This is a genomic window from Pseudoalteromonas sp. T1lg10 (assembly GCF_002964545.1).
GTDB lineage: Bacteria > Pseudomonadota > Gammaproteobacteria > Enterobacterales > Alteromonadaceae > Pseudoalteromonas.
In genome coordinates, this window is the sequence record NZ_PQBV01000049.1 from 1 (window position 1) to 57143 (window position 57143).

A 57143-nucleotide genomic window follows, 5' to 3' on the forward strand; every position below is an offset into this window, starting at 1 on the left:
TGCAGTTAGAGTTGTTTTACCGTGGTCAACGTGGCCGATTGTACCAACGTTTACGTGCGGTTTTACGCGTTCAAACTTTTCTTTTGCCATGACGGAACCTATCAGTTTTTGTGTATCTAGATTACATATCAAACGATCGACAAAAAACGACGATCAATTCAATTCTTCATTATTGAATATTTTTTAGACAAATCAAAGGAAGTATTTCAGGACAGACAGGACTGGAGTGGTGCTGATAGGCAGATTTGAACTGCCGACCTCACCCTTACCAAGGGTGCGCTCTACCAACTGAGCTATATCAGCACACCAGAAAACTGGAGCGGGCAGCGGGAATCGAACCCGCATCATCAGCTTGGAAGGCTGAGGTAATAGCCATTATACGATGCCCGCTTTCTAGGAACCTGTTCTTAACTACCTCTAACCGTCAAGAATTTAGAGTGGTGGAGGGAGCTGGATTCGAACCAGCGAAGGCAGTGCCGTCAGATTTACAGTCTGATCCCTTTGGCCGCTCGGGAACCCCTCCACGCAAAATTCTTTCTAAAGCCTTTCCAAGATGAGGAAATGGTGCCGACTATCCGAGTCGAACGGATGACCTACTGATTACAAGTCAGTTGCTCTACCAACTGAGCTAAGTCGGCACTGCTTTAGTACGGGGCGAGATTCTAGAGTAAGGTTTATTGGGATGCAACTATAAAATCAAAAAAAGTTTAGGTTTGTGGTGCGAACGTTCATTATTCACCCAAAACAGAGCTTTTTTAAACAATTCACCCTTGTTTTTGCCACTGCCACAGGCCTTCGAAGACCAAATGGGGACGATAAATACCTTGCCCCAGGTGTTGATGCAGAGCCAAACCATCGCCGCCGGTGATCAATAATTGCACATCCTGCCCACAGCAGTGATGCGCCAGCACATATTCGATGGCACCGAGTGCACCGATAAGGGCGCCATTTTTCACCGCTGCCGGGGTTGATCGCCCCGGTTTGGGGTCTGCAACCAGGTCATCGACGGTAAAAACCTTTTCGGCGCGGCTCACTATGCTGTGCTCACTGAGCGTTAAACCGGGAAGAATATAGCCGCCAAGATGCTGATGAGCATCATCGATTAGATCTAGGGTCAGTGCCGTGCCGGCGTCAACCACTAGGGTGTAGCCGTTGGGGTTAGCACAGTAACCGGCGATCACCGCCAGCCAGCGGTCGATGCCCAGAGTAGAATAATTGTCATAGGCACAGTTAAGTTGTTGCCACTTTGCCGTCACCGCAGCGCGACGTACTCCCACTCCCTGCGTCTCGGCTTCTTTCACCAAGGCGCTTAAGGCGTCTGAGTCGGCTACCGCAGAAATAACCACTTCTTCTATCTGTGTCCAGGGCACAGCCTGCGGCTCTACTTGCTGTAGCTGAATGTCCTGCCCCGTTTCGGGGCCCGAGGTCAGCATCATTTTAAGTGCCGTATTACCGGCGTCGATTAATAGCTTCATGATTAACCCGTCGACTTAACCCTTAAACTGATCTCACCGCCAAAGTAACGCTTGCTTTGGCCATCGATGCGCAGCACCACGGCGCCCTGCTCGTCGATACCTTCACAGATGCCACGCCAGGTATTGGTGCCCGAGCTAAGCTCGACGCATTGACCGCTGAAGGCATGCACCCTATTCCACTGCTGATACATGCCCTGCAGACCGGTTTGGCGATATTGGGCCAGGCGCTTTTGTAAAAAGCAGGTGAGCACGGCCACCAACTGGTTTTTATCCAGCTCACCGGCGAACTCGTTGAGATCGCACCAGGGCTGATCTATATGCTCGGCCGCTGCCTGAGGCATGGAAATATTGAGGCCTATGCCAATCACCAGATGACAGGGTCCTTCGGCGGTACCATCGAGTTCCACCAGCACGCCCGCCAACTTACGGCCATCGACCAGCACATCGTTCGGCCATTTCAGCTGCACTTCAAGATCATAGAGCGCCTTTAGGCTGTCATAGACCGCCAGACCCACGGCAATAGATAAACCCATGGCCGCATGCATGCCATCGTCTAAGCGCCAGTAATAGCTGTAATAAAGGTTGGCTGCAAAGGGGGATTGCCAGGTGCGGCCGCGCCGTCCCTTGCCTTTCTGCTGCATTTCTGCCACCAGCACGCTGTTATTGTTTGCCTCGGTGCTTTGCACCCGGCGCATCAGTTCGGTGTTGGTGGAGTCGATAATGGGCTGTACTTCAAAATGACAGCCGCTGCCGTCTAACTCTTGATAGGCCAGCTCGATATCCGCTTGCTTAAGCAGGCTCAAAGGTCGACTGAGGCGATAGCCCTTGCCATTGACCTTGTAAATATCCAGCCCCATTTCCTGCAAGGACGTAATATGCTTGGCCACGGCGGCACGGCTAATGCCTAGTTGCTCGCCCATGGCTTGCCCGGAAATAAACTCGCCCTTATTTAAGGCCTGTAATATGGCCAGCTTGTTACCGTCAGGCGCCTTCATGAGTGGCCCCTACATGAATTTCTTGCAGCTCGCCCATCAATCGCACTTCATGCTCCAGGTCAATGCCGAAACGCTGTGCTACCACGCTTTGAATATGCTTGATCATCTCCAGCAATTCTTCAGCCCGACCCGCACCGCGATTCACCAGCACCAGGGCCTGCTTATCGTGCACGGCGATATCGCCAATATGAAAGCCTTTTAGTCCGGCCTGCTCTATCAGCCAACCGGCGGCCACCTTTTGCTGCTCGGCATCGACGTCATAGCAGGGCAGTTGCGGATATTGCTCTTTTAAAGCGGCTACCTGAGGGCGTGGCAGTATGGGGTTTTTAAAGAAGCTGCCGCAATTAGCCAGTACCTTAGGATCTGGCAGTTTTGCGTGACGCACCGCCACCACCTCATCAAATACCTGCTTGGCGCTGGGCTGCTGTAAACCCTGCAAGGGTCCGTAGCTGATATTCGGCTGCCATTGCTTAGGTAGGCGCAAACCAACCTGGGTAATAATAAACTGGCCCTTTAGCTCATGTTTAAAGACGGAATCGCGATAACCAAAGCGGCACTGCTCGGCACTGAGGCGCTGGGTTTCACCGTGCGCTATGTGATAGCCCTCGACATACTCGACAAACTGCGCCAGCTCGACACCATAGGCACCGATATTCTGCACCGGCGCGGCGCCAACATTACCAGGAATAAGAGCCAGGTTTTCCAACCCCGGCATATTCAAGGCCAAGGTGTTCTCCACCAGCGCATGCCAGTTTTCACCGGCCGCACAATGCAGCAACCAGCTTTGCGACAACTCCTCAATACGCACCCCTTTATTGGCGATCAAGATAACCGTACCTTGATAGGGAGTGGTAAAGATGGTGTTGCTACCCTCGCCAAGCACACAAAACGCTTGGGCGTAATCGAACTCGCGAAGCTGGGCTGGATCTGTGACGGTCACAAGCGTCTGACAGGGCACGTCCAGCGCAAAGGTATGATGGCTTTGTAATGCAGGCAAAGGAAACGTCTCTCTTGGCTATTTGCCCTAAGTGTACCCCAAGCCAGCCAACAGACATAGCTGTCAGTCGTTGACTATATCTGATATAACAAGCACTTCTTATTTCACCCGTTCTGAGGATGCTATGAAATTAAAACCTCTTGCTCTTGCCTTAGCGCTTGGCGGCGTTAGCCTGCACAGCCTGGCTGCCAGCGATGAGCACACCTATGCCAACCTAGACGATGTGGTCTCCACACACCTGTTTTTAGATCTTGATGTCGACTTCGCCGACAAGCAATTAGAAGGCTTCGTTGAGCATAGCCTGAAGTGGAAAAATGCCGCTGCTCGTACTCTGGTACTGGATACCCGCGACCTTGAAGTTGACCGCGTGATCTACCAGGACGCCCAAGGCAAATGGCACAAGGCAAAATTTGATTTAGCGGCTCGTGACGATGTGAAGGGTTCAAAACTAACCATTCGCTTTAAGCAGCAAGCTCCTAAGGTTCGTATTTATTACAACAGCTTGCCACAAGCATCTGGCCTGCAATGGCTGACGCCGGAGCAAACCGCCAGCAAAACTCAACCCTTTATGTACAGCCAGTCACAGGCCATTCACGCCCGTAGCTGGATCCCGGTACAAGACACGCCGGCCATGCGCGTAACTTACAGCGCTCGTATCGAAACGCCGGAAAATGTTCGTGCGGTAATGAGCGCCGACAACACGGGTGCCTTTATCAAAGATGGCGACTACTTCTTCGATATGCCGCAGGCCATTCCGCCTTACCTGATCGCCATCGGCGCCGGTAACCTGGAATACAAGGAAATGTCGCACCAGACCGCGATTTTCGCCGAGCCGCAAATTCTCGATGCCTCGGTGGCCGAGTTTAACGACACCCAGGCGATGATAGATAAAACCGAAGTTATGTACGGCGAATACGCCTGGGGGCGCTACGATCTACTTATGCTGCCTCCTAGCTTCCCATTCGGCGGCATGGAAAACCCACGCCTGTCTTTTATCACCCCAACCGTAGTGGCCGGCGATAAGAGCCTGGTTAACCTGATCGCCCACGAACTGGCACACTCCTGGTCCGGTAACCTGGTTACCAACGCCACCTGGGAAGACTTATGGTTAAACGAAGGTTTCACCTCTTACGTTGAAAACCGCATTATGGAAGAAGTTTTCGGTCGTGAGCGTGCGGTGATGGAGCAATCTTTGGATGCCGCAGGCCTAAATGCCCTGCTAAAAGATATTCCGGCACCGGATACCCGCTTAAACCTGGAGCTGAACGGTCGCGATCCGGACGACGCCTTTAGCTCTGTGCCTTATACCAAGGGCCAGCTCTTCCTTATCTATTTGGAAGAAAAGTTTGGTCGCGATGTCTTTGACGAGTTCGTTAAGGGCTACTTTAAGGCCTATTCATTCCAGTCGCTGACCACGGCGGAATTTGAGCGTTACCTGGAAGAGAATCTGATCAACAAACACCCAGGTGTGGTCAGCATGGAGAAGGTCAATGAGTGGATCCATCAGCCTGGTCTACCTGCCGATGCACCTCAGCCTACTTCGGATGTGTTCGACAAGGTTGATGCCGAGACGCAAGCCTGGTTAGCCGGCAGTAAACCGGCCAGTGAATTGCCGACCGCAAACTGGACGGTGCATGAGTGGTTGCACTTTATCAATAACCTGCCACGCGACCTGGCTGGCGAGAAGATGGTCGAGCTGGACAGTCAGTTTAACCTGACCGCGTCAACCAATAAGGAAGTCGCCTTCGCTTGGTTTATGCTGGCGGTAGGCAACGGCTATGAAGCCATTTACCCGGCGCTGGATAAGCACCTAAGTGGCATCGGTCGTCGTAAATTGATCGTGCCTCTATACAAGGCGCTGATTAATAACAACAAGCGTGACTGGGCCTATGAAGTATACCAGGGCGCTCGTCCGGGTTATCACCCACTGGCGCAAGGTACGATAGACGCGCTATTTAACTGATAGCGACACGCTAAGTAAAAAGGGTGCTAGATGCACCCTTTTTTATTGCCTAAAGGCAGGCAAATACCTCCTTTGTCGACGCAGAGCATCGACCTACAAAACGCAAAGCATCAATTGAAATATTGTAGGTCGGGCTTTTAGCCCGACAAATAAGCACCGCGGGAGCATATTGCCTAAAGGCAGGCAAGTACCTCCTTTGTCGACGCAGAGCATCGACCTACAAAACGCAAAGTATCAAGATTGGCGTGGAACCTTGTAGGTCGGGCTTTTAGCCCAACAAATAAGCAACGCGGGAGCATATTGCCGATAAGCCCGACAAATGAGCAACACTGAAGCACATTGCTGAGAAAGCGCCCCCGCTGTCGACGCAGAGCATCGACCTACAAAACGCAAAGCATCACTGTTGCGACTGCACCTTCTGTAAAAATGCCTGGCGCTGTGCCGGCGTAGCCTGCTGCCACCAGAACTCTAGCATGGCGGCGGCACTGACATTGCCACCGGCTTGAGGGACAGGTGCAACTGCCGGTGCAACTGCGGGTGCAACTGCGGGTGCAACTGCCGGTGCAGACTTGGTCGAAACCGCCGGAGCTGGGGCTATATTGGCTGGCATCAAGGTTGGTGCTGTCAGCGCAGGCGCGGCAGTGCTCGGTGCGATAGTACTGGGTGCAACCACACTAGGCGCGGCCGCTTTAGGCATAGGCACTTCCAGCTGCTGACCCTCGGCGCGCAAACGCACGACGGGGCTTTGCGCGAAAAGCTTAGCGCCAGCAACGGTTGCAGCCCGATCGAACGTCACCTCATAATCCTGCCCGGCCTCAACCGCTAAGGTCACCCAAAAGGGTTCCGACTCGATTACCTCATGGTCATCAAAACCGCTTTCATAAAGGTCGCTGTATTTGAGCTTAAGACGATAGCTACCCGGAGCCAGTTCCAGCTCATCAACGGTATTGAAAATAGAATGCGAAATGGTTTTATCATTCACCTGTAAGGGGATAATTTCACTCGCAAAGGACACAGTTTCGGCATAAGCCGAGGGCATAAGCAACAGAGCCAGCGCCGCTGCACTGGAGAGTTTTTTCCACATGGGGGACCTACCTTACATTTAAGCTTTGGTTCTCAGTTTGACACTTATGCTTTTCTTTGTCATTACTGACACCCTGCTAGTAAAATTAAGGAGCTCGCTGTGAGCACAGAGACCATTTTCACTAAAATTATCAATCGCGAGATCCCCGCCGATATCATTTATGAGGACGAACAAGCACTGGCCTTTACCGATATTAATCCCCAGGCCCCATTTCACGTTTTAATTATCCCAAAAAAGACAATAGCGACCATTAATGATGTCACCACGGAAAATGCCGCCATTGTCGGTCATCTCTATGTGGTTGCAGCCAAGCTGGCAAAGGAGCATGGGTTTGCCGAGGATGGTTACCGGGTGGTGATGAACTGCAACGGCCATGGCGGACAAACCGTGTACCATATTCATCTCCATATGTTAGCCGGTAAGGCAATGGGTTGGCCTCCCTATCAGGATAAGCTAAAAGTATAGAAATCATCACTTTATTAACCTACCCACATACTTTTTTCTGGCTAAATCAGGCGCTTTTAGGTGCCTAATTTAGCCATTGCGTAACCTATTATTTACAAATGTTGGGTACATGGGCATAAATAGTCTTTTTTCACTACATAAATCAAAACACCCTAATACAAAAGAAGTGAATAGCGTGTTAGGATAGTGCAAATAGTTTTTAATGAGCCGACCACTAAATGAGTAAGACCGTATTTTTATTGCTTGAGCAGGAACCGATTAACCAGATTGGCACTAATGTTTTGGCACCGTTACTACGCACCCAAGGGTTTGAAGTACAAAAGGGTACCGACGTAACTCAAGTGCAGCCAGGTACGGCTTATTTATTTATCGAGACGTCTAACGAAGACGCCTGGGGTCGCTTAAAGTACCACCTTATAAACCTTAGGGTGGAGTGCGATATCGTCCTCTTCAACCTGGATGAGAACCCGGAACTGGCCAACCGTGCACTGTTAAGCGGTATTCGCGGGGTGTTCTATACCTCGGACAATGCCGATGTAATGATGAAGGGCATACGCTTATTACAAGAAAACCATTTATGGTATCGCCGTGATGTTATGTGTAACGTGCTTAATCGCATGCTGCATTTCAATAAGGACTCCTTACATAAACTCACCGAAGGCGACATCGAGCCGGTTAAACTTACCAAGCGTGAAAAGGCCATAGTTGGTCTAATGAGTAAAGGCGCTAAGAATAAAGAGATCGCCGAGCAGCTTAGCATCAGCCCGCATACGGTGAAAACGCACCTTTACAGTGCCTTCCGTAAAACCAAATGCCGTAACCGCATCGAGTTATTGTCCTGGGCTCAGACCAATATCCCGAACGAATTACGTTAATCATTCAAATAATCTTTGTCGGTGCTTCGCACCGACAATCGTGAGCATTCTGGCTTTTTTTGTCGGCCTGAAGGCCAACCTACCCCCCTTACACATAGCCAAGCTGGGATTTTTCCGTATAGTAGAAACTAAATACCCATAACCAATACATATCACGGATGCTAGACACAGCGACCCTCTTTTATACCAGCGCCGCGGCCATCTTTGTGATGGCCTTGCTCAATTTTATTACCTGGCGCGCCAACCGTAATTTTGTCGGCATCGGCCTGTATGTATGGTACCCGGTCTGCCTATTAGTAGGCATCATCATCTCCGCCATTGAAGCACCGCAACAACATGATCACTTTATCACCCTGGCCAACTTCTTCTTTATTTGCGGCTCGGTGATCCATGTCTTGGCCATCAATCGCTTCCTCAACTATAACGGCCTGCTGACCTACTTTTTTATCTTTGTCAGCTGCTGCTTATTTATCAGCTTTACCTACTTTATGTTTATCGCCGTGGATATCTCCGCCCAGGTGCTGCTGATCGACCTGCATCGCTTCGTCGAAGCGGCTTGTCTGTTCTACATTGTTAGTCGCTATGGCCGCAGTAAGTACCCCAGCGCCAGCCTGGTGTACCTGATCGCCCTGAGTATGTCGCTCTTAGTGTTTGCCGCCCGCGCCCTGGTCATGACCCACAGTGAGCACACCACGCAATTTGATAACGATTGGTTTAGTGTCGCGCTACTTGTTAAAGGCGTGCTCGCGCCCATGCTTTTTGCCGCCGGTGTAGCGCTGTTTTGTAATGAGCGCCGCGAGCTCAACCTCAATCAATTAACGGCAAAAACACAAAAGGATTTAGAGATCCGCGGCATGTTTTTATCCACCATCAGTCATGAGATCCGCACCCCGTTAAACGGCATACTCGGTAGCGCCCAGTTGATCCTGAATCAGGCCAGCACGCCGAAGAACAAACCTTATTGCGAGGCCATTATCAACTCCGCCGAATCCCTTACCCTGCTGATCGACAAGGTATTGGAGTACGCCAGCCTGGAACAAAGTGATGAAGCCCTGTATGAGGAAGACGTTGAGCTGCATACCTGGCTTAACAACCTGTGTTTATTGCTCAGTCCATTGGCGGAGCAAAAGGGGGTGAAGTTTGAGCTTAACTACAACCTGGCGAAACAGGCCTGTTATTACTGCGACCACCAAAAGCTCAGGCAAATTCTTATTAACCTGGTGGGCAACGCCATTAAATTTACCGATCAGGGTAAGGTCACCCTGAAGGTGGACCTGCTTCATGGTGGTCAGGAGGAACACACCCTGGGCTTTAGCGTTATCGACTCGGGACCGGGCATCGAAGAGGATGAAATCCAGTATTTAACCGAACCCTATGTACAAAGCAGCGCCGGCAAGCTCAAGGGCGGCTCAGGGCTAGGGCTGGCGATCACCAGCCGCCTGCTGGCCCACCTTGGCAGCCAGTTAAACATTACCAGTCGCCTGGGTGAAGGCAGCACCTTTAGCTTTACCGTTAAGCTCACGGTGGGTGAACTGAGCCTGGTAGAAAAACGCCCTAAATCAGATAATTATCGTACCGGTTTGGATGTACTTTTGGTTGAAGATCTGGAGCTGAACCAGAAAATCGCCATCGAATTTATGGCCGAAGACGAGCACAGGGTGAAACTGGCCACCGACGGTCGCAGCGCCATCGAGCTGCTGAAACAACATCATTTCGATGTCGTGCTTTTGGATATGAACCTGCCGGACTTCAGCGGCCAGGAAGTGATCCGCAAGCTCAAAACCATGGACCATCGCAATCACCGCACCCCGATATTGGCCTTTACCGCCAGCCTTAGTCCCGATGAGGTCAAGGAATATCTGGCCTTGGGTATCAAGGACATAGTCGGCAAACCAATTAAGCAAGAGAAGCTCAGACAGGCGCTAAGTGACTCGCAATCAAACCAGACCCCGAATATCAGCGTCGCGTTAAAGGACGTGCTCTACGATGAAACCGCCGCCGAGCTGATGGCCAATACCTTTGCCGAGCAAGAACTGATATCCATCTACAATGAATTCGTGCTTTCGGCGCGCAACAAACTGCTGCGCTGTCAGCAACTGGTGGGCAATGATAAGGAGCAGTGCATCAAGCTGTTACACCGTCAGGCCAGCACCGCCTTACAACTGGGCTTTAATCGCTATGGCATGGCACTGAAAAAAATCGAACGCCGTCTGCTCGACGGTAAGACCATAGACGAGGGTCTGGCCGAAGGCCTCGACCTATGGCAGCAAAGTCTGGAGCAATACCTTAAGTTTATGCGCAGCCAGACGCTGCGTTAACGGCCGAGCTCTCGCAGCCGCGCTTTAGCAGCCGTGCTTTAGCGGCCGTAATCGTCGTCAAAACGGATAATATCGTCTTCACCCAAATAATCACCGCTTTGCACCTCAATAATGATCGCCGCCCTATTACCCACATTGGTTAGGCGGTGGCGCTGCTGCGCCTGAATATAGATGGACTGACCGCTACTTAGTCGGTGCTCCTGCTGCTCAACCTGCACCAGGACCTCACCGCTAACCACGACCCAATGCTCGGAGCGATGTTGATGCGCCTGCAAGGACAAACGCGCCTGGGCCTGTAGCACAATGCGCTTGACCTTATAGCCGTCTCCCTCATTGAGCACCTCGTAATGCCCCCAGGGGCGAAAAGTCTGTCTATGGTAGCGACGTTGTTGCGGATGCTCTTCGGCCACCTTGGCCACCAGCTCGGGCATCTTTTCCAGGTGATCCTTAGCTGCCACTAAGATGGTATCGCCGCTGTGTACTATAACGGTATCGCTAATGCCTAAGGTCGCCACCAGGTGCTGTTCATCGGCGGCGATCAGGTTACCCCGGCTGTCGGCACAAACGGCGCTGCCGAGCACCAAATTATCATGCTCGTCGCGGCTATGATATTGATACAGCTGCGCAAAACTGCCGAGATCAAACCACTGCAGCGGCAACGGGCAGAGCAAAAGCTGCTCGCTACGCTCCAGCAGCGCATAGTCCAAAGAGTCCCCGTCCAGCAGTTGCCAGGCGTGTTCATCGACACGGGTAAAGTCCAGATCGCTGCTAAATGTTGCGGCACTACGCACTTTGGCCAATAGCTGCGGCCTGTGCTCCTGAAATTGGCGGATAAATACGCCACAACCGGCCAGCAACATACCCGAGTTCCAATAATATTGACCCTGCTTAAGATAATCCTCGGCGGTGGCCCGATCCGGCTTTTCGGTAAAGCCGGCAACTCGATACAAACCTTCGGTACAGTCTGCAGACGAAGCAAAACGTTTGCCCTTTCGGATGTAGCCAAAGCCGGTTTGCGGCTCACTCGGGGTAATACCAAATAAGACTAAATGCTGCTGCGCTGCGCCCTCGAGCTCACCCAGCTTGTCTGTGAGTAGCTCGAAGTTGGCAATGGCGTGATCGGCCGGGGCAAAGAACAGGCTCGCCTCGGCATGATGCTGCAGCGCCCACAGCGCTGCCAAGGCCGCCGCCGGCGCGGTATTTTTCCCTTCAGGCTCGAGAATAATGGCGCTGGCACACATATCTATCTCCAGCAACTGCTGCGCCACCATAAAGCGGTGCTCGGCACTGCAAATCACCAAAGGCGCCAGACAGCCCGCATGACGAAAACGTAACGCCGTTTGCTGTAGCAAGGAATGCTCGCCATTAAGACGCAAAAACTGCTTGGGACGATCCTGGCGCGACAGCGGCCATAACCGGGTGCCGCCGCCACCGGCGAGAAGTACGGGTAAAATCAAGATAGGGGCTCGGGTTCGCTAAGTCATATCAGCATTATACCACTGCCCCGGGGCTCCTGCCGATGACCTTACAACTACCCTAGCGCAAGTCAAAAGCGTCGGCATCCTGCCAGGCGGGAAAGGCCTGGCGGTATTCCTCTAACGCATCTTTGTCCAGAGTAATAGTGAGGACTTGTGGCTGGTCATCTGTGGCCTGAGCCAAAGGTTCGCCGCCAAAGTCATAGACCGCGGTACCACCATTATGCGCTATGCCGTGACCATCATCGCCAATACGATTAACCGCCAACACATAGCATTGGTTTTCAATGGCTCGTGCCCGTAGCAAGGTATCCCAGGCGCTACGTCGCGCCGCCGGCCAATTGGCAATATTGATCATCACCTCATAGTCGTTGCGGTTGCGTGCAAACACGGGAAAGCGCAGGTCATAACAAACTTGCGGCAGGATGCGCAGGCCCTTGAGGGTAAAAATGACTCTTTGCTTGCCGGGATTAAGGTACTTGCCTTCTTGCCCCAGGCAAAACAGGTGCCGCTTATCATAATGCTGCACCACACCGTCGGGAGACACCCAGTACAGGCGGTTAAACTTTTGCCCTTGCTCGGCGACGATCACACTGGCACACAGCACTGCCTGGTGGCGCTGAGCTTGCTCCATCAGCCAGGCCAGTATCTGCTCGGCCGACTCATGCACCTGGCTATCGGCCACTGCGAATCCGGTGGCGAAGGTTTCCGCGAGGATAATTAAATCGACATCGCCGATGGACTCAAGGCATGTACTTAGCTGCGTGAGATTGGTATCAACATCGAGCCAGCGGATATCCTGTTGTACCAGGGCGACGCTCAGATTCATGCACTTAGTCCTTATATCCCGGCGTTATAAGGCCAGGTACAAAAGGTTTTGATATACAGCTGCTCGACCTGCTCCCGCGCCCAGGGAGTACGGCGCAAAAACTTCAGTGATGACTTCACCGACGGGTCTTTCTTAAAGCAATTGATATTAATCTGCTGCGCCAGCTCCTCCCAACCATAATGCTCGGCCAGGCGGGTAACGATTTGCTCCAGCTTAACGCCGTGTAGCGGATTTTTAGGTTGTTCTTGATGCATTAAATTGCCTCGAAACATGTGATAAACCGCAGTTTAACGCAGTTGGTAAGCACTCGCCATGTGCTACTTGTACATGGCATACATTTCATCCAGGGATTGCGATAGTCCGTCCTCTTGCACCACGCGCACATGCTTGCGGTTAAGACCGCGGATATTATTGACCCCACAGGAGTGGGCAATAAGGCCAATGCCATAATGAATGTATTTGTTGTAGTTGGCCACCCGCTGGGTTTTATCCACAACATCCAAGCCCTTCATTAATTTAGGATTATGCGTGGTAATGCCGGTCGGGCAAGTGTCTTTATTACACTGCAGGGCCTGAATGCAGCCCAGTGAAAACATATGACCACGGGCCGAAACCACAAAGTCCGCTCCCAGCGCCACCGCCCAGGCCACCTTAGAGGGCACGATCAGCTTGCCCGAGGCGATAATGCGAATACGCTTGCGCAGGGCATGGCGTTCAAGCAAGTTGACCACCCAGGGCAGGCTCTCTTTGAGCGGCAAACCGACCGAGTCCAAAAGTGGCTGGGGTGCCGCCCCCGTGCCGCCATCGGCGCTGTCTATGGTCATAAAATCAGGAGCCGAAGCTGGGCCGCGATTATTAATTTCTTCGGCCAGCTCTTCTAACCAGGAGGTTTCGCCAATCACCGCTTTAAAGCCGGTGGGCTTGCCGGTAATGTTGCGCACATGGGCTATCATATCCAGCAAGTCGCCCACGTTCTTTATTTCCGGGTGACCATTGGGGCTGATGGAATCCTTGCCCTCGGGAATGCCGCGAATTTGGGCGATTTCCGCATTTACCTTGATCCCAGGCAACATGCCGCCCTTGCCCGGTTTGGCACCCTGGCTCATTTTAATTTCGAACATTTTTACCTGATCATGAGCGGCGATTTCCTTGAGCTTGACATCGCTTAATTTGCCATGCTCATCGCGCACCCCATATTTGGCGGTGCCGATTTGAAAAACGATGTCGGCGCCCCCTTCCAGGTGGTAGGGACTTAACCCACCCTCACCGGTATTCATCCAGCACTCGGCCTGACGAGCACCACGAGACAGTGCCAGCACAGCCCGCTTAGAAAGCGCGCCGTAGCTCATACCGGAAATATTAAACACTTTTTTTGCCCGGTAAGGATGAGGGCATTGCTCGCCTATGGTCACCGGCTCGGGCTCTATGGCGTCTTCTTCCAGGGTCGGAAAGGCGGTATTCATAAACATGATGGTGCCCGTGGGATCCAGGCTTTGCGTGGAACCAAACGCGGCGGTACGGTCGAGGTTCTTGGCGGCCTTATATACCCAGCTGCGCTCGGCGCGATTGAAGGGCATTTCTTCACGATCCATGGCGAAAAAGTATTGTCGGAAAAATTCCCCCTGACGCTCGAAAAAGTATCGAAAACGACCGATCACCGGATAATTTCGGCGTATTGCATGCTTATTTTGATGGATATCGACAAAATAATAATAGATGGTCAACAGCACCAAAAAGCCGATACAGAGTAAAAAGAGGCTGCTCATCAAGTCGATGGCATGGATCAAAAACTCACTCATGGTCATACACTTTTTCTATCCCTAATAAAGCTCAGATTTACATAAGATTAGGTAATTGACCAGCAGAAAAGTAAGGTTATTTTACCACCTGGCCCAAGACAAAACAGGCGACCCTGGCGCCATCGTTATGCGGCATTCGCAGGGACATCATGCTAGTATGGCGGCACCCGTATTTCCTAGTTTTGTTATGTCCGCCACTATTCGCCTTGCCAAGTATTTGTCCCATGCCGGAGTTTGTTCCCGCCGGGGCGCCTCGCGCCTAATTGATGCAGGCAGGGTGACGGTCAATGGCCGCGCCGCCAATCATATCGACCATGTCAGCGACCAGGATGAGATATGCCTTGATGGTCGGCGTATTGATGGACTGGCGCCCAAGCTGTATTACGCCTACCACAAGCCGGTGGGCATTGATTGTAAGCTAAGAGCCGAAGATCCAAGCAGCCTGATCCATCACTTACCGCCCGAGCAACGCACCTACCCCATTGGCCGCTTAGACAAGGACTCCCGTGGCCTGTTGATCCTGACCAATGATGGCGAACTCTGCAATCGGCTGGCCCATCCGGATCACAGCCATGAAAAAGAGTATTGGGTTGAGGTAGACAAGCCCTTGGATGAAGCGTTTTTTTCTCGCATGAGCGCAGGTGTACCCGTGGATGGCACACTCACCAAACCTTGTGTTTGCACGGCGCTTTCAGCCACACGTTTTAAGATCATCCTCACCCAGGGGCTCAATCGGCAGATCCGTAAAATGGCACGTTATTGCGGCTACCGCGTGGTCGACTTACTGCGCGTGCGCATCGGCCAACTGCACCTGGAGCCAACGCGCTTAGCCGAAAATCAATTTACCGAGCTCACCACGGAAGAAGTTAACTTGTTGAAAAAATAGCTTGATCATTTTGACTACAAGTGTAATCTTAAATTCAAGGATTACATTTGTGAGCAAAGTTATGATCGAGTTATCCAAAGCAGAGTTTGAGGTCATGGAAGCGCTGTGGCAGGGCCATCCGGCAAAGTCGAGCGAAATTATCGAGCGCCTCAGCGATGACACCCAATGGCATGACAAAACCATCAAGACCCTACTGGGTCGCCTCGTTAAGAAACAAGCGGTGAGTTTTGAAAAGCAAGGCCGCCTCTACCAATACAGCCCCACCATTGGCCGCGAAGATTACACCCTTAAACAGAGCAAGAATCTGATCCAGCGTTTCTTCAGTGGCCGCATTGCGCCTCTGGTCAGTGGCTTTGCCAAAACCGAACAGCTGTCACAGCAGGATATCAACGAACTCAAAGCCGTTATTAAAGAGTGGGAAGACCAACAAGGAAAGTAATATGTTGTCATGGCTTATTTCACAACAGGCACTGCTGTGCACCTTACTCGCCGCCTTGATTATCGCGGAACGTTATGCCCTTAAGGCACTGAGTGCACGCTTTATCTATGGCCTCTGGTTGTTGCTCCCAGCGTTGCTGCTGGCGCAAAGCATAGAGCTAAAAAATACGGTAGCCGCTCCGGCCATGATTGGCCAGTATGTGGTGACACCCTTGCGCCAGGCAAGTGCCGAGGTAAGCATTAGCTGGGAGCTGGCCTATTGGCTTATTGCCGCCGCCTTGTTCGCCCTTGTTGCCTACCAACATCTGGTATTTCAGCGCCGCCTGAACGCCATACCACTCGATAAGCAGCTGCCGGGACAGGCAGGCAATACGACTCTGTATTGCAGCAAGGCGATCAGCTCACCCATGGTGGTTGGCTTCTTTAACCCGCGCATTGTACTACCGCAGCGTTTACTGCAAGACGTCGATGCCTCGGCCCTCACCCTGATGCTCGAGCATGAGCGGATACATCTGGAGCGCCGCGATAATGTTATCAACTTGCTCGCCCTGAGCGCCGCCATTTTAATCTGGTTTAACCCCTTGAGCTGGGTGGCTTATTTCAGTCTTAGACGCATTCAAGAGCTGGCCTGTGATGAGCGGGTGCTAGCCGATAAATCCGCCGCACAGCGTTTGCAGTACGGCAAATCCATGGTCGAGTGCGCCAGCCAGTCACGGCTGCATAGCTTGGCTTATTCTTACTACGGAGATAAAAACATGATGTTACAACGCCTATACAATATGCAATCGGCCAATAAGGGCTATGCCCTGGCCAAGGCGCTGGCCCTGCTTGTTGCACTGGGAAGTTTCACCCTGGTTGCCGGCACTCAGGCTGGCGAAGGCCATAAGCAAAAGTCAGCGAGTCAGCCAAAACCCCTGATGCGTATTGAGCCCATTTACCCTAAAGAAGCAGCGGAGCAAAAAATTTCCGGTTCTGTGGTTTTGCGATTCCAAGTTGACGAGGAAGGCGCTGTTCGTAATGTGGTGGTGGTGCAGTCTCAACCGGCCAAGGTATTTGATAAAGAAGCGGTGCGTGCGCTGCAACAATGGCGCTATGAGCCTTACGCATTTCCACAAGAGGAACATTTGGTGCAGCTGGATTTCGCACTTAGCGCAGAGGTGCAACTACCTGAATTAACAGAGCGTATTAATGTAAAATCACATTAATTCGCAACGACCAAGAGTATAAAGCAAGCCCCTTAATTAAGGTGCTTGCTTTGTGTTTTTATAAAAACTAATCAGGTTAAATACATAGGGCTATCATGGCCAAGGGGCAGGCCAGGGACAGGGCCCAAATCAGCGAACGAGCCACATGCCAGTTATACCAATAACACAGGCAGTAGAGTACGCGGGCAAGCAAATAGGTAATGGCAAGCATATCCATCACAGCCCCCGAGGTGTTGGTGCCCAGCACCACAGCCAACGCTACCGCAAACACGATCAGGGATTCGAAGCTGTTTTGATGTGCCGCCAAAGCGCGGGCGCCAAATCCCGTTAAAGCCTGCTGTTGTGCTCGTGGGTGGCGGTTATCGTAGCCACCGCTTTGTTGCTGGGCCCAGGCCAAAGGAGCCTTGGCTAGAAAAGGAATTAAACACGCCAAGAGCGCGCAAATCACTAAAGTACTCATGCTTGATCCTTAATTTTATTCTTGTTTTTGCCATTGTGCGCCGCTTTGCAATCAAGCTCAATAGCCAAATTTAGAGCAAAAAAATGGCCAGCATGACTGGCCGAGCTTCCACTCACAAAATGTAACATCACCGCCCGTATAAAGAGAAAGCACACATTGCCGCCCCATCAATTATTGCGCTTTTATCACCACAAACAAAAGAGTGATAAGGCATTAAGACAGTTAGGTTAAATATTTGTAACAATTTCTTGCATTTGTACCTGTTTAGTCTATTTTCTGATCGGAGGTCACTCCTCCAACCTGATAGATAAAAATAGAATCAACAGGAACACACATGAAAACAAAACTACTCACATTGGCGCTGGCACTGGGTTTAAGCCAGGGTGCACTCGCCGCACAAGGGGTCGCCTTTATTCATGGCACCGGCCAGCAAACCGACGCCTATAACGACTATTGGACCGGCAGCTTCATCAATACGGTGCGCCAGGGCCTGAGCAATACCAGCAACTACACGGTTATTAATTGTGATTTTGAACAGTATATGTGGACCGATGGTGCCGCCGGCTGTTTAGCCTCACAACTCACCAGCTTTATCAACAATAAAAACATTACCGAGCTGACGCTGATCACTCATTCCAACGGGGGCAACGTGGTGCGCTGGATTTTATCCAACCCCACCTGGGATAGCCGCTATCCCAACATCATTAATAAGGTCACTCGTACCATAGCGCTGGCGCCGTCCAGTGGCGGTACGCCCTTAGCCGATGCGGTGGTGGCCGGCAATTCCTTTGAGCAAAGCCTTGGCTGGCTGTTGGGCTTCGCCAATGATGCGGTAAAGCAGCAACAGGTATCCTGGATGGCGTCTTACAATGCCCAGTGGCTCTATGGCACCCCCAACCGCCCCGGCCTGCCGTCCTATTTTGAAACCGTGGTCGGCAGCGACGTGGACTCGGCCATTTGGGATAGCGACAGTTATTGCGGCGGCTACCAGAATCAGGTGTCGCTGGAAGTCACTCAGAATTGGTTAGACAGCTGCTCCGACGGCTTCTTAAATTGCAGCTCGCAATCCATGGCCGGTGTGGTCTGGTTTCAAGATAAATCACGCACCCGAGGCCGCGAACCTCTGAGTCATCAACAAAGCCGCCGTAACTGTTTTGGCCTTGGCGACATGCTGAAGAACCGTATCTAGGAGCTAAAAAATGAAAAAATTAACCACAGTTTACGCCCTAGCCTTGCTTACCAGCACAAGCGCCATGGCAAATACCGATAACCGCCAAACCGTATATCAATTCCCGCAGATACAAGCCACACCGGCAACGCCCTTACAGTCATTGGAAAAAACCAGCGTTGAATACTGGCAACAGGTTTCGGGTAAAGAGCTTAAGCAGGGGGTACCTGTGTTTGTAAACCAGGCCGACCACCTTATCCGCGTTGCCCCCAAGGCCCGTTTTGAAAACGGTGAGGTGATCAAGCCCTATGACCTGCAACTCGATAAATTCTCCGTTCGCGATGCCCAAAGCCAGCGTGCGCTGCCGATGCAGGCCATTGCCGCACGGGAGCAAATGCAGCAAGCCGGTTTTAATGATGGTAGCGTCGGCCTCAAGCTGGGGCAGATTAACGGCAAGGGCCAGCCCATGCTGCATACCACTCAGGCACTCAATGACCAGGATATCTATCTGGTTCATGTAATCGAAAAAGGCTCGAGCAATGCTCTTAAAGCCCGTACCCAGTTCACCCTGGCCGAGCACCAGCAACGCCTAGGGGTCGAGCTCAACATGGGGCAGACGAAACTGCAGGATAAAAACGTGCAGCTTAAGCTCCATAGCCCAACTGGAGAGCAAATAGGTGCTCGCTACCAAGGCGGCGAAGCGATTTTCGATCAGCCTCTGACCTACCTGGGCGCCGCCAATGGCTACTACGAACTGGAGGCCAGTATTGACACCCAGGTTAACGGCCAAAAGGTCAAACGCTCGGTGAAAATGCCCTTTGTGCACAGCATGCAAACCATCAGCATGAGCGATGCCAAGGTAAAGGCCTTAGGCGGTAATCAATACCAGGCCAGTGTCCCGGTGGAAGTAACCGACAGCGGCCGCTATGCCATTCGCGCCACCCTTACCGGCCGTGCCGATAATGGCGAGCGCATTAGGCTGGCAACGGTTGAGGTCGCCAAGGAGCTCAATGGTAACGGCCAGTTTTTTATGCCCTTTAGCGCCACCCAAAGTGCCAATGCCCCCTACCGCCTGGTGGATATTGAATTAACGGACCAAACCCGGATGCTGAAGTTTACGCCGCAGTGATCCCTGCGCTGATATTGTGGACCCAACCAAGTCGGTGCCCAGCACCGGCTTTTTTGTGGCTGCAGGACTTGCCGGCTCGTGACGCCAAGGCCAAGCACTTGCTATACAAAATCAACAGGCTGATCTAGGTTGTTAATTGAACGAAATTAAAAAACGCCCTGCAAGCGGTGCGTGATATTTCAATCCAACTAGGGAGATACGTCATGACTCAGGATGAAATTAATCAAGCTGAATGGAACAAAGATGATAACTGGACGAAATTAAAGTGGATGGGTCTCTATTTTAGTAAAAAAGACTCGCGAACCTGGGTGCCTAAGCCTTACCCGATCTTAGGGTGGACGGTAAATCTGGCCAACCCGGGTGGTGTGCTTTCATTAAGTAGCATTATTGCCGTGCTAATGCTGATTTCGGGTCTTGTTGGCTACAATTTGGCGTAATAATACCCGCCAGGCGATTAATTACGACTACCCCAAACTTCTCTGAGGGAATAAGATCAGCCCTATCGAAGTGATCTTGTACAAACCTGGGTTTAGCGTGCCTAAGAATTTGCTCACCTAAGCTAAAGGTAAGCCTACCACTCGCGTTACCAAATTGTTTTTATTAAGGAAGTTTTAGATGGGGATATTTGAACGTTACTTGTCTGTCTGGGTAGCAATCGCCATTGCCACGGGTGTTGCTGTTGGCGTGATTTACCCACCCCTGTTCGAATTTGTTGCCACGCTGGAAGTGGCGCACGTCAATGTCGTCGTTGCCCTGTTTATCTGGGTAATGATTTACCCCATGATGGTACAGGTAGACTTTAGCACCATAAAAGAAGTGGGGAAAAACCCGCAAGGCCTGATACTCACCTTAGTGATCAACTGGCTTATTAAGCCATTCTCTATGGCGGCTTTGGGCTGGTTGTTCTTTGAAGGTATTTTTGCAGACTGGGTCTCTCCCGAAACCGCCCAAGAATACATCGCCGGCATGATCTTGCTTGGCGTAGCACCCTGTACCGCAATGGTATTTGTCTGGTCGCAACTCACCAAGGGCGATGCGAACTACACCCTGGTACAGGTCTCGGTCAATGACATCATAATGATCTTTGCTTTTGCACCCATAGCCGGCTTGCTCTTGGGGGTCACCGATATTCACGTTCCCTGGAACACCCTGTTTATTTCGGTAGTACTGTATGTGCTTTTACCTCTAGTAGCGGGTGCTTTAACACGCAAAACGCTAAACCGCTCTGGAAGAAATGAAGCAGCGGTTGCTGATTTGCTGGCGCGGCTTAAACCATTTTCGATCATGGGCTTGCTAGCCACTGTGGTACTGTTATTTGGTTTTCAGGCCAAGACCATTCTTGCTCAACCCTTAAACATAGTCTTGATCGCGATTCCGCTGATACTGCAAACCTATGGCATCTTTATTCTGGCTTACTTTATCGCTGTAAAGCTGAAGCTCAAGCACAACATAGCCGCTCCCGCATGCTTAATAGGCACATCGAACTTCTTTGAATTAGCGGTCGCGGTAGCAATCTCGTTATTTGGCTTACATTCGGGAGCGGCCCTGGCCACGGTCGTGGGTGTGTTAGTTGAAGTGCCGGTTATGCTGTCTCTTGTGGCCATAGTCAATAAAACTCGGCACTGGTTTAGCAACTAACACCGGGCGTTTAACTACCTGGCGAGGGAGGAGGCGATAATCCTCCCCTATAACCAGTATGTAAATTCCTCATTCGCCAGCGCTGCATGGCCATGCTAACTTGGTTTTTTAAGTCCCTATTAACCGCTATGACCTGGATTTTCTTTACCTTTTTAGCCGCATTCAGTCAAAGCTGGCGTAACGCCCTGCAAAGCAAATTAAGTCAGCATACGGCCAGTTTAGCCGTGACCTTGGCGCGCTTTATTCTTGCCGGGCCCATCGCTGCCTTGTATCTGGCTGGCTTATATCAATTCGAACCCGCACCGGCGCTTGAGCCCTCCGGCTCGTTTATTTTTTACATAATCGGTGCTGCGGTCATGCAGATTATCGCCACCGCCCTTATGGTGCGCCTTTTTAAAATGAACAACTACGCCGTGGGTGCGGGGCTGGCCAAAAGTGAAGCCCTGGTGGCGGCTATTCTTGGCATGCTGTTCTTTGGTTCGGCGCTGAGTTTACTGGGGTGGTTAGGTGTCATACTCGGTGCCGTTGCCGTCATCTTGTTATCCGGCCCCAGTATTCGCGGCTTAAACATTAACACCGTGGTGATGGGTTTAGCCTGCGGCACCAGTTTTGCGCTTACATCACTGTGGGTGCGCGAAGCCAGCCTGTCATCGGGCTTGCTGTTTCCTCACAGCGCCGCCTGGGTTTTGCTCTTGGTGATAAGTTTGCAAACAATACTGCTGCTGATTTATCTGGGAATTAAGAACAAAAGTGCCTTGCTCAGTCTGTGGCAACATAAGGGCTTAACAATGTGGATCAGCCTCACCAGCTGCATTGGCTCCATAGGCTGGTTTAGTGCCATGAGCCTGCAGCATGTGGCTTATGTGAAAACGCTCGGGCAGGTCGAGATTTTCTTTACCTTGGCTATTTCATATTTGTGGTTAAAGCAACCGGTGAAGCGCCGCGATAGCCTGGGCTTATTCTTGATTGCCTTGGCCGCTATCGCGGTTATGTGGGGTTAACCGTTATTCAATTTCATCAATACGCCTGCCTTCTTGTCGGCCTAAAGGCCGACATACAACTCTGGCGGCAAGCGCCATACTCAGTGCGCTAGTTTCAGGGTGATCACCCCGGCAATAATCAATAGCACGCCAAAGTAGCGCATCAGCGATGAGCTGTCGCCGTAGAAGAGGATACCCACCAGGAAGGTGCCGGCGGCGCCGATGCCGGTCCACACCGCATAGGAAGTGCCCATGGGAATGGTTTTTTGTGCCAGCCAGAGCAAAAAGCCGCTAATGGCCATAAAGATCACCGCCATGGCAATGCCAAACCAACGGGTTTGCGGCTCCTGCGCCAACTTCAGCCCCACCGGCCAGCCAATTTCAAATAATCCCGCACAAATCAAATACACCCAGGCCACTAGCCGTTCTCCTTAACCAGTTTTACTTCGTAGAGATCGCCGCGACGATCCTTTAAGTTGCGCACTGTACCCTCACTGTGCAGTATCTTCAATTTATCCATGTCCAAATCGGAGAACAGCAGCATCTCGGTGTTTGGGGTGGCCTCGTTAAGGCAGGCATCGTGAGGGAAAGAAAAGTCCGACGGCGTCAGCACCGCGGCCTGGGAATACTGTACGTCCAGGCTTTCCACCTCGGGCAGGTTGCCGACGCTGCCGGCGATCACCACATAGCACTCGTTTTCTATGGCCCGCGCCTGGGCGCAATGGCGCACCCGTAAGTAGCTGTTTTTGGTGTCGGTCCAAAAGGGCACGAAGAGAATATCCAGCCCCTGCTCAGCGAGAATACGCGACAGCTCTGGGAATTCCACGTCATAACAGATTTGAATACCAACCCGTCCGGCATCGGTTTCAAACACGGCTATTTTATCGCCGCCCTGGATCACCCAGTCATAGGCCTCGTGCGGGGTAATATGAATTTTGCGCTGCTCATCCACCTTGCCGCTGCGATGACACAAGTAGCTGACATTATAGATGGTATCGCCTTCAGCCAGGGGCATGGAGCCGGTAATGATATTGGCGTTGTATTCCACCGCCATGCGCGACATGGCTTTAACAAAGGTGTCCGTGTATTCCGCCAGATTGCGAATGGCCTCGGTTTGCCCGCGATATTTATGCAGCCCCATTAAGGGCGCATTAAAAAACTCAGGGAAGAGAATAAAGTCGCTTTGGTAATCGGATACGGTATCAACAAAGTATTCCACCTGCTTGAGCAGTTCATCAACGCTTTCCACCTGACGCATCTGCCACTGCACCGCACCAACCCGCACCACCGACTTGGTGCTTTCGAGCACAGTCTCGGTCGGCTCAAAGAGAATGTTGTTCCACTCTAACAGGGTGGCGTAGCCCTCCGATTCTTCGTCCTCCGGCAGGTATTTTTTCAATAGCCGCTTTACCTGGAAATCATTCGCCAACTGGAAGCTCAGAATAGGGTCATACACCTCTCTGCGGTCCACCTTTTCTATGTACTCCATGGGCGACATATTTTCGCGGTAGTTGTGATACAAAGGGATGCGGCCACCGGCCAGAATCGCCCTCAGATTATACTGACGGCACAGCTCCTTGCGGGCATCATATAAACGTCGGCCCAGGCGCATACCGCGGTGGGTGGATGCTATGGCCACGTCTAAACCATAGAGGGCATCGCCGTTAGGATCGCTAAACACCCGATCATGGCTGTCGACGATATCGTCATAGGTATGGGGGTTGGAAAAACGCCCGTAGTCCACCTGCACACTCAGGGCCATGCCCACCAGCTTCTCATCGTCGACTATGCCGATTTGCCCCTCGGGAAACTGGTCTATCAAACGAAAAATGGTGTGGCTGGGCCAGGCGCCGCCAAGCTCAGGATAGGTTTCATCCATCAGGGTTTTGATTTGCGGGTACTGCTCTTTTGTCAGATTACAAATAGCCAAACGGGTTGTTTCGACCGACATGCTCATCTCCTAATTTACAACTCCAATCTATTGTGGTGATAATCTCACCAAAACGAAAGGGTTAACTCCTTATTCGCGATGAAATGCATAGCGATTGATATTGGAAAACGCCATCAAAATATCGCGGGCATAATTCACCCTGGGATGAGCCAGGGCGCCCTTGCGCCAGGCTAGGTAAATATTATTCTCCGGCCCTTCGGGACCCAGGCTGACCAGGCGCCCGCTGCGCAGGTCGTCATAACATAAATAATCGGGCAATACCGAATAGCCCACGCCGGTGCGCACTATGCCGGCCAAGGCGCGAATATCCGGACAAGTAGCAATAATCTGCGAGCGGCAATGGGCCTTGAACACCACATCAAAATACTCGCGGATCAACGGCAACTGGGGACTGTAAGCGACTACCGGCAAGGTGTTGAGCAAATTGGCATCCATCTCCTGAGTCGGCAATGAGTCGGCCAGCAGTTTATGCGTCACTAACATCAACCGTTCCGAGTCCAGCACCTGATAGTCATACATGCTGCTATCGGGCAAGGAGGCGGTAATGGCCAAATCCGCGACGCCGTTATCCAGGGCCGAATAAATCTGCTCCCTATTACCGGGCAAAATGCTGACATCGACATGGCCACCCTGCAGCAGGTTGGCCAACTGAGCCGAGGCCACATAGCTGATGTATTCCGCCGGCCCGGCCAGGGTGATAGTGCCTCTCACCTCACTGGAGCGGCTGCGGGTGGAGGCCATTTTCTGCTCTATGGCATCAAAATGACAGCCGATTTGCGCCGCCAGCTCATGGGCTAGGTTGGTCGGCTCAACACCACGATGACGTCGGGTGAACAGGGTCTTGCCCACGGTCGACTCCACACTTTGAATATGTGCGGTTGCCGCCGGTTGAGACAAACCAAGGTTTTTCGCCGCCCGGGAAATATTCAGGCAGCGATACACCTCAACAAAGGTACGAAGCTGGACAAAGTAAGACATCAGATATTTTATACCTAACCCAAATTAAACTGAATTCTACTTATTATAGAGCTTAACTATACTGGATACATCTTTCACCTAACTTGGTTATCAACCAGAGGCACAGATGAGCTTGAAAAAAATTGCCGCGGTCTTCGCAACCGCTCTGTCACTGACGGCCACCAGCGCCGTACAAGCACAAGAAAATAGCGAACAGATACTGGTGCTCTTATCCAGCGAAACCCAGATGCAGCTTGCCGATGGCAGCAGCTATGAAACCGGTTATTACCTCAATGAATTCGGGGTGCCAGCGGACGAATTACTTAAGGCCGGTTATGAACTGGTTCTCGCCACACCCAAAGGCAACGCGCCGGCGGTTGATAAAAATTCGGTGCAGGCCATGTATTTTGGCGATGACGAGGCCGAAATGGCACGCATTCAAGAGGTGATCGCCAACCTTGAGGGGATTAACGACACTCACACGTTGAAGGAAGTGATCGAACAAGGCCTGGATCAATACAGCGGTGTCTTTATTCCCGGCGGCCATGCGCCGCTAATCGATTTAGCCAACAATGAAGATGTTCGCACCATATTGCAGCACTTTCATGAGCAAAGTAAGCCAACAGCGGCTATCTGCCACGGCCCCATTGCCTTGCTATCGGCCCAGCAAAGCCCAGTGGAGTACGAGCAAAACATTGCTCAAGGTGCCGAGGCACAAGCAACTGACTGGCTGTATGAGGGTTATAGCATGACCATCTTCTCTAACCCTGAAGAAGCGACTTTTGAAGGCTCATTAAATGGTAAGAAGCTACGTTATTACCCGGCAAAAGCCATGGCCACCGCGGGCAGCAAGATGCAATTTGCCGCCGATTGGCAACCCAATGTGGTGATCGATCGCGAGTTAATCACTGGGCAAAACCCGTTTTCAGACAAGCAACTGGCTAGCGCATTGATTTCTGCTTTGCAGCAGCGCAGTAAATAAGAAGTAGGAGTTACCATGTTAAATTTTGAGTTTAAGAACACCACGGAAATTCTTTTTGGCCAGGGCCAAGCCAAGCAAATCACCGCGCGCCTGGCACCCAGCGACAAGATTTTATTCTTATATGGTGGCGGTTCGATTAAGAAAAATGGCGTGTATGACGATGTGATCAGCGCCCTAGAGGGGTTCGATTTTGTGGAATTTGCCGGTGTCGAACCCAACCCCACCTATGAAACCCTGAGCGAAGCATTAGCCGTGGTAAAGGAGCACAAGATCACCTTTATTCTCGCGGTAGGCGGCGGCAGTGTCATCGATGGCGCCAAATACATCGCCGCCGCGGCACACTATGAGGGCGATGGCTGGGATATTCTCGTCAATGGCGCCGAGGTAAAAAGCGCGCTGCCCATAGGCGCGGTACTCACCCTGCCGGCAACCGGCTCGGAAAGTAATGGCAACTCAGTGGTTACCAAGAAGGCGACGCAACAAAAACGCGCCTTTGGTACACCCATAGTGCAGCCACAATTTGCCGTGCTCGACCCCACCTACACCTATTCGCTGCCGCCTCGTCAGGTAGCCAACGGTGTGGTCGATGCCTTTGTGCACGTGATTGAGCAATACCTCACCTACCCAGTCAATGCACCGCTGCAGGACCGCTTTGCCGAGGGCATTTTATCGACCCTGATCGAACAAGGCCCTCAGGCACTGGCCGAGCCGCAAAACTATGATGTGCGTGCCAATGTGATGTGGTCGGCGACCATGGCGCTCAATGGCTTAATCGGTCAAGGCGTCCCGCACGACTGGGCCACCCATATGATAGGTCATGAACTCACCGCCCTGTACAACCTGGACCACGCACAAACTCTGGCCATAGTGCTCCCGGCGCTGATGTTCGAGAAAAAAGCGCAAAAACGCGAGAAGATCCTACAACTGGGTCGTCGTGTATTTGCCCTTGAAAATGCCGATGAAGAAGCCTTGATTGACGCCACGATCAAAGCAGTTCAGGACTTTTTCGAACAAATGGGCGTTAAAACACGCTTAAGCGATTACGGCCTTCAGGAGCAGGCTGTGAGCGAGGCGGTAGACAATCTGCGCCGCAATGGCCTGACAGCACTCGGTGAACACGGTGATATTACCCCAGAAGTGGCCACCAAGATCCTGACGTTAGCGCTTTAAAATCTTGTCTTCAAAGGCCGCCTGGCGGCCTTTTCTCTTGCCCATCCCCCATCGCTTTGTTAGCGTGTTCGCTACTTAATCAGTACCTTCTAACCCCTTAATGCGCTTTATTACCATCACCGCCGAACTCAACGAGGCCATCGCCTCCCTGTTACACCGTTTTAATGAGTGTGGCTCAGCCCATCAACATGTGGCGCAAGCGCTGGCGGTGATCTACAAGCCCATAGAACTGCATGCCCTGGGACGCATTTTAGCGCACAGTGAATTACGCGCCCTTGAGGAAATTACCGATAAGGCACTCAAACATATCATCACCGATTTATGCACCCTGGAGCTAGTACAACAAAGCCGTCACGGTTACATCATCAATCGCCTGATTGCCAATGCCCTGGTAAAACGCTGTATAGGCAAAAATCTATTTGTGACCCTGCTTAGCGCCGCCGAGCAGGTGGCTCCCGTACTTAACAGCTACCAATGGCAAGACAACACCACGGATAAACACCGCTTGCTGCGCGATATGTATTTCCTTGGTGAGCAAGGGCGAGTGAAGGAACTGATGGAGCTGACGAAAAATCCCATGCAGCTTGATTGGCAACGCACGCCGGCGCTATGCAGCCTGGTGTTTTACCCTTTTAATCTTGATGAATTTAAGACCCTGGATGAACGCCTGCAGTATCAGGCCTTTGCCACCTTGCTGGCGGCACACAGGCAAAAAGGGCAAAGTACGGCGCAGCTTTTACATTGGCTGCATCAGGCCTGCGACGCCTTGCCAAAAAACCGCTGGCTACACTACCTAAAGGCCGAGCAATACCTGCTCGCGGGGCAACTGGACAAACTAAACGCACATCTCGATGAACAAGACAATTCTCTCTACAGCCTGTTGTTGCGTGCCAGCTTGGCATTTTTGCAGCAGCAGTATGCCAAGGCGATGCGCCTGTTTACCCAGGCCGAGCTGGAAAAAGGCCGCTATCAAAAACGTAAAAAGCCCTATATAGAGGGGCTGTATGGCCTCTTCTATCAGCTTACCTTGCTGGCATTGGGCAACGGTCAGCAAGGTGATACCTCATCCTGGCAGACGCTGCAAACCCAACTCGACAACCAACAGCAAGATAAACAACGTGGCGAGTTTGCACTGACCATTGATTTGGTGCTGCGACGCCTGTTACTGCACCTGCGAGGGCGCGATAACTACCTGTTTCGCCAAGAATATCTTAGCTACTGCCAAAAGGGTGAGCTTAACTATTACCTCTACGTGTGTTTTGCTTTAGCGGCTTACACCTGGAGTATGCGCACACCCGAGCCCTGGCTACTGGCATTAAAAGCCGAGGCCGAACGCTTTTTTGAGCATATTCAATGGCCGCTATTTACGTACTTTTTACTACAAATTTCCGGCGATTCGCCGAATTTTACGTTCAATATAACGCAATTAATGCGTTCTCAGGAAAGCTGGGATATTGCCCTTGAACAATTATTGGCACTGGACACCCCGGCGGCACAAAACAGCGAAGAGCCCAGCCGCGTCGTCTGGCAGCTGGATATTGGCCGTTTCGAGTCAAGCCTCAAAGCAAAAGAGCAAAAACGCACCAAGCAGGGCTGGAGCAAAGGCAAGGCGCTGAGCTTAAAACACTTGGTTAATGAACCGGAACGCTTTCATCTGAGCGAGCAGGACAAGGCCATTTGCGCCCATATTGAAACCAGCACGGGCAAGGATTATTACCGCAGCAAAGAGTATCGTCTCAACCTCAGTAGCGCCCTCCCCATTGTTGTTGGCGCCGATAACTTGGTCGATGGTGAAGGCCGGCCCCTGGAGTTGGTACAACGGGAACCGACCATTCGTATCGTCGCCCATGGTCCTGATTTAAGCGTAAGTATCGCTCATCTTCCCGCATTAACCGCGCACTCGGAGCCCCCCGTGGTCAGCCTAAAACACGTCCGCGACGGCTTAGCAGAATTTAGCATTTTCAACGCCAATCACCTTAAGGTCGCCAAAATTATCGGCGAATCCGGGTTAGTGATTCCGGCGCATGCAAAACAAAAAGCCATAGACAGCATTCGCGCCATAGCGCCACTGATCAATCTCGAATCGGATATCGAGGGGATTGGCGAAACCCTCACCCAAACCGAGCCGGATAAACACCTGGTGGTCAACATCACGCCACTGAAAACCGGGCTGAACTTCGACTGTGTGGTGATGCCTTTTGGCGAGCATGGTCCGACAATGAAGCCCGGGCTGGGCAGTCGCCATGTCAGCGCCCACATCAAGGGCAAACGCATCGCTCTGGAGCGCGATCTCGCCTATGAGCAGAGGTTACTGGAGCAGCTGGATAATCAATGCCCGGATTTTCAGGCCATGCAGGACACCTGTTTAGCTCAGACGGATTGGCAACTGGCACTGGCCACCCTGGAGCAGCTGCAACTGGCTCTTAGCAAACCCAACGTAGAGCTGCCAATCAAGCTACGCTGGCCGCGGGGCAAAACGCTGCATATGACCAAGCCGCTGAAAAGTGAGAATATTCAGTTAAGTATCAACCAACATAATGAGTGGTTCGATATTAGCGGCAGTGCCACCTTGGACGATGGCAAGATCTTGGAGTTACGCCAGCTCCTCGATGCCCTGGCCACCAGCGGCGGGCGTTTTATTACCTTGGAAGACAACCGCATTCTCGCCCTCAGTGAGCAGTTAAAAACCCAGCTTGATGTGCTCAACGGCGCCGCCGACCAAGGCTTCTATCATCCGCTGAGCAGTCGCCTTATTCGTGACCACACCACAGGCATGCGCATGCAAACCGTGCCCGGCTGGGAGCAATTACATCAACGCATGAGCGAAGCTAACGCCTTAACCCTGACCCTGCCCAATACCCTGCAGGCGCAACTGCGCGACTATCAGGTCGACGGCTTTGATTGGGCCATGCGCCTGGCCCATTGGGGTGCGGGCGGCTGTTTGGCGGACGACATGGGCCTTGGCAAAACCCTGCAGGCGCTGGCGGTACTGGTGGCACGCGCGGCAAAAGGGCCGACACTGATCATCGCCCCCACCTCGGTCTGTTTTAATTGGCAAAAGGAAGCGGCGAAATTTGCCCCGACCCTCAGGGTGCAGCTCTTTAGTGAGTTAAAAACTGCCGAGGCGCAACAAGCAGCCATAGAGCAAAGCGCCGCCTTCGATTGTTTGGTGATCAGTTACCAGCAAATGCAGCGTCATATTGAAACGCTGGAAAAAATTCGCTGGTGTACCATTGTCGCCGATGAGGCTCAGGCCCTGAAAAATCCGCTGGCCAAGCGTACTAGAGCCGCCTATGCCCTCAAGGGCGATTTCCGCCTGATCACCACGGGCACACCCATAGAGAATAACATCACCGAGTTGTGGAGCCTGTTTCGATTTATCAATCCTGGGCTGCTCGGCAACTTAAAACGTTTTGGCCGGCGCTTTGTGCTGCCCATCGATAATCAGCAGCAGGAGCCCGCCAAGGCACTCAAAGCCAAGCGCATACTTAAAGAGCTGATCAAACCCTTTATTCTGCGCCGCCTGAAGTCCGAGGTGCTAACCGAACTACCCGAACGCACGGATATCGATCAATTGATCACCCTCAGCGAGGATGAGCAGCACCTTTACGAAGCCCTGAGACAAAATGCCCTGGAACAATTAACGCAATTACAGCAGCTAGATAACCCGGGGGAGCAACGCATTCAACTGCTGGCCCAGTTAACCAAGTTGCGCCAGGCCTGCTGTCATCCACAATTGGTGGCCGAGCAAAGCACGCTAACCAGCAGCAAGCTTTCGGCCCTGGGGCACCTACTCGAGGAACTGCGCGACAACCATCATAAGGCGCTGATATTCAGCCAATTTGTTGGTCACTTGCAATTGATCCGCGAGTACCTGGAAGAACAGGGGATTGGCTATCAGTATCTTGATGGTTCGACGCCTGCGGCGGCCAGACAAACCCGCATTGACGCCTTTCAAAATGGCGCTGGCGAGGTGTTTTTGATCAGCCTTAAGGCCGGTGGTTCGGGGCTCAATCTCACCGCCGCCGACTATGTCATTCATATGGACCCTTGGTGGAACCCGGCGGTGGAGCAGCAGGCCTCGGATCGCGCTCATCGCCTCGGGCAAACCCGCCCGGTTACCGTCTATCGCCTGATTGCCAAGGGCACCATAGAAGAGAAGATCCTCGCCCTGCACCAACATAAACGGGATCTCGCCGACAGCCTGCTGAGCGATTACGACACGCCGCAATCCCTCTCCGTTGAGGAAATGATGGCGACCTTAAAGGAAGTGTTTTAGCGACCCTTCCTCCCCATAAAAAAGGCCCGCTAACAACGCGGGCCAAAGGTGCTCACAATAAGTACTGAACTAAGGCGTGGGCATCAACACGGTATCGATCACATGGATCACGCCATTGTCTGCGGCAACATTAGCGGCTACCACCTGCGACTGGTCGATATACAGCATGTTGTCTTGAATTGACAAGGTGGCCACATCGCCATTAGCCATAGTGATATCCGGATTGTCCGAGTTGGCTAGGGCAATCGCCGCATCCGATTGCACGGTTGCATCCGGGAACACATGGTATAAAAGCAGATCCGACAGGGCTTCGGCGTCGGCAAACAAGGCCTCTACGGTCGCTTCGTCTAACTTATCAAAAGCCGCGTCGTTGGGTGCAAATACGGTGAATTCGCGCTCCATATCGGCCAGTACCAGGTCCAACCCAGTAGTTTGCAGTGCCGCAACCAGGGTGGTGAAGTTGCCATCGGCAACGGCAATATCAACAATTGACTGAGCGGGGGCCGGTACTTGCACATCACCCACGACCACAGTGTCTAATACATGGATAATGCCGTTGGTTGTCATGATATCCGTCATGGTCACGGTAGCGTCACCAAATTTAAGGGTGTCGGATTCGGGGTCAATCATGATGTCTATCATGTTGCCGGAGAGTGTCTCGGCTTGCGTGCCGTTCAGGCTGAAAGCCGTGACCGCATCCACCTCGCCGCTGACCACATGCTGAAGCAAAATTTCGCTTAGCACCTCGGTATTGTTTAACAGGGTATTGATGGTCTCTTCGCCCAACGCCGCAAAGGCATCATCGGTAGGCGCGAAGACCGTATAGGTTTCACTCTCATCGCTTAGGGCGGCGACCAGAGTTGTAAAGTTACCTGCGGCGACGGCCGTTTCAACGATATTCATGGTCGGCATCTCGTCGCTTTGCGCGGGCGGCATCAGCACCGCATCGATCACATGGATCACGCCATTGGACGCCTTAATGTCTACCTGAGTGACGGTTGCGGTGTTGACCAGCAGATCATCTCCCGACAAGGATAAACCAATCGATGCACCATTGACCGTTGCCACGGTTGAGCCCGCGGCAGAGACGGCGGCACCCGATTCAACGCGAGAGTCGAGTACATGGTAGGTTAAAATCGTCGATAAGGTATCCGGGTCTTCAAGCAGTGCATTAATGGTGTCTTCGCCCAGCAAGGCAAACGCATCATCGGTTGGTGCAAAGACGGTGAACTGCGCATTCAGATCGCTGAGCGTGGCGTCCAACCCGGTTGCTTCAAGGGCGGCAACCAGGGTTTCGAAATCATCCGATGCAGCGGCCACATCCACCACGGAAGTTTGCGGCTGTTCCGGTTGTACTGGGGTTTTGTCGTTGTCATCGTCACTACAGGCAGCAGTAAGTACCAACAAACTGGGTAGCACTAGGGTTTTAAGTAGTTTATTCACGTTTTAATCCCTCATTAGTGTAACTGGATAGCCCTTGTTACTACGAGGGGGTGAGTAAAAAGCGATCAAAAAATTTACTATTTTTTCTTGGTGCTAGCGTAACCCTTTGAAAATTTTGGCGATTATTTAGAGCTGGTAGTGCTTAAAAAGAAGGGGAATTACCTAAAGTATTAACATGGCTCAGGCGAGCGTTTGCCGAAGAGTTCGCTGCAGAGCTCGTCGGGGGTGTAGGTATAGGCATACCGCACTAATCATCTTAATGCAGTATGCCAAGGCACTTACTTTTCTTTCATATTCCAAAGAATACCCTGATCCGAACCCATAACCGTGGTTGGCATTTGTCCGTTCCATGTTTGCGCACGCATGTACTCAACCAAAGTGGCGTTGTTCTTAATGGCTTCGGCTTTCTTTTGCATGGCTTCGGCTTCAGCCAAACCCTTCATACGAATAGCCTCCGCTTCGGCCTGGGCTTCAACCTTGATCGCATAGGCCAGACCATCGGCCTTGGCCTTGGCGGCATCACGTTGCGCATTCGCGGTGTTCACTTCCTGCTGCGCCTGCAGATTCTGGCGCTCTAGCTTGTGCTTTTCTGCCGCCGCCAGGTTTTTCTCGGTTTGCTTGGTTTCGATGGATTGAATGTATTTAGGTGGCAATACCAGGTCTTCAATTTGCGCCGAGTCCAGTTTAACCGGGTAGCTCTTCATTTCTTCCAGCAATAACTCTTCAATGCGGGCAATTACCTGTGAGCGGTTTTGGATCAGCTCTTCGGCCTTATAGCGCGCCAGAGCATCCTTAGTCGCGGAACGCAATTTAGGGTCAAGAATACGGCTTTCGAACTGAGTCAGGCCACCATAGCTTTTGAATAGATCAAAGGCTTCCTCACGATTGACCGTCCAGTTGATGCTCACTTCTGCGGTCAATGGCATCTGCTCATGGGTAGCGGCGCGCAGTTTTTCGACGTTTTTACGGGTACGTATCTCCAGCATTTCCACCGTATCGACAAAGGGGATCTTGGTATGCAGACCAGGGTTCACCTGCTCGGTGGCCTCACCAAAGCGCTTGATAATACCGACATGACCTTCATCTACGGTATACATGCTCTTGAACCCCACAAGCAGCAATACCAGCACCACGAAAATAGCGCCGATCAGTCCCTTCTTTTTGCCTACCGAGGCTGTGAGATCAGGCAAGTTATTGTTGTTATTCATTCTTTATACTCCTTGTAGCTAAGAACAAGGAGTATAAAGTAAGCGATTACAAATGTTAAATTAAGGTTTCGATTCTTCGCCACCCAGGCTGCGGTAAAACAGGGTGATTACCCGCTCTTTCGGCAACCAGTCCGCATATTTTAAATTCAGTTCGGCAAAGGGGTCGGCGGCAATTACCGCATCCAGGGTCTGCTCTTTTTCCATGGCCTCAAGCATAAGGGCTTTGGCCTTGGCCACCAAAGCCTGATACTGCATTAGTCCAGCCTTGTCGCTGATGGGCCCGTGTCCGGGGATCACCTGGGTGCTGTCGTCAATTTGCTCTAGCACACTTTGCAGCGCCGCTAAAATACCATCTACACTGCCCCCGCCATCGACATCAACATAAGGCAGACCACCGGTATTGAAATAGATATCTCCCATATGCACTATATTGGCGTCACTGAAGAACACCACCGCATCGCCATCGGTATGGGCGTGGGCATAATGCACCAGGCGCGCATGCTCACCATTAAAGTGCAAAGTCAGGTCGGCACCAAAGCTCAGGCGTGGTAAAAATTCAGAGCCCGCGCCATGCTTTTCTTCCAAGCGCTTGTGAACATTATGGTGGGCGATAACATGGGCCCCCGCCTGCGCAAACACCTCGTTACCACCGGTGTGGTCACCATGATAATGGGTGTTTAGCACAAACTCCGCGGCATTGGGGTTGAGCTCTTTGAGCTTGGCTTTGATTTGCGGCGCCAGCTTGGCGAATTGGTCATCGATAATATAGGTGCCATCGGCGCCCACATGGGCGGCAATGTTGCCACCGCGGCCAAACAAGACATAAATATGCTTGTCCAGTTGCTGAGTGGTTACCTCAACATCCTCTGCCTGTGCGGCCTTTACCGTTAGCGCGGTGACCACTGTGGCAACCAGAACCGCAATCATCATGCTGTTTTTACTCATTATTGTGTCCTTATGTAGCTTTTTAGCGATAATCCTAGTCTAGTTTATCGCCGCCAAATTGCGCGCACAGATAAGAGCCGCAACCTCACTCGGGTTGCGACCGCTGATAGACCTAACGAGCCGGACGGATCTCCAATCTGTGCTCTGGCGCGCCGGGTAGCAGGGGCGTGGCCTGGTGCGTGGCATACTGCTCATAACCGGCACGGTAAAAGGCCGACAAGGGATGCGCCGACTGGCCACCGGGAATGGCCATAATCGCCTGCTCTAACCTTCCCGGCTGGGCAATAAAGCGTTGTGAGGCACCAAAGTCGGTGCGCTGTACCGCCGGCATAAAGCTATCGCCAAAGGCCTCAACTTTAGGCATGTTCAACCAGCTCCCGAGCTGCGGGATTTGCTTGGCAAAAGGATGTTTCAGCTCCATGGCGTTGACATTACCCCAGCGCCAATTCGCCGTGTCTTCACCAAATTTACTGCGCAGACGCGCCAGCGCCAGATTAAAGCTCTTACTTAACAGCTGCTGTTTATCGGCAAAACCCCAGACACTTGGGTTGTCCAACAACTGCCAGGTGGCCGGCTCTAAATTGCGCTTGATGGGACCAAGGGAGAGCTCATGCTCCGCCAATCTGGCCTCAATATCGGCAAACAGGGTATCCATCACGGCGCTGCGAAAATAGCGCACCAGGGTATAACCTATGGAGTCGGCGCAGGCACAGCCCTGCCACTGCTCAACCAGAGCTAAATTCTGAGTACTGCCTTGCTCTTTGAGCGTTGCAACTAACAGCGCCTGCCACTTAGATAAGAAGCGCGCCTCATTATCGAGCTGCAAGGCTAAGAACGCCTGCTCATCAAAGGTGTTTTGGGCAAAAAGGCGGTCGCGTATTTGTTGCTGGCGGGGCCCTAGGGCATAGCCACCATCACCCAAACGGGCGTGCTCCTGAGTTGATATTACCCGCGCATTGGCGCTCCACAAACGACCCGAGTTAGGATTCATTACCCGTGGGCGCTGCGGTTCATTGTGGGACCAGTCGGACTGAAACTCTTCGGCAGCCAGAGCAATATCGCTTGGATTGGTACGCGCGGCAATGGCGCCCATGGGCTGCCAGCCAATTTGCCCTTGCTTATCCACCACCATTAAATTTTGCACCGGCATACCGGCATCATCGGCAATTTGAAACGCTTGGGTGACAGAGGAGGCAGTGGCGAGTTCCGCCAGATCCAGGTTTACCGCGTAGTCATAATGACCGACCCAACTGAGGGCATAGCGCTGGCCGTTGACCTTTTGCACTGGGCCATAATCACTCATTAAAAAACGGTATTCATAGGTTTTGCCACCGGCAATAGCGATAGTTTCCTGCACAGTTTCCAGCTTGGCATCGGCATTCAGGCGAACCCAATCCGAGGTATCCACATAGGCATTGGTAAAGCCCCAGGCAATATTATCGTTACTGCCGACAACAATCGCCGGCGCCCCAGGAAGCGACACTCCGGTGACCTGAATATCGGCGATATTTAACTGGGCGCGATACCAAATAATGGGCACGGCTAAACCCAAGTGCATATCATCGGCGACCATGGGCTGGCCGCTGCTGGTTAACTCCCCGGAGACCGCCCAATTATTGCTGCCCACCTCTCGCGAGGCGATAATTTCTGGCACAGAGGCGGTAAGATTTGCTGCAGACAGCATGGGAATGGCCAGTTCTTTCAGGTTTATTTCGCTGCCATCCAGCGCCGATTGGTAGGGACTGGGCTGGGTTAAGAATTCACGCATTTGCGCGGAATAAAGTTGTTCAATTTGCTCCAACACCATATCGCGATCAAAGGTGCCAGCCTGCAAGTCCAAGTACATGCTGTAGATCACCAGCAGGCTATCCTCTGGCTGCCAGGGTGTGACCTCGGCGCCGGTCAGCAGATATTCAAAGCCCTTTAACGACTGAGCTTGCAGCGCCTCGTTGACGCCACGGCTGTAACTGCTTAACAAGGTCTGCTGAGACTTGGGCAATTGCGCAAAAATACGCTCACTGCGCTGACGCAGCTGATGAAAGCGCATTTTTTTATCCAGCTCCAGTGCCGCCTCACCAAACAACTCGCTGAGCTCACCGGCTGAATTGCGGCGCAATAGATCCATTTGGAAAAATCTGTCCTGACCATGGGCAAAGCCCAGGCCATAGGCGGCATCATTCATGCTTTGTGCGTCGATAATGGCCTGCCCCAAGGCGTCACGTTTAATGGTAACCGTGCTCTCGATCGCATCACTGCTGCCACGGCCATCCAAGGTCGGTAAACTCAGCGACAGCAGGCCGTAAACCAGCGCGGTCACCAACAGCAGCCCTATAATGGCCGTCATTAAAATGCGCTTTCCCCATTTCAACATGTGTAACTTACCTATTTGTTAGCGTTTTTATTATTTTGAGCATTAGTGTATGACATTTTTTCAGCTTTGTTGGTGTCTTTTAATTGTGCGCGGGAATTAGGGCAAGGAGCAGCGCTCGGTATTTAGTTTTGGTTCTGCGTCGACAAGGGGGGAACAGGTTACCATTGGCTGCCTTATACCTTGGCGGCAAAGGCCGAGCTACAAGAGCTCCGCTGCGCGCTTTAACTTTTGGTTAAATACTTACATAATAGCGACTCACCATTGAGCTCAAGCGGGGGAGTTATGCGAGCCGAAATCGTTGCCGAAATGAAGGTGCAACCAAGCATTGATATTAACCAGGAAATTGCCCGTCGTGTGGCATTTATTAAGCACCGTCTGCAGCAGGCCCATTGCCATAGTTTGGTTTTAGGCATTAGCGGCGGCGTTGATTCCACCACCTGTGGTCGTTTGTGCCAATTGGCGGTGAACGAACTCAATGACGAGCATAACACCCATCAGTATCAGTTTATTGCCGTGCGTCTACCTTACGGCGTCCAGGCCGATGAACATGAGGCCCAGTTGGCCGTTGATTTTATACAGCCTAGCCAACGCGTGACCGTAAATATCAAACCGGCCAGCGATCATATGCATGATGAGGTTTTAGCAGGCTTGGCCGCGGGTACCGAGCTGGCCCTGCCGGCGCAGACCCAGGTGGACTTTATTAAGGGCAATGTGAAAGCACGCCAACGCATGATAGCCCAGTATGAGATCGCCGGCCTGACTCAAGGCCTGGTAGTCGGCACGGATCACAGCGCCGAAAACCTCACCGGCTTTTATACCAAATTTGGCGATGGCGCCTGCGATCTAGCGCCTTTATTCGGCCTATCCAAACGCCAGGTGCGCGCTTTGGCCGAAGCCTTGGGAGCGCCAAGGGATCTGGTGTACAAGGTTCCTACCGCGGATCTCGAGTGCGACCGCCCAGGACTGGCCGACGAGGTCGCCCTTGGCCTGAGTTACGACCAAATTGATGACTTTTTAGAAGGCAAACCGGTGAGCGCCGAAGTTGAAGCGCATATTATCGGCATCTACCAGCGCACCCAGCATAAGCGCCAACCCATACCTACCATCTACGATTGATCTGCTCGGGCACCGGTGTCTTGTCGGTGCCCTGCTTAGCCACCCGCCCAATAGCTTTTTCTTTGCTAACACAGTGATCGCCCACGCATTTGTATACGTAAACACTGCAATCACGAACTCATTTGTTTATAGTAAAGGTTATACGCTTTTAGCCTTTGGAAATTATGTCTTTTCCTATTTTAATTACCGGCGCCGGGCAGCGCATAGGCCTTGCTTTGGCCTCCCATTTGCTGGCCCAGGGTCACGACGTCATTATTAGTTACCGCACCCGGCATCCGGCAGTGGACGAGCTGGCGGCGCAAGGGGCAACCTGCATTGCCGCAGACTTTAACGACGATCACAGCATTTTGGAGTTTATTGACGAACTTCGCCGTCATACCAGTGGACTGCGGGCGATCATTCATAACGCCTCAAGTTGGGACTGCGAGGCCAACAACAGTGATTATGCCCAGCTGTTCGATGCCATGATGCGCATTCATGCCAAGGTGCCCTATTTAATCAATCAGTACTGCGCCGATATGCTGGAGCAGGCCGAGGGCTACGCCGATGTGATTCACCTGACCGACTATGTGGTCGAAACCGGCAGCCCCAAACATCTGGCCTATGCCGCCTCCAAGGCTGCGCTCGACAACCTGACCAAGTCGTATGCCGCCAAATGGGCGCCGAAGATAAAGGTCAATGCCATTGCCCCGTCGCTGATTATTTTCAATGACCATGACGATGAGCAGTACAAGCAAAAGACCTTAACCAAATCCCTAATGGGCATAGAGCCCGGCTGCCAGGAAATTATTGCCGCCGTGGAGCTGCTGCTCAATAGTCATTACATTACCGGGCGCAGCCTCGCCATCGACGGCGGCCGCCACCTAAAATAGACGAGAACAGTATGCAAGACGATTTAAAACACAGCTTTAAGCAGATCATCAGCGCCGTTGGCGAAGACCCACAGCGAGAAGGCCTGCTCGACACCCCGAAACGCGCCGCCAAGGCCATGGAATACCTTACCAAGGGCTATCGACAAACGCTTGAAGAGATCACTAACAATGCGGTGTTCTCTTCTGATGCGGATGATATGGTTCTGGTGCAGGACATTGAGCTTTATTCCATGTGCGAGCACCATTTACTGCCCTTCGTCGGTAAGGCCCATATCGCCTATATCCCGGATGGTAAGGTGCTGGGGCTATCGAAATTTGCCCGCATCGTCGACATGTATGCGCGTCGCTTTCAAATTCAGGAGCAACTCACCCATCAGATCGCCAAGGCGGTTGAACAGGTGACTGGCGCCAAGGGCGTGGGTGTGATCATTGAAGCCCAGCATATGTGTATGATGATGCGTGGCGTGGAAAAGCAGAATTCAAAAATGCGTACGTCCGTGATGCTGGGCAATTTCCGCACCGACTCAAAAACCCGCAACGAATTTTTACAGCTGGTGAAAAACTAATGACCAATGCCATTATCAATGTCACCAACCTCAGGCTGCGCACCTATATAGGTTTTAATCCCGAGGAGCGGGAAAAGAAGCAGGACGTAGTGATCAACCTAGAGATTCATTACCCGGCTGATAAGGCCTGCGAGCAAGATGAAGTAGCTCAGGCGCTCAACTATAAAACTATCACCAAGGCGGTGATCGAGCTGGTAGAGCAGGGGCATTTTCTGTTATTGGAAAAGTTGGTGGCGGAGATTTTGGCCTTGTGTCATAGCCACCCCAGCGTGCACTACGCCAAGGCGAGAGTCGATAAACCCCATGCCTTGCGTTTTGCCGATTCGGTGTCGCTGACCTTGGACTGGCAACGCCCTCAGTAGCGAGCGCTTAGAGGAACTCTTCAAGCCCGAGCGCCATCAGGATCACCAGCAGATAGCGGGCGCCTTTGCCTATGCTGACCAGCAGCAGAAACAGACTAAAGCGCACCCGAAATACGCCGCCAATTAAGGTCAGCGGATCGCCCACCACTGGCAGCCAGGCAAACAGCAAACTGTATACACCAAAGCGATTAAACTGCTGCTGCGCCCTGGCCATGCCCTTGGCGGAAACGGGAAACCATTTTCTATCGGCAAAGCGAGTCACCTGGGTTCCCAAGGCATAGTTCACACAACTGCCCAAGACATTGCCAAAGGTGGCGCTGAGCCAGAGTAAGGGCAAGGACAACCCGCCCTTAACCACCATGGCACTGAGCATCAGCTCCGAAGAGCTGGGCAGCAGGGTGGCAGCAATAAAGGCGCTCAATAACAGGCTTAAATAGGCCATAATTCCTAGGGTCTGTTGACCTTTGTTGTTTGTTTCTGCAGCAGTTTGTAGTGTATTTATACAAGGCGGCACATGTGTGGTGTAGTTATTCTCGGCTTTGGCTCCTGCGTCGCTCTACCGCCTACATCCATGTAGGCGTACATTAACATGTAACAACACAGTAGAAATGCGCTACAAGCGCTGCCCTACGGGTTCATCTAAACGCATTCTGCTACCGATCTCACCATTTATAAGAATTTAATGGTAAACGGATAACTAAACTCTTTGCCCTCATAGGCCTTGATCGAGGCCACAATCACCATGATAAAGGAGAACAAGGCGACGATTGGCAGCAGCAGAATACCCACGGCGACAAAAATCAAAATAAAACAAACGATATAGGCGATCAGCATGGTGAGCTGAAAGTTCAATGACTCGCGGCCATGACGATCGACAATAGGCATCTCTTCTTTTTTCACCAACCAGATAATCAAAGGGCCTAAAATTGAGCCAAAAGGTACGATAAAACCGGCCAAAGCCGCTAAATGGCACAACATCGCCATGCTCTTCTCATCGTTGCTTTTCGCCGTGTCATTTTTTTCAGGTAATACGGGTTCCATGTTCACTCCTGTGATTGTTGTTAAGTTACTGAGATTCTCAGTTTTATTGCCTAGTGTCCAGCTTTTCGCCAGAGCAAAATTCTATCCTTCATCGGCAATTACCGCTAGACTAACGACATTGTCATTCTTTCAGTGAGAGTCAGTGTGAACACAGATGTCGTTAATATTCTCACCATGGCAAAGGTGATTCAAACCGCCGTTGCCCCGGTTTTCCTTATCACGGGTATCGCCGCCACCTTGGGGGTACTATCAAATCGTTTAGCGCGCATCACAGACCGGGCTCGCACTCTTGAGCGTAAACTAAAAACTAGCAGCGATGAAGATTTTAACCGCTCCCTGACCACAGAATTGCGTGCCCTGCTTAAACGCGCCCGCTATATTCATCTGGCTTTTAGCTTAAGCGTACTTAGCGCCACCTTGGTAAGCGCCGTGGTTATGCTGCTTTTTATGGCTAATATTCAATCGGTTAACCTGGGAACCGCGATAGCCTTGTGCTTTATGATTGCCATGGTGCTGCTGATCCTGGCATTTATTTCCCTGCTTGCCGAGGTTTATCTTGCCTTTAGAAGCATGCGTCGGGGGATGATTTTTGCCGATATCGACCTAGGCGAGTAAATACTTCTTCACAGTGCTGACAGGTCTGTACAATGCTAATTACCGAGCCAGGCTTGTCTTCGCTGCATCCCTTAGGTAAAAAGGGACACAACTTTTATAATAATGGACTAATGGAATGAAACTACACTCTATTATCACTGCAATCGCGCTGGCTGCCAGCTCATCATCAGCCTTAGCAAGCTCGGTTTTTGAAAAACCTGAAGATGCTATCGACTACCGTAAATCGACATTCTCACTGCTCCGTGTACAAATCGCCGATATGGGTGACATGCTTAAAGGCAAGGTACCTTTCGAGGCCGAGCGTTTTGCCATGCGTGCTAACAATGCCGCAGCCCTTTCACAAATGCCTTGGGAAGCCTTCGGTGCCGGCACTGACAAGGGCGACACCAGCGCACTACCAGCTATCTGGGAAGACCGTGCGACCTTTGATGCTAAAGCAGATGCCTTTGCAAAATACGCACAAGAGCTAGCGGTAGCAGCACAAAGCGGCGATAAAGAAACTATCGTACCAGCTTTCCAAAACTGGGCGAAAGGCTGTAAAGACTGCCACAATTCGTTTAAAGACTAAGCTCTTTAAGCAATAAAAAAACGGCGCAATAAGCGCCGTTTTTTGTGCCCAAATATTAGCTTAGCCGCGACGACGACGTAACCATAACGCCGGTGCCATCAGCAGAGTCAACCAGGCCCAAGTACCTGAGCTAGTGCTCTTCTTAGGTTCAACCTTAGGCTGTGTTGTCGGCTGCTCAGAAATCTCGTCGGCCAGGTTATTCACCTTAACAACAACAGTTGCTTCATTTGAAATGTGGCCAAAGGTGTCGGTGGCAACCACTGTCAAAGTGATCTGCTCAAGGCCAGCGTCAAAGTCCAACTGCTCGGCATTGGCCACAAGCACTTCGCCCATGTCATTAATTTCTACCGCCGTTGAAGTAGAGCCGGTGACGATAAACTCAGAGATAGCACCGGCCAGCGGCGCATTACGCATTGCCGATAGAGTACCAATTACTGTGCCATCAACAGTGTTTTCATCAACGCTGAATTCGGCATCGGCCAGGCTTGGTGCCACTTTCATATCGTCACCAATCGAAGCGACAACCGGGGTCGAGCCTGAAGCAGACAAGATGGTGAAGTCAGCATCGGTAAATAGCAATTGTGCCGATTCACCCGGAGCCAGACTTGCAACTTCATTCCCCTGTGCATCTACCGCCATTGCCGCAACATTTGCTAGGGCAAAGTCGTAACTACCTTGCGCACTGTCTACCGCATTGGCACCTGAACCATCATAGTAACCTTCGCCTACCCTAAAGCGGACGGTGGCATCAAGAGTACCCAGCTCTGCAGCGGTTAGACCATAGTCTTCAAGACAGTTTTGCAGGGTTACATAATTGGTTCCGCTATCAAAGTACAGGTTGCTCAATGCGTAAGTTGGCACAGAGTAAGTAACCGGAATTGGCGGTAACGGCACAGTAGTTTCAAATGAGCGGTAGCTCAATGAATGCACACGCGCATCCCATACACCATCGCTTTCTAAATCGAAATCGGCGGCAAAGTTACCGATAAAGTTAGAGGCAATAGCCTGGTTCAAGACTATGGTAGTAAACACACCGTAGCCAGAATCACAGAAGGATGTGGGTACTTCGAAAGTTTCAACACTGCCAGAAACTATGTCCAGACGCTCGCTGTCACCAACCGCATCGGTGGCAACATTTGCAATGATCATAGGTATAAAATCGGTAACACCTTCGTTGGTAACCGTATATACCACACCTTCTTCGGCCTTTTGCGCATCTAATACAGGTTTTGCTGCGGCACGTGGCAGCACGTGATATACCAGATGTAAGGCATGCTCACCACCTTCATTGAATACCAGGGCACCGTCTAGCTCAGATTTGGTCAGTAACGGACCTGCCTCATTTTTCCAGGTGTTAGAGAAGTCCACGCCCCATTGCGGCAACTTGGCAGGGTCTATGGTTACGGTTACATCGAACTCAACAGTTTGACCTGCTGGCACAGTCACTGACGAAGGGTATTCCGCCATGATGGCGCCAGACTCCGCATCATCCGCATAGCGCTGCTGCCAAGCCAGATCGTATGTTTTCGCCGTATTTGAGAAGTTCTTAACCTGTACCGTCTTGGTCATGGTGGCCACTTCTGCCAGGCTGTGTAAACCAAACGATAGTGCTGCCTGACGGGTGTCTTTAGCCCAGGCAGCTACCGGTAAGTTGGCTGCTTTTTCAACATCTACCAGACCCGCCCCAATAATACTGATTGGCGCCAGTTCGGCATTTTCATCCAGCTCTCGTGGTGTCATAGTGACATCCATGTTCGCCGCATTCATAAGCGTTGCTTTTAGTTCAAAGGCATTACGCTCTGGTAGAGCTTCTTTTAGGATACTCATAGCACCCGCCGTAATTGGGCCGGAGAATGAAGTACCGTTAGCACCACTTAAACCATCGCCCGTACCAGGGTGGGCGGTCATAATATTTACGCCAGGAGCGGTAATTTCCGGCTTAAGCAAGCCGCTTACCGAAGGTCCACGTGAGCTGAAGTCAGCAACAGCACCGGCGGTGGTCGCCAGCGTTAATTCAACAGCAAAGGCTGCGCCTTCTTTAAGCTGTAAACCTGTAGCCTTGTTCACACCCACAGATGGGATGGTAACCGCTGCATCGAAGCCGCCCATAGGTGCCGGGGTGCCGTCATCGCTATTGTTGGCGATAATAACAAAGGCCGCGCCCTTTTCCTGCGCCGCCAATACCTTAAGGGTGAAAGCACAACCACCACGATCAAGAATCACCGCCTTGCCGGTAAAATCAACATCATCGGCAAAAGCAACACAAGCGGTTTGATTCGATTCCGGGTAAACAACTTCAATATCATCGCTATTAAAGCTGCCTACACCCGGACCAAAGCTGGCGCCCTGGAATACCGCTTCGGCCCCGGCTACCGTACCCTTGGCAATGCTCACTTCTTCCGCTGGATGCGTCATCGCGCCCACAGAAAGAGCGTGCTCGGTCGTGCTCGGACCACCAACAATGTATGGAATATCGCCATCGTTACCGGCAGAGACCACCACATTGGTGCCCAAGGCCACGGCGCGGTTAATAAACAGGCCTACGGCGCTTTCGGCGATATCGCCAAAGTCACCACCGAGTGACATATTGATCACATCAACCCGATCTTCAATATCCATGTCTTGGTTAGGATCCATAGCCGCTTCCAAGGCCATAAGCTGGGCCTTACCCGAACATCCACCTGCACACACGGAATACACGAATAATTCAACATCTGGGGCAATACCGGTTACCGAGTGAGATACATGGGTACCGTGGTTAGTGCCATTGTCGATTGGATCTGGGTCCATATTGACGAAGTCATAACCGCCTTTAACTATACCCTGCGGCCAGGTGACTGATTCATCGGCAGTGGCTGCGGCATAGGCCTCAAGCGTACCTTCACCCCCAAAGGCAGCATGAGTGTAGTCGATACCCGTATCTAGTACGGCCACACGTACGCCCTTACCGCTGGCAAGACCATTTTCAACCAAGGGTGTGGCCTTAACATAATCGGCGCTGTCTGCTACCGCCAGCTCGTAATCATAAACGGGATATACGGCTTTAACCTCGGTATGGTTTTCCAACTGACGTATATCGGTTTCCTGGCCATCAACAACCAAGGCATTAGCAAGCTTAGAGGTGCGGGAAATAACCTTAAGGTTAAGATCCATGCTCTGCATATCGCTCATTACACGCTGCTGCATATCGCTAATGTTGGCACTCACAGTGGCCTGTTGCGACTTATTAACACCGTAGAGCGACTGACCATTTAATTCGACCAACCAGGCAACCGCAGTTTTTTCTTGTTGTTTAAATTCAGCGACCTGACGCTCTACATTCACCTTGTACTGAGAATCCAGAGTCTTAGCTTGCGATTCTAGAGTGGCACTTACAGCCGGGGCGCTCATCAGCGCAGAAGAGATGCCTAACGCAATTGCGCTGCGGCGAAGATTTTGCTTCATACAAATACCTGTTTTAATTGTTAGCATTACTGCTTTATTGTTGCTGGCGGACAATAATGCCAAAACAGGTACGTTACAATATGGTAAACATGTAAACAGAAGATAAAGACTTACGTGCGGGGCATGACCCCGCATTTAGTAAGCCCTAGCGGCTGTTCATAGTTTTGTAACAGATCGTAAACAGCCGCCATTCGTCGCTATAGCAGAGTTTGTAGTGGCTCATAACCCCAGGTTGTTAGCAGCACACCCAATAAAACGGCAAACAAAGCAAAAGCCGGCCAACTTGCTTTTAGCTGTGCAGCGGTACTGACTTGCTTATTGCGTCCGGTAACCATAGCCGGCACCAGTTTTTTGCCGCGCAGGGCGTAAACAACAATGGCAACAAGATGCAGGCCGATGGCGATCAGCAGCCAATCTAAATTCTGATGATGCAACGAAGACGCCCATTCAACCCAGTCGTAAGACACATATTGCACCAAAGGACCATCAACCATGATGTCATCTGTGGTCATCAAGCCGGTCGCCAACTGCAACAGAATCAATGCAAAAAATACCAGCACCATATAGCTGCCAGCGGCGTTATGCCCGGGAGTTAAATGCTTGGCTTGTAAAGCCTGAACAACCGCTTTGGGGCCATGAAATAGCGCCGATAAGCGCGCTGTGTCACTGCCAACCAGACCCCAGATTAAACGCGTAGCCAAAAGCGCCAGGGTGATATAACCGAGTACAAAGTGTAGCTCCATGGCTCCTTCCTCGGCGGAGAAATACAGGCCGACCAAACAACTTACCAAGGCCAATGAAAAAAACGTATATATCCATCCCAAACTTTCATAACTGCTCCACTTCTTTTGCAATAGCCGCGATTATGCCAAACTCTAGCGTCGGTGCGAAATCAACTCGGTTAATTTTTATCTATGAGCAAGTCTACTCATATAAAACGCGGTACCAAACTGCAGCAAAAAGCATTTATCAAAGGGCAAATCGATATGATGCCTCTTAACCTGGCGGTACTGCCCTGGGGGCTCTTGTGCGGCTCTTTGGCAATGCAAAACGGCTTTACTTTAATAGAGGCTCAGCTGATGTCTTTATTGGTTTTTGCCGGCTCGGCCCAGCTGGTGGCCATTGAGCTTATCGCCAACGACACCCCTTTGCTGACCATAGCCATCACCACCTTCATCATCAGTTCTCGGCACTTTTTATATGGCTTGGCCATTCGCCAAAAGGTCATTGCTCAACCCTTGAGGTGGCGCTTACCTGTCAGCTTTGTGCTGACCGATGAGCTCTTTGCTTTTTCCCACCACCCTAAGGCCTATCAAACCAAGGCACGCCTCATTTATGCCCTCAGTGCTGGTTTTAGCTTTTATGTTGCCTGGAATATTTGGACCCTGCTGGGCATAGTGGCGGGACAGTTGCTGCCTGACTTAACCAATCTTGGTCTCGATTTTGCCATTGCCACCACCTTTATCGCCCTGGTGATCCCGGCCATTAAAAACTGGGCAACTCTGGCCTGTGTACTGGCTTCGGGGATAAGTGCTGCGGTGCTCAAGTCCTGGCAAGTAGAATTATGGCTGGTGTTTAGCGCCCTCATCGGCATGAGCGTTGGCTATGTGCTTAGTCGCGGGAGGGTGCGATGATCACCACCATATTACTGATGGCGGCCATTACCTTTGGCAGTCGTTATTTATTTTTACACCGTGCCCTGCCATTTCGGGTCGGCGCAAAAATGCAGCGTTTTTTAAGCTTTAGCGCCCCGGCCGTGCTTACCGCCATCTGGGTACCCATAGTGGTTTTACCTGGCAATCAGTGGCAGTTGAGCTACCAGAATCCGTATCTGGTTGCGGCCCTTGTCGCCATTATTACCGCCTACAAAAGCCATAGTATCTACGCCACCACCCTGCTTTCCATGGCGGTCTTTTTTGCGCTGCGATAATACCAATTCACTTAAATAGCCAACGCTATATCTGCTCACATACTTAACAGCATTGGTATAACAAAAAAGGGGCCGTAGCCCCTTTAAAGTCTTAAAATAGTCTCGGCTTAATTACACCAAGACTTCATAGGCCAAAGGCCCGTTATTTATTCATTTAAATACTCGTCAAAGTCATCGCTGCCGAGATGCTTTCTCAGCTTGCGCTGTTCTAAATAATCGTCCAGCTTCTTTTTTACCTTGCGCTTGCGACGGTCGTTTTGATTGCGTCCCATCGCTTCATATTCATCTGCAACAAATTCGTCTTCAAACGCATCATAGGAATATGTTTTACCCACAATACACTCCAATAAATCTAAATCAGTTATCACCGCTCCCCAACTTAGGTGCGGCGAATTCAGGGCTAGGCGCCTTCGAGTGAATAAATAGCCGCTAAATCGCAAACTGGAAAGTGAGATTTTTTTATCGTTTCAATAAACATAATTGATTAATAATTATACCGCCTTAATTCGTAAGGTTATTCCACCTTGGATAGCCCGTTGTGGATCCGCCTTTGCCGCCAGGGTCCTAGGTCGGCTTTTGCCGCCATGGACGGCGGTACTAGGGTGACGCAGGAGCAGTTACCTAGCAGGCTGACAATTGAGCAAATGTTTTAATCCACGGCAAAGTTAATTTCACTAAAAGTTAGTAAAAGGCACTAAACAAGGCATTGGCAGTACACAAGAGGAAATTATAAAGCTATGATTTTCATCATCTTTATTATTTGGCACCGAAATTGTATTAGTCATAGCGTCAACAGAATAACAGGAATTATCACCATGAAAACCAGCACGCTAGCCATTATCTCTGCCATTAGCCTTTCTGGCACCGCCATCGCCGGGGAAGCCAATTCGCTCTCGTTTGGCTCTGAGCAATGCAACATTGAATTTAAAAACGATGTACGCATCGAGCCGCAGCGTTTACAGATCACCAATACCAATAACCAGCACCTGGTGTACAGCTCAGGTCTGCTTGAAGTCGATGGTCAACCCGTTGAGTTAAATGCCGAGCAACAACAGGCCCTGGACGATTACACAGATAAGGTACGAACCTATATGCCCGAGGTGGCTCAAATAGCCCTGGATGGCGTTAAGATCGCCGGCGTTGCCCTAGAAGAAGTCGGCGCCGCATTTGGCATCAGTCACAATGAGGCGCTGAGCGATATAGTTGAAAATATCGGCATCAATATTGAACAGACCTTCTACCAGGACGGTGCCTTTGTAATGGGCAAACAAAGCTTTGAACAATTAGGCAATGATATTGAAAGCCAGTTTGATGAGGACTTTGAACAAGCCGTAGAGCAGGCCATGGTGCAGTCTATCGGCAGTATATTTATCGCTCTGGGCTCTGAGTTATTAGGCTCAGGCGGCGACATGGATGAATTTGAGCAACGTATGGAGCGCCTTGGTGAGCAGGTCGAGCAAAGAGTTGAGCTGCAAGCCTCGCAAATAGAACAACGTGCGGATGCGCTATGCCATTCATTTAGCGAGTTGGCGCAACAAGAAGCTCAGCTGCTTAGCATGATCCCCGAATTGAAAGAGTATCAGCTGCTAAGTAACTAAGCCTTTGGCATGCCCATTGGCGTAACCTTCGCCTTACCCTTTTGCACTTGCAGGCAGAGCGCCCCTAAGCGGGCCACTGCCTTTTCTATTTCCTCGCTCCATTGCACCCCAAAACTCAGGCGTAAACACTGGCGATATTTGTCGGTGGCGCTAAAAATAGCTCCCGGAGTAATGCTGATCCCCGCCTCCAGCGCCAGGTGGAACAAGGCAACAACATCATACTGCGACGGCAGTTGCAGCCACAATACACAGCCTCCCTGTGGATTGGTCATTCGGGTGCCAGGCGGAAAATGCCGCTGCACCAAGGCCCGCATCCGCTCTTTATTGAGCGCCAGGCGCTGGCGCATCACCCGCAGATTTTTATCGTAATCGCCGCTATTCATAAATTCGTACAGGGTCCACTGATTCATCAGTGACGACGCGCAGCTCATGGCCCGCTTTAAACGCCGCGCCTGAGGCGCAAACTTGCCGGCTATCATCCAGCCCACGCGATAGCTTGGCGCGGCGGTTTTTGACAGCGACGAGCAGGTGATCACCTTGCCCTTGGTCGAATAATACTGAGCAGGTTTGGCGCCATCGGGCTCGTAGGCAAGCTCCCCATACACATCATCCTCAATTAGCACCGCACCTTGATCCTCCACTAAATGCACCAGACGTCGGCGTCGCTCCTCTGGCATTTTCGAGCCTAAGGGATTGCTAATACTGGTGGAAAAGATGCAGGCCTTAATATCATGCTCGGCAAACGCCTGCTGCAGATCTTCGACACACACCCCTTGTTGCGGGCACATGGGAATTTCTATCACCTTGAGTCCCAGACTCTCCAGCATTTCGATAATGCCAAAATAACAGGGCGACTCTATGGCCACTATATCCCCCGCCTGAGTGACACACTGCACAGCGATATGCAGCGCTTCCTGGGCACCATTGGTAATGATCAACTCATCACTGTTAACGCCGATGGCAAAATCCAGGTAACGGTTGATGATCTGCTTTTTTAGCGCCGCAAAACCATCCAGGGGGCCATAATTGATAGCCTTATGCCCGGCCACATTCATCACTCGCCGCATGGTCCGGCTCAGCACCTTATCGGTGGGGTTTACCGCCACCGGGTTGGCTATCCCCAAGGGCACCACGGCGGCACGATGCAAACTGTCAAAAACCTGCTCAATCAAGGCCTGTTTATTAACCGCTACCGGCTGGCGCGCCAGTTGAATACGACGAGGCTGATGACACTGCTCTGAGCCGGCATTAAGGTAAAAACCGGACTTTTCTCTGGCGCTGATCACCCCCTGACGTTCAAGCTCTTGATAAGCCTGCTGAACGGTGGGAATACTAATGGACAACTTTTGTGCTATAGCACGCAAAGAAGGCAGCTTTTCACCGGCACCCAAGGTGCCTTGCGACTGCATATCTTTAATCAAGTCAATGACTTGCTGATATAGGTAGATATTACCCTGCTTATTTACAATGCGAGACATGGCTGATCTGTATAGGTATAAAATGATGTTTTCTGTTTATGTACAGTATACAGAATAACTTTAAAATACCAGCTTTAGTCGCCTTGAGAAAAACGCCATGAACAACGTCCTGCTGTATTTTTTTACCGTCCTGATTTGGGGCTCAACCTGGCTGGCCATAGAATTCCAGCTTGGCGATGTAGCGGTGCAAGTTTCGCTGTTTTTACGCTTTGCCATTGCCGCCGTCATTATGTGGGCTTTTGTACTGCTTAAAAAATTGCCGATGCGCTTTAGCGCCCGCGATCATGGCTTTTTTACCCTGTTGGCCCTGTGTAACTTTGGCGCCAACTATCTGATCCTCTATTGGGCGCAGCATTATCTCACCTCGGCAATGAGCTCCATCGCCTTTAGCACCCTGCTGTTGATGAATATCATCAACACCCGATTATTCTTTGGCAAACCCATAGCCAAACGCATCTACTTTGGTGCCCTGCTCGGCGTGGTAGGCATAGTGATCTTGTTCTGGCCGGCCATCGCCACTTTGGATCTCGGTAATGAGTTATTAATAGGCCTGTTATTGTGTCTTGCTGGCACGCTTGTAGCGTCCATAGGCAACATGGTGAGCGTACGTAACTCCCAGGCTCAGGTAGGCGTGCTGCAGGGCAATGCCTGGGGCATGTTATACAGCACCCTGGGACTGGCACTGTTCGTTTTAATCAGCGATGTTAGTTGGGACTTTAGCACTGCCGGCACCGCGTATTGGTTATCCCTGCTGTATCTAAGCACCTTCGGTACAGTGATCGCTTTTGCCTGTTACTTTGTCTTACTGAAGAATATCGGCCCGGAAAAAGCCAGCTATGTGATAGTGCTCTTCCCTTTGGTAGCTGTGATTCTAAGCACCCTGTTTGAAGGTTTCGTATGGCAGCTTAATACGGTATACGGCTTTGTGTTTGTATTACTGGGCAACGCCATAGTGCTGACCCCATTCGATAAAATAGGCCTCTTTTTCAAGCGCACAGAGGCACCAGCCTAGACGGGCATCACAAAGTTCAGGGCACCGCGCTGCACACTAAAAAGTGCGGGTGTGGTGCCTATATACTCTCCATCCGCCTCTATGCCTATATTTGCGGTGTGCACATCAAGCTGGGATACAGGGGTTATATTGACCTGCTTAAGCCGGGTATGAGCGGCAAAATAGCTAAGTATCAGCGCCTGAATTTGCCGCCAAAACGGCGCCGCTCCTATTTGCACGCAACTTAATTGGCCATCGCAAATATTCGCCTTGGGCGCCAGACACATGCCGCCGCCAAAGTAACGGCCATTGGCTAAACACATCATCAGCAACCTGTGCTCTTGCGCCTTGGTAGTCGAAAACTGCAATAACGAGGGGGCGTAGCGATACAGCATTTTAATCCCCTGCCAGGCATAATTCAGGTGCGCCCAACGGCCGCGCTTATTTTGACTGGCGGCAACCACGGCAGCATCATAGCCAACGCCGGCGATATTGATAAAGTAGCGCTCATTAACCTTACCCAGATCTATGGCGGAGCTGGCATGTGTTAATGCGGCTTCGATCCATTGCTGCTCAGAGCAACGCCACTGGCGAGCAAAATCATTACCACTACCACAGGGAACCAGGGCTACTTCGACCTCGCTATAGGCGAAAGCATTGGCGGCCAGATTAAGTGTACCGTCGCCACCAAGTGCAATTACTCGTTTGGTATTGGGAATATAGGTTTGCAGCCCCTGTAAATCGGCGTAAAAGTCGCCACTGGTAGCCACCTCAACATAGGCATATGACAAGGAATGCAAACGCTGGCGAATAGCTTTTAATTGCGCTTTTGCCTGCAGCGGATGATACAAGAGCAAATACCTGGTTTGATGGTTCAAAATGCCAACCTATAACAAATATGATTTATCTGAATAAATATGCACGATATTTTAAAAAATCACTTGCCACAAGATAAAAAACCTTGGTTATTGGTCTATTAGCGCATTTCCCACCTAAATATTCATGCATAAATCTTTTTTTTGAAACTTAATAAAACATTAATCGCATTAATTAAACTTATCCGAATGGGCCAAAATATATCGTTTTATTTTTAACCACACTGGTTGCACAATAGCCTTGTTTTCAACCACAGGCACAACCCGGAGCAAGCAAACATGAACCCAGTAAACACCCTAAATCAAACAGCAGCCAACCATGTAGCAACCAAGCCAAGCAAGCGTAAAGCTAAAATGATGGCCAAGCTAAACCGCTTTGGTAAAGAGCTAGCTCTTAGCGGTGTTGTGCGTTACAAGTAATTAATTACACTAATGTTACTTTCTGGTATTAAAAACAACCAGCAGGTGCTAAGACCCAACCAGCTTAGCACCTGAAATCCTCACTTTTTTCTTGCTAGCGCCCTGAATTAGCACAAAAATCAAGCAAACGATTCATTATCTATTTACACTGGCCACAAGCCTCAGTATTATCCTACCCCATGGAGAGATGGCTGAGTGGTTGAAAGCACCGGTCTTGAAAACCGGCATAGGTTAATAGCCTATCTAGGGTTCAAATCCCTATCTCTCCGCCAAATTTATCAAACTGATTCGCGCCGGAGAGGTGGCCGAGTGGCTGAAGGCGCTCCCCTGCTAAGGGAGTATAGGGTTTGTAGCTCTATCGAGGGTTCGAATCCCTCCTTCTCCGCCATTAGTTTTGGAAAAAACCGCGCATTGTCGCGGTTTTTTGCTTTTCGGCGTTCAGTCGCAAGCGTCCGGCCTTCGGCGTCTCTGAACTGCGAAGTAATACTTCGGTTTCTGAGACCCTTCTCCGCCATTAGTTTTAAAAGAACCGCCTTTACGGCGGTTTTTTTATAACTAAATTTCGAGCAGGCGGACTTGGTTCGAACCCTTGTTCGACAAAATGTCAGGAACATTTTGAGCCGCGCAGGCGCCTATAAGGGCTAGCACAGGGACGTGCTAGAGCTACAAAATGCCTGGAGCATTTTGAGCCGCGTAGGCGCCTATAAGGGCTAGCACAGGGGCGTGCTAGAGCTACAAAATGTCCGGAACATTTTGAGCCGCGCAGGCGCCCGTAGGGGCGAGTGCGGCTGCAAGCGCAGGAGGCACGAGCGCTCATCCCCACTCGAAGCCATTAGTTAACGAAGAAAAACCGCGCATTGTCGCGGTTTTTTGCTTTTCGGCGTTCAGTCGCAAGCGTCCGAAGTTCAATCGCGCCCCCACCTCCTTAACTAAAGCTTAATTAGAGCTTGGTACTATCGGCAATATACCTATACACAGCACCCACTCTGTCAGCGGAAATAGCCGCTACTAATATATTGATTGTTAACGGGGTGTTGATTTCCCAATGGAAAGTTCTAGAATCTTATAACCCTAACCATACGGACATGTCCTATGAAATACCCAGTTATATTTGCCGCGGCTCTTTGTTTGACCACCTTGCCCAGCTATGCGGCGGTTTATAAATGCACCATCAATGGCGTGGCAACCTTTAGTCAGCAGCCCTGTGGCAAAGACGCGCAAATTATTAAGGTGCGTTACTCTGGCGCTAAAACAGTGACGGCCGTGACCAGCGAAGAAGACGATTCTCAACAGCCTAATGTGAGTGAGGTAGACAGCTACCTGAAGTCGCAAGAATACGACCGCCGCATCGCCATGCACCAACGTAATATCAGTGACTACGAAACGCGTATGGCTAAAGATCTGGCGCAGCTTGAGAATATAAATCAAGCAACCGCCAACTATTTAGGCGGCGACTCTATCGACGATGCGAAGAAGCAGCAGGCAACCATAGTGCGCGCCAATTATCACGCCCTTATCGAAAATGAAAAGAAGGCGATCAGCGAATTGCAAAAGTACAAAGAAAATATCAACGCGGCGGCCAAGTTAAATAAACCGCTTTAACGCTGATACCAGCTGCGCCACATCCTGTTCGTCGTTATAGATGTGAAACGACACTCGGGCCCCTAGGTGGCGCGCGTCAACGCTGATATTGTGTTGCTTTAATTCCTGCATCATCTGCTCTTGCCTGTCGCCGGCATGAAGAATCAGGGTACCGCTGCGCCGCCGTGCATCCAGTGGTGATGCCGCCAGGTGGGCACATTCTTCAAGTAATTGCCCTTGCAGCTTCAAATTATGGGCGCGCACCTTGTCGATGCCAAAGTCATTAAACCAATTGATACTGTGCGCCGCTAACACATAGGGGGCGACGCTGGGTGTACCTCCCCAAAAGCGCAGTGCACTGTCATGGTAAGCAAAGTGATGGATATCGAACTCGAATGGATTGGCATGGGAGAACCAGCCTACATCCTTAGGTTCACAGCCAGGTAATTGCTCGGCGCTAAGCCATAAATAGGCGGCTCCCGGGCCACCGCACAGCCATTTTACGCTCGATCCTATTAGAAAATCCGGTTGCACCCGGGCCAAATCCAGGGGGATCACCCCGGCGCCCTGAGCCACATCAACCAGACTTAAGATGCCGAGCTCCTTGGCGGCGGCCACTATCTCGGCCACCGGCGCCTGACGCCCGGAATTGGAATACACCTGGCTGATAAAGACCAGATCCATATCCCCTTGCAAATGTTGCTGCCACACCCGGATATCGCTGATGTCCTCGGAGGCGGGAATAAAGACGATTTCGCTGTCCGGAGTCAGAGATTTTTGCAACGCAAAACCCATGCTGGGAAAATCCTGTTCCGACATCAGCACCTTGCACTTGTTCTTACGCAAACGCGGGTGCGCCACAACCAACTTGCTCAGGGCACTGGAAAGATTCACCTGAGGACAAAACAAGCTGGCCTCTGAGTTAAACAGGCGTGCTAATGCGACGGTAAAATCCTGCACTGCCCCGAGCCACTGTGGCCATGGCTCGTTTTGCTCCTGCTGCCAGGGAGCGAAAAAATGCTCATGAAAGTGTTGCTCCGTCGAGCGCAGCGGACGACCCACAGAGTGACTTAAGAAATAAGGCCCTGCGGGCAAACGAAACTGAGTTTTCAAAACTTAATCCACCATCTTGGTTAGGCGCTGCACATCGTCGTAGCGGGTAAAAATATCATCGCGAGGACGCGCGGCACGGCGGTCACGGAGTGTTTCCAATTGCGCCAGAAGCACGGGCAAGGGCGGACCACTGGCGGTCACCTTATCCTGATGTTCGGCACCGAGCTGCTCATTCGGCACGCGAATATACTTCTCCACCAACTGATTATGGTGCTGAATGGCGGTCTGCCCATGCAGCTTGCACACGCTTAAAAATGCTTTAAGGTTATCCTGAAACCAGCTGGCCTTATGATGCTGCTTACCCACTTTCAGGAACTCATCCATAAAGGAAGGTAAACGCATACAATCGCGTAAGATACGCTGATCTTGCGGCATCATATAGAGAAACTTATCCACCAGCAGCTGCGAATAACTGACTTCATTGGCCTGACACAGGCCCAATAGCATATCAATCACGTTTATACCGGCAAAATCGCCGGCATTAGCGCCACGATACACCTCTTTACCGACACGATATGGCTTGTAATAGGGGCGCACACAGTAAAAGAATCTATCTGTATCAAGATGCAGGAAGAGGTAGCGGTTGCTGGTCATCACATCCTTTAGGGCCTGCTCGGCTACGGCCAATAGATCGGCGGCTATGGGGTGAGAAATCCCTAAGGGCTGCAAACGCAGCAAGGCATCGGCGGCGCGCTTATAGGCCAGGATCCCCTTGGTGTTGTAATCGACAAAAAGCTTTTCATCGGCCAAGTCGGTAAAGCGTTTATACACACCGTTTTCGGCGCTGTTATGGGTAGTTAAATGAGCAGTTGCAAAACGCGGCGTGACACCAATCGAGGCGCCTATATGCATGGCCAGAGTAGAAGCCGCCGTCAACGGCGATTGGGTTTCCCGCGATGGTTCGGTAATTTCATGGCGCCGACAGGCGGCCATATACAAGCCCACATTGCCTAGCAGATCAAACGCCTTATCAAAACCCTGATCCGTATTACCTTCATTCACCAATTGCTGGATAAGCGCATTACCCTGGGCCACCATGGCTTCTTTAATTTCCTCGCCGACTCCGACAACATTGGCTCTGTCTTCCT

General features: G+C 51.4%; 52 protein-coding genes, 6 tRNA genes and 1 pseudogene (1 of these 59 running past the window's edge). 29 read left to right on the forward strand and 30 right to left on the reverse strand.

Annotation, left to right across the window (positions count from 1 at the left end; translation table 11 throughout):
- The 8 genes from C2M17_RS12570 to murB all read right to left on the reverse strand — a co-directional run.
- On the reverse strand, window positions 1–90 hold a 90-nt coding region (locus C2M17_RS12570), incomplete at its 3' end, for a GTP-binding protein (protein ID WP_233997923.1).
- A gap of 137 nt (window positions 91–227) precedes the next feature.
- Window positions 228–303 (reverse strand) — tRNA-Thr (locus C2M17_RS12575).
- Between the two features lie 12 nt (window positions 304–315).
- Window positions 316–390, reverse strand: a tRNA-Gly gene (locus C2M17_RS12580).
- Window positions 391–438: 48 nt separating this feature from the next.
- Window positions 439–523, reverse strand: a tRNA-Tyr gene (locus C2M17_RS12585).
- A gap of 39 nt (window positions 524–562) precedes the next feature.
- Window positions 563–638: transfer RNA gene (locus C2M17_RS12590), tRNA-Thr, on the reverse strand.
- Between the two features lie 126 nt (window positions 639–764).
- Window positions 765–1475 (reverse strand): type III pantothenate kinase, encoded by a 711-nt coding sequence (locus tag C2M17_RS12595; RefSeq protein ID WP_105201101.1) that lies wholly within the window; start codon window positions 1473–1475, stop codon window positions 765–767.
- Between the two features lie 2 nt (window positions 1476–1477).
- Complete coding sequence (gene birA / locus C2M17_RS12600) at window positions 1478–2470, reverse strand: bifunctional biotin--[acetyl-CoA-carboxylase] ligase/biotin operon repressor BirA (RefSeq protein ID WP_105201102.1); 993 nt, start codon at window positions 2468–2470, stop codon at window positions 1478–1480.
- Window positions 2457–3467: a UDP-N-acetylmuramate dehydrogenase gene (gene murB / locus C2M17_RS12605; RefSeq protein ID WP_105201103.1), complete on the reverse strand. Its 1011-nt coding sequence runs from the start codon at window positions 3465–3467 to the stop codon at window positions 2457–2459. Before murB ends, birA begins: the two co-directional genes overlap by 14 nt.
- Before the next feature lie 124 nt (window positions 3468–3591).
- Between murB and C2M17_RS12610 the strand changes: the two genes are divergently transcribed.
- Window positions 3592–5430, forward strand: a complete 1839-nt coding sequence (locus tag C2M17_RS12610) for a M1 family metallopeptidase (RefSeq protein WP_105201104.1) — start codon at window positions 3592–3594, stop codon at window positions 5428–5430.
- 397 nt (window positions 5431–5827) lie between these two features.
- On the opposite strand, the gene C2M17_RS12615 is transcribed toward C2M17_RS12610, so the two are convergent.
- Window positions 5828–6514 (reverse strand): DUF2057 family protein, encoded by a 687-nt coding sequence (locus C2M17_RS12615; protein ID WP_105201105.1) that lies wholly within the window; start codon window positions 6512–6514, stop codon window positions 5828–5830.
- Window positions 6515–6613: 99 nt separating this feature from the next.
- Between C2M17_RS12615 and C2M17_RS12620 the strand changes: the two genes are divergently transcribed.
- From C2M17_RS12620 to C2M17_RS12630, 3 genes are all read left to right on the forward strand, one after another.
- Complete coding sequence (locus C2M17_RS12620) at window positions 6614–6979, forward strand: histidine triad nucleotide-binding protein (RefSeq protein WP_105201106.1); 366 nt, start codon at window positions 6614–6616, stop codon at window positions 6977–6979.
- A gap of 218 nt (window positions 6980–7197) precedes the next feature.
- Window positions 7198–7854: a helix-turn-helix transcriptional regulator gene (locus tag C2M17_RS12625; RefSeq protein WP_105201107.1), complete on the forward strand. Its 657-nt coding sequence runs from the start codon at window positions 7198–7200 to the stop codon at window positions 7852–7854.
- Between the two features lie 158 nt (window positions 7855–8012).
- Window positions 8013–10172, forward strand: coding sequence for a response regulator (locus tag C2M17_RS12630; RefSeq protein ID WP_105201108.1), 2160 nt, complete (start codon window positions 8013–8015; stop codon window positions 10170–10172).
- A 38-nt stretch (window positions 10173–10210) separates the two neighbouring features.
- On the opposite strand, the gene C2M17_RS12635 is transcribed toward C2M17_RS12630, so the two are convergent.
- The 4 genes from C2M17_RS12635 to C2M17_RS12650 form a co-directional block, all read right to left on the reverse strand.
- Window positions 10211–11629 carry a mannose-1-phosphate guanylyltransferase/mannose-6-phosphate isomerase gene (locus C2M17_RS12635; protein ID WP_158684022.1) on the reverse strand — a complete coding sequence of 473 codons (1419 nt, stop codon included), beginning with the start codon at window positions 11627–11629 and terminating at the stop codon, window positions 10211–10213.
- Between the two features lie 79 nt (window positions 11630–11708).
- Complete coding sequence (locus tag C2M17_RS12640; RefSeq protein ID WP_105201110.1) at window positions 11709–12476, reverse strand: amidohydrolase; 768 nt, start codon at window positions 12474–12476, stop codon at window positions 11709–11711.
- Between the two features lie 11 nt (window positions 12477–12487).
- A complete protein-coding gene (locus C2M17_RS12645) occupies window positions 12488–12730 on the reverse strand; it encodes a VF530 family DNA-binding protein (protein WP_105188649.1) in 243 nt (80 codons plus the stop codon).
- A 63-nt stretch (window positions 12731–12793) separates the two neighbouring features.
- Window positions 12794–14275 (reverse strand): FMN-binding glutamate synthase family protein, encoded by a 1482-nt coding sequence (locus tag C2M17_RS12650; protein ID WP_105201222.1) that lies wholly within the window; start codon window positions 14273–14275, stop codon window positions 12794–12796.
- A 187-nt stretch (window positions 14276–14462) separates the two neighbouring features.
- Here C2M17_RS12650 and C2M17_RS12655 point away from each other — a divergent pair, with 187 nt between their 5' ends.
- From C2M17_RS12655 to C2M17_RS12665, 3 genes are all read left to right on the forward strand, one after another.
- On the forward strand, window positions 14463–15161 hold the full coding sequence (locus tag C2M17_RS12655; protein WP_105201111.1) for a pseudouridine synthase: 699 nt from the start codon (window positions 14463–14465) through the stop codon (window positions 15159–15161).
- A 61-nt stretch (window positions 15162–15222) separates the two neighbouring features.
- Window positions 15223–15600: a BlaI/MecI/CopY family transcriptional regulator gene (locus tag C2M17_RS12660; protein WP_105201223.1), complete on the forward strand. Its 378-nt coding sequence runs from the start codon at window positions 15223–15225 to the stop codon at window positions 15598–15600.
- A 1-nt stretch (window position 15601) separates the two neighbouring features.
- On the forward strand, window positions 15602–16804 hold the full coding sequence (locus C2M17_RS12665; protein WP_105201112.1) for a M56 family metallopeptidase: 1203 nt from the start codon (window positions 15602–15604) through the stop codon (window positions 16802–16804).
- Between the two features lie 76 nt (window positions 16805–16880).
- On the opposite strand, the gene C2M17_RS12670 is transcribed toward C2M17_RS12665, so the two are convergent.
- Entirely contained in the window at window positions 16881–17264 is a 384-nt protein-coding gene (locus C2M17_RS12670; protein WP_105201113.1) for an MAPEG family protein, read from the reverse strand.
- A 334-nt stretch (window positions 17265–17598) separates the two neighbouring features.
- Between C2M17_RS12670 and C2M17_RS12675 the strand changes: the two genes are divergently transcribed.
- From C2M17_RS12675 to C2M17_RS12695, 5 genes are all read left to right on the forward strand, one after another.
- Window positions 17599–18453 carry a hypothetical protein gene (locus C2M17_RS12675; protein WP_105201114.1) on the forward strand — a complete coding sequence of 285 codons (855 nt, stop codon included), beginning with the start codon at window positions 17599–17601 and terminating at the stop codon, window positions 18451–18453.
- 10 nt (window positions 18454–18463) lie between these two features.
- Window positions 18464–19561, forward strand: coding sequence for a DUF4785 domain-containing protein (locus C2M17_RS12680; protein WP_105201115.1), 1098 nt, complete (start codon window positions 18464–18466; stop codon window positions 19559–19561).
- A gap of 203 nt (window positions 19562–19764) precedes the next feature.
- Complete coding sequence (locus C2M17_RS12685) at window positions 19765–19998, forward strand: DUF5808 domain-containing protein (protein ID WP_105201116.1); 234 nt, start codon at window positions 19765–19767, stop codon at window positions 19996–19998.
- Between the two features lie 178 nt (window positions 19999–20176).
- Window positions 20177–21199, forward strand: coding sequence for an ACR3 family arsenite efflux transporter (gene arsB / locus C2M17_RS12690; protein ID WP_105201117.1), 1023 nt, complete (start codon window positions 20177–20179; stop codon window positions 21197–21199).
- Between the two features lie 128 nt (window positions 21200–21327).
- The gene (locus C2M17_RS12695) at window positions 21328–22200 is read left to right on the forward strand and encodes a DMT family transporter (protein ID WP_105201224.1); all 873 of its coding nucleotides are present in this window, start codon (window positions 21328–21330) and stop codon (window positions 22198–22200) included.
- An 80-nt stretch (window positions 22201–22280) separates the two neighbouring features.
- Here the strand turns inward: C2M17_RS12695 and C2M17_RS12700 are convergent, their stop codons facing one another.
- From C2M17_RS12700 to C2M17_RS12710, 3 genes are all read right to left on the reverse strand, one after another.
- Complete coding sequence (locus tag C2M17_RS12700) at window positions 22281–22598, reverse strand: DMT family transporter (RefSeq protein WP_105201118.1); 318 nt, start codon at window positions 22596–22598, stop codon at window positions 22281–22283.
- Window positions 22598–24130 (reverse strand): carbon-nitrogen hydrolase family protein, encoded by a 1533-nt coding sequence (locus tag C2M17_RS12705; RefSeq protein ID WP_105201119.1) that lies wholly within the window; start codon window positions 24128–24130, stop codon window positions 22598–22600. The genes C2M17_RS12700 and C2M17_RS12705 overlap by 1 nt, the downstream gene beginning before the upstream one ends.
- Before the next feature lie 69 nt (window positions 24131–24199).
- Window positions 24200–25108: a LysR family transcriptional regulator gene (locus C2M17_RS12710; RefSeq protein WP_105201120.1), complete on the reverse strand. Its 909-nt coding sequence runs from the start codon at window positions 25106–25108 to the stop codon at window positions 24200–24202.
- 106 nt (window positions 25109–25214) lie between these two features.
- On the opposite strand from C2M17_RS12710, the gene C2M17_RS12715 reads away from it, so the two are divergent.
- The 3 genes from C2M17_RS12715 to C2M17_RS12725 all read left to right on the forward strand — a co-directional run bounded on the left by C2M17_RS12715 (window position 25215) and on the right by C2M17_RS12725 (window position 31518).
- Window positions 25215–26069, forward strand: coding sequence for a type 1 glutamine amidotransferase domain-containing protein (locus tag C2M17_RS12715; RefSeq protein WP_105201121.1), 855 nt, complete (start codon window positions 25215–25217; stop codon window positions 26067–26069).
- Between the two features lie 15 nt (window positions 26070–26084).
- Window positions 26085–27239, forward strand: coding sequence for an iron-containing alcohol dehydrogenase (locus C2M17_RS12720; protein ID WP_105201122.1), 1155 nt, complete (start codon window positions 26085–26087; stop codon window positions 27237–27239).
- Between the two features lie 100 nt (window positions 27240–27339).
- Complete coding sequence (locus C2M17_RS12725; protein WP_105201123.1) at window positions 27340–31518, forward strand: DEAD/DEAH box helicase; 4179 nt, start codon at window positions 27340–27342, stop codon at window positions 31516–31518.
- Between the two features lie 69 nt (window positions 31519–31587).
- Here the strand turns inward: C2M17_RS12725 and C2M17_RS12730 are convergent, their stop codons facing one another.
- The 4 genes from C2M17_RS12730 to C2M17_RS12745 all read right to left on the reverse strand — a co-directional run bounded on the left by C2M17_RS12730 (window position 31588) and on the right by C2M17_RS12745 (window position 37485).
- Entirely contained in the window at window positions 31588–32961 is a 1374-nt protein-coding gene (locus tag C2M17_RS12730; protein ID WP_105201124.1) for a fasciclin domain-containing protein, read from the reverse strand.
- A 278-nt stretch (window positions 32962–33239) separates the two neighbouring features.
- Complete coding sequence (locus tag C2M17_RS12735) at window positions 33240–34169, reverse strand: SPFH domain-containing protein (protein WP_105201125.1); 930 nt, start codon at window positions 34167–34169, stop codon at window positions 33240–33242.
- A gap of 60 nt (window positions 34170–34229) precedes the next feature.
- Window positions 34230–35096: an MBL fold metallo-hydrolase gene (locus tag C2M17_RS12740; RefSeq protein ID WP_233997997.1), complete on the reverse strand. Its 867-nt coding sequence runs from the start codon at window positions 35094–35096 to the stop codon at window positions 34230–34232.
- 130 nt (window positions 35097–35226) lie between these two features.
- Entirely contained in the window at window positions 35227–37485 is a 2259-nt protein-coding gene (locus C2M17_RS12745; protein WP_105201127.1) for a penicillin acylase family protein, read from the reverse strand.
- 282 nt (window positions 37486–37767) lie between these two features.
- Here C2M17_RS12745 and nadE point away from each other — a divergent pair, with 282 nt between their 5' ends.
- The 4 genes from nadE to folX all read left to right on the forward strand — a co-directional run bounded on the left by nadE (window position 37768) and on the right by folX (window position 40401).
- Window positions 37768–38601, forward strand: coding sequence for an ammonia-dependent NAD(+) synthetase (gene nadE, locus C2M17_RS12750; RefSeq protein WP_105201128.1), 834 nt, complete (start codon window positions 37768–37770; stop codon window positions 38599–38601).
- 164 nt (window positions 38602–38765) lie between these two features.
- On the forward strand, window positions 38766–39473 hold the full coding sequence (folM, locus tag C2M17_RS12755) for a dihydromonapterin reductase (protein ID WP_105201129.1): 708 nt from the start codon (window positions 38766–38768) through the stop codon (window positions 39471–39473).
- An 11-nt stretch (window positions 39474–39484) separates the two neighbouring features.
- Window positions 39485–40039, forward strand: a complete 555-nt coding sequence (folE, locus tag C2M17_RS12760; RefSeq protein WP_105201130.1) for a GTP cyclohydrolase I FolE — start codon at window positions 39485–39487, stop codon at window positions 40037–40039.
- Window positions 40039–40401: a dihydroneopterin triphosphate 2'-epimerase gene (gene folX, locus C2M17_RS12765; protein WP_105201131.1), complete on the forward strand. Its 363-nt coding sequence runs from the start codon at window positions 40039–40041 to the stop codon at window positions 40399–40401. The genes folE and folX overlap by 1 nt, the downstream gene beginning before the upstream one ends.
- A 7-nt stretch (window positions 40402–40408) precedes the next feature.
- On the opposite strand, the gene C2M17_RS12770 is transcribed toward folX, so the two are convergent.
- The gene (locus tag C2M17_RS12770) at window positions 40409–40843 is read right to left on the reverse strand and encodes a YqaA family protein (RefSeq protein ID WP_105201132.1); all 435 of its coding nucleotides are present in this window, start codon (window positions 40841–40843) and stop codon (window positions 40409–40411) included.
- A gap of 227 nt (window positions 40844–41070) precedes the next feature.
- Window positions 41071–41442, reverse strand: a complete 372-nt coding sequence (locus C2M17_RS12775; protein ID WP_105201133.1) for a DUF4870 domain-containing protein — start codon at window positions 41440–41442, stop codon at window positions 41071–41073.
- A 144-nt stretch (window positions 41443–41586) separates the two neighbouring features.
- On the opposite strand from C2M17_RS12775, the gene C2M17_RS12780 reads away from it, so the two are divergent.
- Both C2M17_RS12780 and C2M17_RS12785 read left to right on the forward strand, forming a co-directional pair.
- Entirely contained in the window at window positions 41587–42057 is a 471-nt protein-coding gene (locus C2M17_RS12780; protein ID WP_105201134.1) for a DUF2721 domain-containing protein, read from the forward strand.
- 115 nt (window positions 42058–42172) lie between these two features.
- Window positions 42173–42625 carry a c-type cytochrome gene (locus C2M17_RS12785; protein ID WP_105201135.1) on the forward strand — a complete coding sequence of 151 codons (453 nt, stop codon included), beginning with the start codon at window positions 42173–42175 and terminating at the stop codon, window positions 42623–42625.
- Between the two features lie 60 nt (window positions 42626–42685).
- On the opposite strand, the gene C2M17_RS12790 is transcribed toward C2M17_RS12785, so the two are convergent.
- Together C2M17_RS12790 and C2M17_RS12795 are read right to left on the reverse strand one after the other, a co-directional pair.
- The gene (locus C2M17_RS12790) at window positions 42686–46069 is read right to left on the reverse strand and encodes a S8 family serine peptidase (protein WP_105201136.1); all 3384 of its coding nucleotides are present in this window, start codon (window positions 46067–46069) and stop codon (window positions 42686–42688) included.
- A 197-nt stretch (window positions 46070–46266) separates the two neighbouring features.
- Window positions 46267–46901: pseudogene (locus tag C2M17_RS12795) on the reverse strand (cytochrome b/b6 domain-containing protein).
- A gap of 82 nt (window positions 46902–46983) precedes the next feature.
- Here C2M17_RS12795 and C2M17_RS12800 point away from each other — a divergent pair.
- Window positions 46984–47703: an AzlC family ABC transporter permease gene (locus tag C2M17_RS12800; protein ID WP_105201137.1), complete on the forward strand. Its 720-nt coding sequence runs from the start codon at window positions 46984–46986 to the stop codon at window positions 47701–47703.
- Window positions 47700–47999 (forward strand): AzlD domain-containing protein, encoded by a 300-nt coding sequence (locus tag C2M17_RS12805; protein WP_105201138.1) that lies wholly within the window; start codon window positions 47700–47702, stop codon window positions 47997–47999. The genes C2M17_RS12800 and C2M17_RS12805 overlap by 4 nt, the downstream gene beginning before the upstream one ends.
- Before the next feature lie 146 nt (window positions 48000–48145).
- Here C2M17_RS12805 and C2M17_RS12810 read toward each other — a convergent pair whose 3' ends face one another.
- The gene (locus tag C2M17_RS12810) at window positions 48146–48334 is read right to left on the reverse strand and encodes a PA3496 family putative envelope integrity protein (protein ID WP_105201139.1); all 189 of its coding nucleotides are present in this window, start codon (window positions 48332–48334) and stop codon (window positions 48146–48148) included.
- 480 nt (window positions 48335–48814) lie between these two features.
- Between C2M17_RS12810 and C2M17_RS12815 the strand changes: the two genes are divergently transcribed.
- Window positions 48815–49597, forward strand: coding sequence for a YggN family protein (locus C2M17_RS12815; protein ID WP_105201140.1), 783 nt, complete (start codon window positions 48815–48817; stop codon window positions 49595–49597).
- Here C2M17_RS12815 and C2M17_RS12820 read toward each other — a convergent pair.
- A complete protein-coding gene (locus C2M17_RS12820; protein ID WP_105201141.1) occupies window positions 49594–51075 on the reverse strand; it encodes an aminotransferase-like domain-containing protein in 1482 nt (493 codons plus the stop codon). The two genes, C2M17_RS12815 and C2M17_RS12820, sit on opposite strands and share 4 nt — an antisense overlap.
- Window positions 51076–51172: 97 nt before the next feature.
- Between C2M17_RS12820 and C2M17_RS12825 the strand changes: the two genes are divergently transcribed.
- Entirely contained in the window at window positions 51173–52087 is a 915-nt protein-coding gene (locus C2M17_RS12825; protein ID WP_105201142.1) for a DMT family transporter, read from the forward strand.
- Here the strand turns inward: C2M17_RS12825 and C2M17_RS12830 are convergent.
- Window positions 52084–52944, reverse strand: coding sequence for a diacylglycerol/lipid kinase family protein (locus C2M17_RS12830; RefSeq protein ID WP_158681396.1), 861 nt, complete (start codon window positions 52942–52944; stop codon window positions 52084–52086). The genes C2M17_RS12825 and C2M17_RS12830 overlap by 4 nt on opposite strands.
- A 276-nt stretch (window positions 52945–53220) precedes the next feature.
- Here C2M17_RS12830 and C2M17_RS15935 point away from each other — a divergent pair, with 276 nt between their 5' ends.
- From C2M17_RS15935 to C2M17_RS12845, 4 genes are all read left to right on the forward strand, one after another.
- Window positions 53221–53361: a hypothetical protein gene (locus C2M17_RS15935; protein ID WP_199774431.1), complete on the forward strand. Its 141-nt coding sequence runs from the start codon at window positions 53221–53223 to the stop codon at window positions 53359–53361.
- A 181-nt stretch (window positions 53362–53542) separates the two neighbouring features.
- Window positions 53543–53633: transfer RNA gene (locus tag C2M17_RS12835), tRNA-Ser, on the forward strand.
- Between the two features lie 23 nt (window positions 53634–53656).
- A tRNA-Ser gene (locus C2M17_RS12840) sits at window positions 53657–53749 on the forward strand.
- A 704-nt stretch (window positions 53750–54453) separates the two neighbouring features.
- Window positions 54454–54963 (forward strand): DUF4124 domain-containing protein, encoded by a 510-nt coding sequence (locus C2M17_RS12845; protein WP_105201144.1) that lies wholly within the window; start codon window positions 54454–54456, stop codon window positions 54961–54963.
- On the opposite strand, the gene C2M17_RS12850 is transcribed toward C2M17_RS12845, so the two are convergent.
- On the reverse strand, window positions 54946–56055 hold the full coding sequence (locus C2M17_RS12850; RefSeq protein WP_105201145.1) for an aminotransferase class V-fold PLP-dependent enzyme: 1110 nt from the start codon (window positions 56053–56055) through the stop codon (window positions 54946–54948). The genes C2M17_RS12845 and C2M17_RS12850 overlap by 18 nt on opposite strands.
- Window positions 56056–56058: 3 nt before the next feature.
- Window positions 56059–57143: the 3' portion of a PrnB family protein gene (locus C2M17_RS12855; protein ID WP_105201146.1), read on the reverse strand. It continues 88 nt past the right edge of the window; the window shows 1085 of its 1173 coding nt (coding positions 89–1173); its start codon lies off the right edge, out of view; the stop codon is at window positions 56059–56061.

Excerpts from the sequence above, each read along its gene's own strand:
- C2M17_RS12785 (WP_105201135.1), top strand. The coding sequence starts at position 42,173 with ATGAAACTACACTCTATTATCACTGCAATCGCGCTGGCTGCCAGCTCA.
- C2M17_RS12665 (WP_105201112.1), top strand. The coding sequence starts at position 15,602 with ATGTTGTCATGGCTTATTTCACAACAGGCACTGCTGTGCACCTTACTC.
- folM (WP_105201129.1), top strand. The coding sequence starts at position 38,766 with ATGTCTTTTCCTATTTTAATTACCGGCGCCGGGCAGCGCATAGGCCTT.
- birA (WP_105201102.1), bottom strand. The coding sequence starts at position 2,470 with ATGAAGGCGCCTGACGGTAACAAGCTGGCCATATTACAGGCCTTAAAT.
- C2M17_RS12715 (WP_105201121.1), top strand. The coding sequence starts at position 25,215 with ATGAGCTTGAAAAAAATTGCCGCGGTCTTCGCAACCGCTCTGTCACTG.
- C2M17_RS12820 (WP_105201141.1), bottom strand. The coding sequence starts at position 51,075 with ATGTCTCGCATTGTAAATAAGCAGGGTAATATCTACCTATATCAGCAA.
- C2M17_RS12680 (WP_105201115.1), top strand. The coding sequence starts at position 18,464 with ATGAAAAAATTAACCACAGTTTACGCCCTAGCCTTGCTTACCAGCACA.
- C2M17_RS12825 (WP_105201142.1), top strand. The coding sequence starts at position 51,173 with ATGAACAACGTCCTGCTGTATTTTTTTACCGTCCTGATTTGGGGCTCA.
- C2M17_RS12640 (WP_105201110.1), bottom strand. The coding sequence starts at position 12,476 with ATGAATCTGAGCGTCGCCCTGGTACAACAGGATATCCGCTGGCTCGAT.
- C2M17_RS12705 (WP_105201119.1), bottom strand. The coding sequence starts at position 24,130 with ATGTCGGTCGAAACAACCCGTTTGGCTATTTGTAATCTGACAAAAGAG.
- C2M17_RS12710 (WP_105201120.1), bottom strand. The coding sequence starts at position 25,108 with ATGTCTTACTTTGTCCAGCTTCGTACCTTTGTTGAGGTGTATCGCTGC.
- C2M17_RS12625 (WP_105201107.1), top strand. The coding sequence starts at position 7,198 with ATGAGTAAGACCGTATTTTTATTGCTTGAGCAGGAACCGATTAACCAG.
- C2M17_RS12800 (WP_105201137.1), top strand. The coding sequence starts at position 46,984 with ATGAGCAAGTCTACTCATATAAAACGCGGTACCAAACTGCAGCAAAAA.
- C2M17_RS12745 (WP_105201127.1), bottom strand. The coding sequence starts at position 37,485 with ATGTTGAAATGGGGAAAGCGCATTTTAATGACGGCCATTATAGGGCTG.
- C2M17_RS12685 (WP_105201116.1), top strand. The coding sequence starts at position 19,765 with ATGACTCAGGATGAAATTAATCAAGCTGAATGGAACAAAGATGATAAC.
- C2M17_RS15935 (WP_199774431.1), top strand. The coding sequence starts at position 53,221 with ATGAACCCAGTAAACACCCTAAATCAAACAGCAGCCAACCATGTAGCA.
- C2M17_RS12655 (WP_105201111.1), top strand. The coding sequence starts at position 14,463 with ATGTCCGCCACTATTCGCCTTGCCAAGTATTTGTCCCATGCCGGAGTT.
- C2M17_RS12675 (WP_105201114.1), top strand. The coding sequence starts at position 17,599 with ATGAAAACAAAACTACTCACATTGGCGCTGGCACTGGGTTTAAGCCAG.
- C2M17_RS12630 (WP_105201108.1), top strand. The coding sequence starts at position 8,013 with ATGCTAGACACAGCGACCCTCTTTTATACCAGCGCCGCGGCCATCTTT.
- C2M17_RS12695 (WP_105201224.1), top strand. The coding sequence starts at position 21,328 with ATGACCTGGATTTTCTTTACCTTTTTAGCCGCATTCAGTCAAAGCTGG.
- C2M17_RS12720 (WP_105201122.1), top strand. The coding sequence starts at position 26,085 with ATGTTAAATTTTGAGTTTAAGAACACCACGGAAATTCTTTTTGGCCAG.
- C2M17_RS12845 (WP_105201144.1), top strand. The coding sequence starts at position 54,454 with ATGAAATACCCAGTTATATTTGCCGCGGCTCTTTGTTTGACCACCTTG.
- C2M17_RS12790 (WP_105201136.1), bottom strand. The coding sequence starts at position 46,069 with ATGAAGCAAAATCTTCGCCGCAGCGCAATTGCGTTAGGCATCTCTTCT.
- arsB (WP_105201117.1), top strand. The coding sequence starts at position 20,177 with ATGGGGATATTTGAACGTTACTTGTCTGTCTGGGTAGCAATCGCCATT.
- C2M17_RS12615 (WP_105201105.1), bottom strand. The coding sequence starts at position 6,514 with ATGTGGAAAAAACTCTCCAGTGCAGCGGCGCTGGCTCTGTTGCTTATG.
- C2M17_RS12815 (WP_105201140.1), top strand. The coding sequence starts at position 48,815 with ATGAAAACCAGCACGCTAGCCATTATCTCTGCCATTAGCCTTTCTGGC.
- folX (WP_105201131.1), top strand. The coding sequence starts at position 40,039 with ATGACCAATGCCATTATCAATGTCACCAACCTCAGGCTGCGCACCTAT.
- C2M17_RS12670 (WP_105201113.1), bottom strand. The coding sequence starts at position 17,264 with ATGAGTACTTTAGTGATTTGCGCGCTCTTGGCGTGTTTAATTCCTTTT.
- C2M17_RS12650 (WP_105201222.1), bottom strand. The coding sequence starts at position 14,275 with ATGAGTGAGTTTTTGATCCATGCCATCGACTTGATGAGCAGCCTCTTT.
- C2M17_RS12595 (WP_105201101.1), bottom strand. The coding sequence starts at position 1,475 with ATGAAGCTATTAATCGACGCCGGTAATACGGCACTTAAAATGATGCTG.
- nadE (WP_105201128.1), top strand. The coding sequence starts at position 37,768 with ATGCGAGCCGAAATCGTTGCCGAAATGAAGGTGCAACCAAGCATTGAT.
- C2M17_RS12740 (WP_233997997.1), bottom strand. The coding sequence starts at position 35,096 with ATGATTGCGGTTCTGGTTGCCACAGTGGTCACCGCGCTAACGGTAAAG.
- C2M17_RS12770 (WP_105201132.1), bottom strand. The coding sequence starts at position 40,843 with ATGGCCTATTTAAGCCTGTTATTGAGCGCCTTTATTGCTGCCACCCTG.
- C2M17_RS12735 (WP_105201125.1), bottom strand. The coding sequence starts at position 34,169 with ATGAATAACAACAATAACTTGCCTGATCTCACAGCCTCGGTAGGCAAA.
- C2M17_RS12660 (WP_105201223.1), top strand. The coding sequence starts at position 15,223 with ATGATCGAGTTATCCAAAGCAGAGTTTGAGGTCATGGAAGCGCTGTGG.
- C2M17_RS12775 (WP_105201133.1), bottom strand. The coding sequence starts at position 41,442 with ATGGAACCCGTATTACCTGAAAAAAATGACACGGCGAAAAGCAACGAT.
- C2M17_RS12725 (WP_105201123.1), top strand. The coding sequence starts at position 27,340 with ATGCGCTTTATTACCATCACCGCCGAACTCAACGAGGCCATCGCCTCC.
- folE (WP_105201130.1), top strand. The coding sequence starts at position 39,485 with ATGCAAGACGATTTAAAACACAGCTTTAAGCAGATCATCAGCGCCGTT.
- C2M17_RS12645 (WP_105188649.1), bottom strand. The coding sequence starts at position 12,730 with ATGCATCAAGAACAACCTAAAAATCCGCTACACGGCGTTAAGCTGGAG.
- C2M17_RS12805 (WP_105201138.1), top strand. The coding sequence starts at position 47,700 with ATGATCACCACCATATTACTGATGGCGGCCATTACCTTTGGCAGTCGT.
- C2M17_RS12610 (WP_105201104.1), top strand. The coding sequence starts at position 3,592 with ATGAAATTAAAACCTCTTGCTCTTGCCTTAGCGCTTGGCGGCGTTAGC.